The following is a 57,671-nucleotide window of genomic DNA, read 5'->3' as shown; positions in this document are numbered from 1 at the left end:
GCTTCCTGTGCATTTCTTGCCCCTGATGTATTAGGAATAAGAGTTACCCCTTTAGGAATATAGTCTAAAATATTTTCATGTTCCTTCGTATTGGCACGACGAATGGCAAGAGTAATCATTTCTGCTCCTGCATCTTTCACTGCCGCATCAATAAGTTTCATTGAATATTTTCCCGACCCTAATATAAAACGGGAATTAAACTCATGCCCACCGATGATGAGCTTATCATTATTTATCATAAATATACCTTCTTTCTATTCACCTGCAAGAATCCGCAGGATTGTATGCGCCTGATGAGCAGCGCAAAGCATCACTCTAGAAGATACTAATCCCATCGTATTCTTTACATCGCTGACTTCATCACCACATAAATAAAATCTATTTGTCAATTTTCTAGTCTTAATAAGATTAGGTGAGCCCATGCCAGCCATACCAGATGCAGCTACCACATAACAATCAGGTAGCCTTTCTAAAACACCATTGACTAACATGGCCTTACAAGATGGATCATCAAAAGCTTCACACACGATATCTGCATCTTTAAGAAGACTTACAATATTATCTTCTGTAATCTTTTTATTGATTGCCTCAATATCAATATAAGGGGCAACCTCCAAGATATTTTCTAAAAGAGCTTCCGTCTTATTACAACCAATCTGATTCACTTTATAGCACTGACGATGCAGATTCGTCATATCTACATGATCAAAGTCAATCAGTATAAGCTTTCCCACACCTGCTCTCGCTAATGCGATCGCAATATGTGAACCAAGACCTCCTAATCCACAAATCGCAACTGTCGCATTAGAAAATTGTTCATATAAGGAAAGACCAATACGATTGATCAATGCCTCTCTCCATTCTTGTTTTAAACTCATTTACCCACCTCCTACGAAGCTGACAATTTCTACAACATCTTCATCTTTAAGAATGGTCTTATCATACATTGACTTTAAGACAATCTCTTCATTGCGTTCTACCGCAATGACCCTAAGATCGTAATCTGTTGACTTCAGAAATTCAGATATGCTTTCTCCTGCAATATCCAATTCCTTGCCGTTGACCTTCACCATAATTACACCCCCATAAAAAAAGAGAAATATCCTATTTGGACATTTCTCATGATCTACACACAATTCCCTACGCTGGCATTATCCAAATCAGGTATAAGGGTCGAAGTTGATAACTTCCTCTCAGCCTGCACACAAGCTCCCCACTTCTATTGTAAAAAAGACGACACCTTATGATGCCGCCTAAAATCCTAGTAAATAACTTCCTACGACGGCATTATCCGCATCAGGTTATAGGGTCGAAGTTCGATCACTTCCTCTCAGCCTGCTTACAAGCTCCCCTGTATTTCTTTTATATGATATATCTAAATCAGTAAAAAGGCAATAGAAAAGGAAATCCTATAGATTTCCTTTTCATGGTTATTTGTTTTTAAGTAAATCTCTAATTTCTTCAAGTAAAACAATATCGTCTGGTTTTGCTGCTTCATCAGGTTTACTTTCTTCTTCTTTCTTAAGTTTATCCTTTGCTTTATTAATTGATTTAACAATTAAGAAAATACATAAGGCAAGCAATAGGAAGTTGATGAATGAAGATACAAAAGCGCCATATTTAATAGAAACAGTTCCAGCTGGTCCAATTGACATTTTGAAGACAGCTTCATCTAAGCTAGCTGGAATTTTAATAATTCCTGAGATGACACCCATTAGCATATTTACTAATGCAGTAACAACATCTTTTAAAGCACCACCTAAGATGACACCGACTGCCATATCAATGACGTTTCCAGTAAAAGCAAACTCTTTAAATTCTTTCCATAAGTTTTTCATAAAATACCTCCCTGCACATAATTATATCAAATCTTATCAATTTGAAAAGCATTTCACTCTATTAACCTAAAACTACATCTAGAATCATCATTAATGTGAATCCTATCGCAAATCCCATTGTCGCAATATTCGAATGTTTACCAATATTGGCACTTGGAATAAGTTCTTCGATGACCACATAGATCATGGCACCTGCCGCAAATGATAAGAAATACGGCAATAATGGGATAGTAATTGATGTTAATGCAATAACAAGTAATCCTCCTAATGGTTCAACTAGACCTGAAGCTGTTCCCATCAGGAAGGCTTTCATTTTACCTACACCTTCTGCTTTTAATGGCATAGAGATGATTGCTCCTTCAGGAAAGTTCTGTATTGCGATACCAATGGATAATGCCAACGCGGACATAAGTGTCATTGTCGATGTTCCAGACGCAATTCCGGCAAGAACAACACCCACTGCCATTCCTTCTGGGAAATTATGAAGCGTTACAGCTAAAACCATCATTGTGGTTTTCTGAAGCTTAGCTTTTATTCCTTCTGGTTCATCACTTTCAATATGAAGATGAGGTACAATATGATCTAGTACAAGCAAGAATAAGACTCCAAACATGAATCCTACTGCTGCTGGCATGACTTGCCATTTTCCCATCTTTTCTGACATTTCTATTGCTGGAATAAGCAATGACCAGGCTGAAGCCGCAACCATGACACCTGCTGCAAATCCTAGCAATGCTTTTTCTAATTTTTTATTCATAGCCTCTTTCATAAAGAATACCATCGCACTTCCGAGCGTAGTACCCAATACCGGAATAAGAAGGCCTATTAGTATATAATTATTCATAATTTTTTTCCTCCCTATCTCTAGTATAGGGATTTTTGTATTTTATACCAACAATATGCAAAAAAAGAGCATAAATGCTCTTTTATCCTAGATATGCTTCTTTTACACGTGAATTATTAGCAACATCTGCTGCCTTACCAGAAACAGTGATTGTTCCTGTTTCTAGAACATATGCTTTATCCGCAATCTTTAATGCCTTAGAGGCATTCTGTTCTACAAGAAGAACAGTTACACCTTCTTCTTTATTGATTGTCTTGATGATATCAAAGATTTCATTGACAAGAATTGGTGAAAGCCCCATTGATGGTTCATCAAGCAATAATAGCTTTGGTTTACTCATCAAGGCACGTCCCATTGCAAGCATCTGCTGTTCACCACCGGATAATGTACCGGCAAGCTGTTTCTTACGTTCTTCAAGTCTTGGGAATAGAGAGTAGATATGCTGGATATCATCTTCTATCTTGTTGTCATCTCTTAAGAATGCACCCATTTCAAGATTATCTTCTACAGAAAGCTGTGCAAAGATACGTCTTCCTTCTGGTACCTGAGCTAAGTTTAATCCAACAATCTTATGGGCAGGCATTTTAGAAATATCCTTGCCATCAAAGATGATCTCCCCACTCTTGCTTGAAATAAGTGAACTGATCGCATGAAGCGTTGATGTTTTACCAGCACCATTGGCTCCGATTAAAGCAACGATTTCTCCTTCTTCTACTTCAAAAGAGACATCTTTAATCGCATGAATGACACCGTAGTTTACATTTAAATCTTTTACTTTAAGTAACATGCAATCCCCCCTATTCTTCACTACCTAAATAGGCTGCTACTACTTCTGGATTATTTCTGATTTCATCTGGTGAACCAAACGCTAAAACTGTACCAAAGTTTAATACACAGATTTTCTCACAAATACCCATGACAAGTTTCATATCATGTTCAATAAGAAGAATAGAAATATCAAATTTCTTTCTAATTAAAGCAATTGTTTCCATTAATTCTGCTGTTTCAGTTGGGTTCATCCCTGCAGCAGGTTCATCCAATAACAATAATTTAGGAGAAGTTGCCAAGGCTCTGGCAATTTCTAGCTGACGCTGTTTCCCATAAGGAAGATTGGATGCCTTAACATCCGCAAATTCTTCAAGACCAAATACTGACAATAGCTCTCTGGCTTTCTGATCCATTTTTTCTTCTCCCTTAAAATAGCTAGGAAGATGTAAAATAGATGATAATAATGAATATTCATGAGAATGATGAAGACCAACTTTTACATTATCAATAACACTCATCTCCTTGAAAAGACGAATATTCTGGAATGTTCTAGCAATTCCCATCTGGGTAATCTGCGTTGGTGATTTTTTATTTAGACTTACACCATCAAGTAAGATTTTACCGCTTGTTGGTTTATACACCCCTGTCAACAAGTTGAAGATCGTTGTCTTTCCTGCACCATTAGGTCCAATAAGACCAAATAATTGACCTTCTCCAATTTCAAAGTTGAACTCATCAACGGCTTTAAGTCCACCGAATTGAATACCCAATCCAGATGTTTTTAATAATGGTTTCATAGTGACTCCTCCTTCCCTTTCTTATTCAAGAATGGAATCATACGTTTTAATGCAATACCTGCATCACTATGTTTAAGTAACATTGCTGCAATTAATACGATTGCATAAATTAACATACGATAGTTAGAGAAGCTGATTAATAATGAAGGAACAACTGTTAAGGCGATAGCCGCAATAATTGAACCTGGCAAGCTTCCCATTCCGCCTAATACGACCATAACAAGGATTTCTACTGATTTGTTATAATCGAAATATTTAGGAACAAGAACTGGAATGTAATGTGAATAAAGTGCCCCTGCTGCTCCCGCAAAGAATGCAGAAATAACGAAGGCTAAGATTTTATAGTAAGTAATGTTGATACCTGATAATTCTGAAGCTGTTTCATCTTCTTTTACTGAGATGATTGCACGTCCATGACGAGAATGAACGATACTGTAAACTACAAAAATTGTTAATGCAGCAATCAAGTAAACAAAAGTAAAGTTTGTTTCATGAGGTGTACCAATTAACCCTCTTGAACCATTAGTGATCTTCAAGTTAACAATGATAACACGAATGATTTCATTGAATGCTAAAGTGATGATACAAAGATAATCACCTTTTAATCTTAAAGAAGGAACACCTACGACAATACCGATGAGTGCTGCTGCAAGAGCACCGATAAGAAGTGTCAATAAGAATGGCCACTGATAATAGATACTTAAAATAGCTGAAACATAAGCACCTACAGCCATGAATCCGGCGTGTCCTAATGTCAACTGACCTAAGTAGCCAGTAGCTAAGTTCAATGATACAGCCAGTACAATATTAATACCGCAAAGCATAATAATACCTGACCAGAAACTATTTAAGATGCCAAGTGACATCAGCAATGTTAATACAATATATGGAATCGCCGCCATAAGAAGGGCTAAAATAAGCGATTTTACTAACTTCTTTTTCATACGCTATACCTTCTCTCTTACGTTCTTTCCAAATAAACCAGCTGGTTTAATCAATAAAATAAGAATCAAAATACCAAATACAATAGCATCAGAGAAATCTGATGAGATATATGAGATAGTCAATGATTCAGCAACCCCGATCATAAGTCCACCGACCATGGCACCAGGAATGCTGCCAATTCCTCCAAGTACTGCCGCAATGAAGGCCTTAATTCCTAGCATTGCACCAATATATGGATTAATAAGCGAGAACTTTGCCCCATAGATGACACCTGCTACAGCACCTAATCCAGAACCAATCGCAAAAGCTAAAGAGATAGTTGAAGAAACATTGATTCCCATAAGCTGTGCTGCTCCAGCATCTTCTGAAACGGCACGCATTGCTTTCCCCATTTTTGTCTTATGAATAAAGAATAACAATACGCCAGTACAGACACCTGAAATAATTAATGTAATTAATGTGATATATGTGATATGCAAACCACCAAGATGGAATGAACCTTGTGGCATGATATCAGGGAATGTTTTTCCTGATGATGTAAAGATCAAGTAGAAAACATTCTGTAATAAATAAGAAACACCGATAGCTGTGATCAGTACTTCCAATGATCCTTTACCACGTAGTGGCTTATAAGCTACCTTTTCAGTAATAACACCTAATGCGGCAGTCAATACAACAGAAAGAGCGATTGCTGCAACAGGAGGTAATCCTAAACTTGAGATACCTACTAGTGCAAAATAAGAAGAGGCCATGATGATTTCACCATGAGCGAAGTTGATCATCTTCCCAATGCCGTATACCATTGTATATCCAATTGCAACCAGTGCATACATACTACCGGTTGATAATCCATTGATAATCTGATTAATAAAATCCATAGAGAACTCCTTTCAATAATACTAAAGGGAGAGTATATGCTCTCCCTAATCATACTTCCTTATGAAACAGTGACATACTTTCCATTCTTAACTGTTACGGTAACCATTTCCTTCTGTGGATCATGATACTCATTGTATTTGAATCCACCACATGCTGCTTCATCATTTGTAACAGTGATTTTAGCAAGCTGTTCATTGATCTTATCTGGATCAGTAGATTTAGCAGCATTGATTGCTTTCATCATAACAGTTACAGCATCATATTCCATTGCAGCAAACATGTTAGGCATTGTATTATACTTCTTCTGATAAGCATCGATAAATGCTTTTGCTGGACCAGAAGTTGCATCTTTATTAAATCCTGATACATAGTAAGTATTTTCGAAGTTTTTAGCATTTACACCTTTAACTCCAAGGATACCATCCCATCCATCTCCACCAAATAGTGGAACGTTAATACCAGCATCTCTTAACTGTTTTGTAATAGTAACAACTGATTCATAGTAATCTGGAAGATAAACTGAATCACATCCACTAGCTTTGATCTTAGAAATGAAAGTAGAGAAATCTTTAGTATTGGCATTGTATGCTCCACTATAAACAACATTAACATTCTGGTTTTTAGCTTCTTTTTCAAATGAAGCATCAAGACCTGCAGAGTAGTCTAATTCTTTGTTATAAAGAATTGCAACTTTTCTAAAGTTAAATTTAGTATTACAAAGTTTAGCTAAATAAGTACCAGCATATGAATCGTTTGTACAGATTCTAAATACATTCTTATAAGCTTTCTTTGTAGATGAATCAATAGTAATGTTATCTCCTGTACCTGATGGTGTAAGAATTGGAGTAGACTTCGCTTTTGAAGCATTAGCAACGGCTAAACATGAAGCAGTAGTAACTGGTGAAAGAACTGCTGTTACATTGTCATCATCGACAAGCTTGTTGTAAGCATTGACCGCTTCAGTTGCATCAGCTTTATCATCATAAGCCTTAATAGTAATCTTAGTACCATTTTCTTTGTTATACTTTTCAACTGCTAATTCCAATGCATTCTTAACAGCTGTTCCATACTGAGATGCATCACCAGTCAATGGACCAATAAAACCAAAGATTGGATTCTTTACAGTAGTCTTTGTCTGGTTTGTACTTGAACACCCCACAAGCATTGCTGCCACTGCAGCAAATGCACATAATTTTTTAAATCTCATAACTATCCCCTCTTTTTCTGATTTGATACTTTAATTATAGATACATTCTATCGAATTTCAAGAACTTTGCAACACTTTTTTATAGAATATCTAAAAAAATTAAATAATTTTCGTTTATTGAAACAAAAAAGAGTAGCAATGCTACTCTGTAAAAATTCTTTTTAATTGTATCTTAAAGACTGTTTTATATCCTTCTAATGAATCTAATTCTATCGTACCACCATGTAATTCAATGATACGTTTGGCAATGCTCATGCCTAGTCCTGTCCCTTTTCCCGAAGTTCTCGCTTCATTTGTTGTAACAAAAGCATCGAAGATACGTTCTCCGACCTCTTCAGAGATACCTACTCCATCATCAGCGTAGATGATAGTAATCTTATCATTCTTCTCATTGACACTATAGTAGATCTTGGTACCTACTACATTATATTTCAACGAATTATTTAACAGATTATCCAAGGCACGTGGGAATAGATTCAAGTCTATCTTGGCAAGTTCTATATCATCAGGAATATCTTTTTCAACACGGAAACCTTTAAGACTGATTTCTTCATTTTTAGAGTAGATGTAGTCTCTAAACCATTCATGAAGATCTACTTCGCTTAAATTAAGATGATATTCAGGATGCTCCATTCTTGTATAGGCAAACAATGTATCCATCAAGCTAGCACTCGCATTGGCCTTGACAGCTAGGGTCTGAAGATACTGTTCCTGCTTTTCTTCAGGAACGACATGATCTGCCAATGCTTTTGCATACCCTTGAATGACGGTCAACGGTGTCTTTAGATCATGGGAAAGATCGACGATGACACGCTGTCTTTCAGCATTGGCTTTTTCTTTTTCCTGTTCACTTATTTCTAGTTCATTCATTAAATCTTCGAAGGTATCTACGACATAGAAGAACTCTCTTGGCATTTCATCTTTATCTATTTTTTGTGGTTCTCCTTTTGAATAAGAAAGCATCGCTTTATTTAATGGCTGAATACTCTTCTTGATCTTTCTATCAAAAAGCATTGTCTGAATAAAAATAATGATGATGATCAATAAGATAGGAATAGGAATGAATCTTAGAAGCTTATCTTCTAGGTTGCTATAATCCTCTTCTTTAAATGTTGGATTAATAAACACGAAGACGCGTCTCTTTCCTTTTTTATTGACATACTCATACTTAGAAACAGTAAATTCATTTTTTTCACTATCTATGAATTTACCGCTTATTAAATTAAATTCATAGGGAGAAAGTGAGGACTTATTGAATAAGTTACCTTCTACTACACGAAGATTATTATCTAAAATCGCATATCCTGTCGACTGCAATGTTCCATCCTTGATCTTCTTGACTTTCTGCACATAGAATCCATTCTTATATTTTCCAGATTCATATTGAGTAATGGAGTAGTTGTATCCTGAATTGTATCTTTCAATTAATTCAAGATCAACGGCTCTGATATCCTCTTTTATGGATTCATTGGATGAATAGATGACATCATTATCATCATTGAAGACAATAAAGGAACACTTCTTAAATGATTCAATGGGAATATTTGAAAAATGTTCGGAGATGATATCATCTTTATATTTTAAGACATCATCCATATCGGTGAAGGCGATGTCTAGCATGTAGGCATAAATTAACATGAAGCCCAGAAAAACAGCTAATATTAATACTGAGAAGACTGTGAAATGTACAACACTTGTTCTAATAAAGCTTTTTTTCTTGAAAAAACTCATGTATTATCCTCCTTGCCTAAGATTTCATCTTTAGCATACTGCATACGCTGATCGAGTTCTTTACACATTGTGGCACATGTTTTCATTTCATCTTTTAATAAGATGAGCTGTTCATCTGTTAAATCTTTATGATAGCGTAGCTTATGTTCAAGACTTGCCCAAAAATCCATCGCAATAGTTCTTAGCTGTACTTCTACTTTCATCATCTTTTTTCCTGTAGATAAGAAAATAGGGATTTCTATAAGAAGATGCAAAGAGCGATATCCGCTCTTCTTAGGATTTTTAATATAGTCTTTTCTTTCTACTAGAACAACGTCATCTTGTGAAAGAAAATATGATTCTAATACGTAGATATCTTTTTCAAAAGAACAGATGACACGTACACCTGCTACATCAAAGACATTCTCTTCCATTGATTTTAAAGTTAAAGGAAAACCTTTGCTTTTTAGTTTACGTAAAATACTGTCATATGACTTGATTCTTGTCTTAATGCTTTCAATGGGGTTTCCATCATACAACAAGGCAAACTGTTCATTTAGAACCTTAAATTTTGTTTCTACTTCCATTAAAGCACAGCGATAGTATGAGAAGAGTTCATCTACTGGTTCAATCTTTACTTGGAAGGTTTCAAGAAACCTGTTTAATGCTAAATCTCTAATTATCATTTTTATACCTCTAATCGATTAGTGTCTTTATTTCTTCTTGTTTACAAGAAATAAAACCCTGGATCATCTCTGATGATCCTCCTCCCTTTCCTTTGTGGCTTACAAGCTTATCTAGCAATTCTTTCATATCTAATGAAGCAGAAGATAATATATAGCGATATCCTCTTTGATCATTTCCAACAAATACGCCAGCGTAGCGTGTTGCTTTCTTTTTTAGCTTATTAACAGCTTCACGCTGAATAGCTGTTTCCATCTGTTCTTCAAATAGAAGAATGCTTTCTCCTTCACAATGACTGATTTTTTCTGAAAGAGCATCACTTTGCACTTTTCTGATTTCACTTTCAAGTCTGCTGTTTTTATCTTGTAAGTTCTTTACATGCTTTACAAGTGACTCCTGGTTAGCGGAAAGCATACCATAAAGAGACTGGGCATTTTCATAGTCTTTTCTTATATAGTTAAAGGCTCTTATGCCACATTCTAAAAAGACTCTGATGCCACCTTTATAGTTCATATGACTGATGATCTTCATCATGCCAATTTCCCCTGTTGATTTAACATGAGGAGCGCAACATGCACATAGATCATATCCTTCAATATCGACAAGGCGCACATCGCCCTTGATTTCTTTTTTTGAACGATAATCCAATGTTTCAAGCGTCTTTCTGTCAGGATAAAAACAAGTAATAGTCTTATTCTGATAGATGGCCTTATTGACCTCTACTTCTATTTCTTTTAATGCTTCATCACTTATTGGTCCATTGAAATCTACTGTCATTTCATGGACTCCTAGATGAAAGCCAACATTATCATATCCAAATTTCTTATGCACGATACCACTGAAGATATGTTCTCCACTATGGCATTGCATATTTGAAAAACGAAAATCCCAATCAATCTGACCATGAACATGGTCTCCAACATGAAAAGGATGATTCTTTATTTCATGAATGATCATATCTCCTTCTTCTTGTACATCAGTTACCTTCTTTCCCTCAATAAAGCCTCGATCGGCACACTGTCCACCAGCTTCTGGGAAAAAGATTGTATTATCAAGGATAATATGATCTTGATCACACTCAATGACCTCTGCTTCAAAAGAAGTCTTATATGGATATTTTTCATAAGTTCTAATACTCACTCGTATTCACCTCAGTCCCTATTATACAAAAAACAAGACTAGATAACTAGCCTTGTCTTGATTCTAAGTATTCCCTAATAATGACTCTCTCATCCATTGGATACTTCTTGCCTTTAATTTCCTGATAATCTTCATGACCTTTACCTGCAAGAACAATAATATCTCCTGGTTCACCATGTTCAATAACATAAGCGATAGCTTCTCTACGATCAGGTATTTCTACATACTGACCATCAGTCTTAGCCATACCAATTTCAATATCTTTGATAATATCCATTGGATCTTCGTCTCTTGGGTTATCAGAAGTAATAACTGTTAAATCAGCTAATCTTCCTGAAACTTCACCCATCTCATATCTTCTTAATTTACTGCGGTTACCACCACATCCAAATAATACAACTAAACGATGTGGATGATAGTCTTTCAATGTAGTAAGAAGGCTTTCTAAGCCAAAGGCATTATGTGCATAGTCAATCATTAATGTGAAATCATCTGACACCTTGACCATTTCAATTCTTCCTTTTGCCTTTGCATGAAGCAATGCTTCCTGCATATCTTCTTTATTGACATTAAAGTGAGCACAGATTGCCATTGCGGTTAAAGCATTATAAACACTGAATTTACCTGGTGTTGGTATTTCTACATGAAGATCAATTAACCCTTTCGCATCAAATGAAATACCTAATTCCCCTGGTTTCTTGATTAAATCAAGATTTTCGGCTCTCAAGTCCGCATTTTCATGTAAACCAAAAGTTTCTAGTTCACAAGTATGACCTTCTAATACAGTCTTGTAGTGTGCATCATCACAGTTGACAATACCCTTCTTGCACTGCTTGAACAATAATCCTTTACAATGCATATAATGTTCAAATGAAGGATGTTCATTTGGTCCAATATGATCTTCAGAGATATTAGTAAGGATACCAATCTCAAATGTAAATCCCTGTGTTCTATGCAACATTAATGCCTGGGAAGAGACTTCCATAACAACAACTTGAATACCAGCCTCTACCATATCCTTAAAAGTCTTCTGTAATACATAAGATTCTGGTGTTGTATTCACTGAAGGAATATGTACATCTCCAATAATTGTTTCCACAGTACCAATCAATCCTACTTTATAACCTGCATGTTCAAGAATGGATTTTACCATATAGGAAGTTGTCGTCTTTCCTTTTGTACCAGTAATCCCAATAACCTTCAATGAAGATGCAGGATGCCCATAATAGCTTGCAGCAACAAATGCCATCGCATATCTTGTACTTTCTACCTTAATGATTGTGACATCTTCTTCTACTTCTACATCACGTTCTACAAGAATAGCTTTAGCTCCTTTTTTAATGACATCGCTGATGGCATCATGTCCATCAAAATGAACGCCTTTTACACAGACGAACAATGATCCTGGTGTCACTTTTCTATTATCATAAATGACATCAGTGACATCGCACTCTTCTCCTTTTATAATTTCATAGTTAACACCTTTTAATAATTCTTTTATTGAATACATAGATGTCTATCCTCTCTTTCATACAAAATTATAATACAACGAGAAGAATTGTGAAGTCAAAAAAAAGCAGTGAGAACTCTAACTCACTGCAGCGTCGATAATATTTTAATAGGGAGTTTTTTGATTTTACTGAAGTAAATATATAAAAGTTTTGTGTACACAATATTAACTTAAACAAAAAGACAGAATCTTTTGGATTCTGCCCTTTTGTTTGTCGAAAATATTATAAAGAGAGTCTGAACTTCTTTACAGGTGTTACCATAACACGTCTATAAAAGAAATGCACGCATAAATAGACATTTTTATAAAATGAAAAGAAAAAGGGATTTTTGTACATTTTATCGTAATAATTTAGTTACATTTGTCACTTGATGTAATTAACATTTATCAATTTATTTGATTCCATAACATCTTCAAAAAGCTGCATCACTAAATCTTGATAGGAGGCAGGTAATTCCTCAACATTCTTTATTGTTAACACTGTTGGTTCTCCTATTTCACATAGTACATCATACAAGGCATCAAGATTGTTGCCATAATAGTCAGGAAGAGGCAGTTTTCTAAAAGCATTATGTAGATCTTGGGCTGTATAGACATGATCAAAATTAATAATATACTCCATATTCTACTCCTCAAATGTTATTTTGGTAAAAGTCTGATAGTGATCATCCGTATAATAAATCACAAAATCTTTTGAATAGATCAATCGCTTCTTGCCTCGCGATTTTTTATGCAATGTATCGATATCACATTCTTTATAAGAATCAACCGGAAGACGACGTTCATAATTGCCAAAGCGATCTCCACCTATGCATCCATTTTTTACATAGTAGTCAAGACCACCACCACGCCAGCCCTTTTGTCTGGCTTGATTCTTCGTAATAAAATTCTTTGGCAATTTCCTATAAGTATGAAGATACAGTGACACATCTCCTTTAGATGTGTAGATCCCATCATAATCAATTTTCTCTTTAACTGCTGCTTGACAGGCTGTTAATGCTATAAAGAGACTTAATAAAAGAAACTTGATTTTCATTGATATTCCTCCTTCTTTTATTCTAACAAAAAAGATTTGCGTTTTAAAAGCAAATCTTTATAACATTAAATAGACAAAATAGATAGCGTATGCAATAAGCATTGTGATCCCGCCCCATCTAGAAAGTTCATGGTCTTTAAAGACACATAAATAAAGCAGGACACATGCGCCAATTGCTACAATGCTGTCGATGATAAACTTTGACTGGTAAGCCACCGGTGTAATTAAGGCGCTTGTCCCAATTACGAATAAGATATTGAAGATATTCGAACCAACAATATTACCAATAGCGATATCGGACTTTCCACGTTTAGCTGCAGTAACAGAAGTCACCAATTCAGGAAGAGATGTTCCCAATGCGACAATGGTTAATCCGATAATACGTTCACTTACTCCAAAGTATTTTGCAATACCACTTGCTCCATCAACCGCAAAGTTAGAACCTAGAACAACGATAGCGATTCCAATGACTGTTAAGAATAATAGAATAGGAATAGTACGTAAGTGGGCAATCTGATCTTCCTCTTCTGCTTCAATAAAACCTTTCTTAGTCATTATGAACAAGTAAGACAAGTAGGCAATAAACAATGCCCATAAGATTAATCCACCTTTAATGCCAATGACTTCATTTTGAAGTCCAATAATTGAAAAGATAATAGACACAGCGATCATGAATGGCAATTCATATTTGACAGTGGTCTCTTTGATAAGTAATGGGGTAATACATGATGTCACACCCAAGATGATCAATACATTAAGAATATTAGAGCCAAGAACATTTCCTACAGCGATATCTACGCTTCCCTTTAATGCAGAAGTGATGGATACAGCTGCTTCAGGGGCACTTGTTCCCATCGCAACGATGGTTAACCCTACTACAAGAGCAGGAATTCCTAATCTTTTAGCGATGCCGCTCGCTCCTTCTACAAGCCAGTCCGCACCTTTGATAAGCATTAAAAACCCTAAAATCAAAAGCCCTATGTTTTTTATTAACAGTATCATTTTTCTTTTTCCTTTCCTTTTAACAATGCCATAAGCTGATGATACTCATCACTTATTTCTTCTTTATTTAAAACATATTCATGTTTTCTTTTTTCTTTATAATGTTCAAGATAATAAAGCACTTTTTCATAATAAAACTTAGCTTCCTCTAAATAGCCAAGTCTCATCAGATCATAAGCTAAGTCATGTGTGGATACAGCCAAGTAATGACGTTCTCCTTCATGACTGTGCTTCTTTTCATAATATGCAGAAATATCAAAACATTTTCTAAAGTAATCCAATGATTGCTTTTCATCTAATTCTTCAAGGACATATCCCATATGTCGATAAGCTAAGGATAAAGAGTAATGAGAACTTACACTCTGATATTCATCATGAAGCTTTTCTCTGATCGCAAGATCTTTTTCAAAATACTCTTTAGCTAGATTATATTCTGATTTATTCATATAGACCCAACCGATATTCATATAGGCAATCCCCACTTCAGCTTTTCTGACATAGATATCTGTACGTTTTTCTATATCTAAGTTGAGTGATAGGGATTCTTTATAATAAGCTAAAGCCTGATCTATTTTATGTAGCTTCTCATTGACTTTTCCTAACTTCTTTAAGATAATCGCTACACTAAACAGGTCATCATCGCTGTTGCTTAGAGCGTCTTCTTTTTCTAATTGATAAACTTCTTCATAATAATAAAGAGCATCCTTGTACTTTTCTCTTAAAAAAGCAATATTTCCCTTTTGTTCAGAGGCAATAATATAGCTTTCACGATAGTTAGGATCTTTCTTGTACAGTTCACTAAATAGTTCATAGGCTTCATCATAAAGTAGACTCGCCTGTTTTAGACTATCCTGATCACCTAACTGTTCATAGCGATTTCCCATCTGTCTAAGTGAAATACCATAGTTGTATTTATTATCCAATGATGGATCTTCATCGAGTAACATCTTAAAGATATCTTTTTCTATATTATGATAATAAAGCGATAATTCTATACGCTGATCATCACTATCAATATTATCAAGGTCTTCAATGGTATCAATAGAAGCATAATGTAAACCTATCTTTTCAGCGATATGGGCTTTTTCGTAGTTATTTTCAAGATGACAATCTTCATATTGCTTAAAGAGCGCCAATGTGTAATTGAGTGCTTCTTTTTCAAAGTCATCCCCTAGTTTTTCGTAAACTCTAATGACATCTTCTAAGCCTACTAAAACATTGCGTTTATTATCCTCATTAGGATTATTAATTGCGACTTCTTCAAGAATAGTCTTTTCTCTTAAATAGGGATCAATACTGCGAGAAAGATCCACTTTTTCAAGAAAGTGTCCATATTCCTGATAAGTGATGGCTAAATCGACATTCTCTTCTTCATTGCGATCTTTCTTACGCCATAAGCGCCATAATAATTCACAATAGAGATCATCTATTTCTTTAATGAAAGACTGATTTTCTAATGAAATATAGTAGGTGATGAGTCTTTCATTTAAAAGCATATCTTCAATTGTAAGAATGTGATCGAAGCTATCATTAAGATAATCGTGAAGTTCACTTAATGACATAATATCGATAGGCTCTTCTCTGGTTTCCTGATCACCAATACCATTTGGTCCTACCCATGCATAAGTAATGAGCAGTTTATGGTGAGTGGGATCAAGGGTAATCATATTTAATTCTTTTACTAATGTTGGATTTGTATCTATATCATTGATAAAGAGGATAAATTCTTCCATATATCTCACCTTAATGTATATAAGTCATAATCAAATATGCCACGTAACAAGCAATCATGCCTGATACAGCTACGAATATGAGACTCTTATTGCGAAATGCAAAATAGAAAGCGACAGTGGCACCCGCAAGTGATTCATAAAGATGAGGAGTCGCATGAAAAATACCTGGGAATGTCAAGGCACCAAGAGCTGCATAAGGCAGATAATAAAGCAAGGATTGAAGATATGGTGATTCAATTTTCTTGCGATAAAATGTAAGTGGCAGAAATCTTGGAATATAGCTAAAAGCCGCCATAATCAATACTCCAATTAAATAGTAGATCATACATTCTCCTCCTTTGGATAAAGCTTAGCACCAACTGCGGCAGAAATAAGTATGGATGTGATCAACTTAAATCCATCTCCCATAAATGCAAAAAGTGGTACGTAGTGCAATAGACAATGCAATGCAACTGATAACACAACAACGATTGCAACCTCTTTTGATTTACGTGAAGGAGGTACAATAAGCGCTAAGAACATGCCGTATAAAGCAATACCCATAGCTCCTTGTACGCTTGCTGGCAACAGATCCATAATAAGTTCACCACATAATGAACCCAATCCCCACCCTAAAAATGGTAGTGTCATCAGCCCCGCCATATAGGAAAAAGTAAGTGGCTGGGACTCTAGACTGGCAATGGCGAATGTTTCATCGGTTACGACAAATGAGATGAGAAGACGTTGTAATGTTGTCATCTTTTCTTCAATCTTCTGGGAAAGAGAAAGTGACATTAAGAAATAGCGGGCATTGATCATTAATAATGTTAACGCAATTTCAAAGTATGTGGATTGACTTAACATTAAGTTCACTCCCGCAAACTGCCCTGAAGATGTAACGTTTGTAAAAGAAATCAATGTTGCAAGTCCAAGGGGCAACTGATGTGAGACGCATAGTACGCCAAAAGAAAATGAGACTGGGAAATAGCCTAATGCAATAGGAATTCCCTTTTTTAATCCTGTTTTATATGTAAGCATAATTATTCACCTGTATAAAATATAGAGGAAAAGCATCTATTATGCAAGAATCTTATTTCACCATTTCTAACACATCTTCTAAAGAAGGGACAACCGCAATGAGATGCTCTTCTTTCATTTCACTTAAATCAATAAGATCAGGTACTCCAATGACATCAATGCCAGCGGCATTGGCTGCTTTGATACCGTTTTTTGAGTCTTCTAATACAACGCATTCTTCTGCTTGATGATTGTATAAAGAAAGAGCCCTCAGATATATATCTGGATTGGGTTTAGAGTATTTGACATGATCACCACAGACTTTCTTATCAATCCAATGCGAAAGATGTCCTTTCGCAAGGGCTCTTTCTACTCCTTCTTCAAAAGTAGAAGAAACAAGGATGATATCATAATCATGTTCATATAAATAAGAAAGCAGCTTTTCTGCACCTTTCTTTTGTTTTAAGTCATGATTTTTTAGATAGTCTTTAAGCATAAGTGCTTTTTCTTCTTCATGGCGATTAAGAAAATCTGGATCACCAGTCATCTCTTTAGCAATCATTCTTGCCTGATCACCCGATGTTCCAATTACTTTGGTGATAAGGTCTTCATGTTCATTGAGATGATATTTATCAAAGATCTTATGCCAGAGTTTTACATGTAAAGCTTCTGTATCTAAAAGCAGTCCGTCCATATCAAATAAAAATACGTTTTTATTTTTTAGCATACTTTTCTCCTTTAAAAAGAAGGAATCTTATTCAGATTCCTTCTTATCAATGATTCCTTCAAATTGAGGATTATAAATGAGACGATCTTCTTCTTCATTTAATAATTCCTGATATTTGATATTTAATTCATTATAGCCTTTTACAAGACCATTGTATTTATTCTGGAATAATTCCAATGCGCCAATGTAGTCATCCATCTTATCTGTAACATGGTCAAAGGCACCTTGTACTCTTGCCAATGAAGATCTGATCTTCTTGTTTTCTTCATCAATGGCCTGTTTTTCTTCAGTGATCTGTGAATAACGAGATTTGATGTTTTCAAGTTCTTCTTTAAGAACAGGGTTTTCCTGCTTGAAGGCATCAACTTGTTCACCTAGAAGAGATACTTCACTTCTAAGTTTCTGATTCATTTCTCTAAAGCGCATATTGTTCTTGGCAGCTTCTTTGTTGCCTTCTTCCAATTTAACATTTTCATTCTTTAATTCTTCATTTTCTGTCTTTAATGAATCATTTTCTTTTGATAATGCTTCGTTTTCTTCTTTAAGTTTAGCATTTTCACTGTCAAGTTTAGGCTGACGTACTTTAAATGCCTCATTATCCTTAGATAACTCTTCATTTTTAGACATAAGTGATGTATTCACGCTTACAAGAGAAGCATTCTTATTCTTAAGATCCGCATTCTCTTTCTTTAATTCTGGAACCTGCTGGTTGAAGGCCTTGTTGGCTTCTTCCAATGTTTCATTAATAGATTTTAACTCTCTATTGTCGCTATCGAACTTATGGTTCACTTCAGCCAATGACTGATTTTCTTCTGCCATACGCTCAATATTGCTCATAGCAGCAGTCTTTTCTTCTTCTAATGTAGAAACCTGGTTTTCTAATGTTTCATTTTCTGCTTCTAATTTAAGCTTTAAGGCATTAAGATCCTGTGTTTCTTTAGATAATTCTTCATTCTGACTTCTTAATAATGAAAGCGCAGCTTCTTGTTTTTCTTTTTCCTGAGATAAAGACAGATTATTATTCTGTAAAGCTTCTACTTCTGCTTTTAACGCATCCAATGTATCAAGCTGTTTATGTCTTTCTTCTTCTAAAGCTGTTTTTGCAAGAGTCAATGATTCTACTGCCTCTTCCTGTTCTTTCTTTTCATCAAGCAATGAAAGATTGCGACTCTTTAATGTTTCTTTTTCTTCTTCAAGAGCCTTTAATTCTTCTGTTGCCTTTAATACATCTTTACGAGCAGTTTCTAATTCTTCATTTGCTTTTTCTGCATTAGCTTTAATCTCTTCATAGTCATTTTCTAATGCACTATATTTATCCTGCACTTCTCTTAATGAACGCAATTCTTCCTTATTAGCTCTCACAATCTGATCAAGCATTGTGTTCTTTAACTTTAATGCATTGTTTTCTGAAGTAATCTTAGCAACATTCTCCATTAATTCAGTATTCTTGACAACTGTTGCTTCAGCACTCTCTTTCATTCTTTCCATTTCTTCATGGGCAGAACTCTTAGATTCATTTAATTTTGCGTTTTCTTCTTTTAATGTAGAAATCTGTTCTCCAAGATTTGTCATTTCTTCAGTAGCTAAACGCTTATCTGTCATAAGTTTATCGTTATCTACTTTTAAAGTGGACATTTCATTTTCTAATGAAGTTAACAGTTCATCTACACTTTCTTTATCCGAAGATAGTTTTTCTTTTTCTTCTTTTAAGGAGGCTAACTCCTGTTCTAATGAAGCTAATGCATCATTTGTATGTTGCTTTTCTTCATTTAATGATGAAAGTTCTTTTTCTAATTGAGATAGACTTTCACTAGACTGTGTATATTTTACAGATAAAGATTCTTTTTCTTCTTTCAAACTAGCAACTTCTGACTGTAAAGCTGATAAAGATTCACTTGCTTTCACATTTTCAGATGAAAGTGACTCATTTTCTTCTTTTAATGAAGAAACAGTACTTTCTAATTCAGACACTGTTTCACTTGTGTGACTTTGTGAAGATGTAAGTTTATCATAATCTTCCTTTAATGAAGAAAGCTGTTCTTCTAATGAAGCACTCTTCTTTAAGGCTTCTTCTTTTTCTTCTTCAAGGGAAGAAATCTTTGATGTAGCCTCACTATTAGTAGACTTGGCATCATCATAGCTTGCCTTTAGACTATCAGTTTCTTTGTATAAAGAATCATACTGATCCTTTAATGACTGGACCTGATTTTCTAATGATTTAAGCTGTTCATCTTTTGATGCATTTTCTTTTTTTAATATATCCAAGGAAGCTTCATCTATTTTTGGCTCATTCTTAAGAGACTCATATTCTCCTCTAAGATTTTGTACTTCAGCTCTTAAATCCTTATTTGAGTTCTCTAAAAGCGCCTTATCATCTTCTAATCTCTTATTGGCAGCTTTCAGGATATCATTCTGTTGCTTAACTTCCTGTACTTTTTTAGTAATATCTTTAAGACGTGCTCTAATCTTTGTTTCAAAATCTTCTGGTGCCATAATGAGTTCCTCCTCTTATTTTTAACCTATTTACCATAAAGTTAGATTCATTATATCAAATAATCCATTAATAATCAAAAAAGACTCTTATTGAAATAAAAGCAGTGATCATCGATTAAATTCATCTTCCGTCCATCGTCTTAATAGAAGCGAACCGCTGGTATCCTGCTTTTTAGGCTCAAAACGATAGGCTTCGCCTACGCTCTTTTTTAGATTGTAGAAATCAGACATGAGTTCATCTTTTAATGTGTGCATTGAAATATGACTTGTCCACTCATAGATCATATGTCTAATTGTTTCATTGCCTTCTTTATATAATTGAATAAGTCGGAAGATGCATTCTGTAGATGTAATTCTAATTTCTACAATATCATAATCATTTAGAACGAGAAAAATGTATGTCAATAATGTAAAGACATCACTGTAGCGTTTCTCCTTCATAAGAAGGGGGATATGCTTTTCCATAAATTCATAGAAATCATGATGAAATTTCAAAGATTTCTTAAAATCTAATTGAAACGGATATTTATTGAGTATCTCTTTTATCATTAATAAATACTGATCAATTGTTTTCATACACTCCCTCCTTTCTCTTTATTATATCAATAATAATGCATTCTTCCTACAAAAATTGATTTTAGTATTTCAATACATAGCGTACATGACTATGCAAAGAGGTAAAATGTTCTGGACATTGATTATGTTTCATATTAACAAGAAAAGAAGTCGTCTTGCCCCCCTTCCTTAAAATCAGATAAATCTGATGACATTTTCTTTTGATCATATAAGATCCCTGATCTTTTACATGAAATTGCTGGTGTGAAACAATACCTGACTTGTAGTAATCTTTTCCAAAATATAGATATCTCTCACTCCCCTCAATAACACTTGTATAATAATGAAATCTTATTAGCTGCTTCACCTGTTTAGCAGGATCTTGAATAAGACTAAATGCGATCAATACACAAAATAAAAGCAGCCCAATCATAAAACGTTTCCCCATATTATTTTACTTCACTTGTCCCATCTTCATAATGAATTGTAATGCCTGGCTGCACATTATAGCAATAGACACAAAACTGTATTTCCTGATCCTCAACGGATTTCCCTTCTAGCAGCACACCTTTTGCGAGTAGCTGATTGTCCTTATAAATAGGCGTAACCCTATACAAGACATGATGTGCAGTTCTTTTTATATAAGTTGCAACCTTGTTCTCCCATGGCAGCATTCCCTTTATATTAAGATAGCGTGTTCCTGTCATAAGATTCTTCCTATTGGCATTTTCAGCACCAATCTCATAAGCAATCAGGTGACAGCGATTATAAAGATAACCAGCAGGGTTATCAGAATCCCTGATTTCCTCATATCTTCTTTGATGCCATCCTGTTGGCTTTACCATCCCAATACTCTTTCTTTTCTCTTTAGGTAAAGTAGACATAGATGCATTAATAAATGCTTTCTGAACTCTTCCTAGATGATCTAAAGAAGAATATTCTTCAAAGTTCCCTTTACTATAATCTTCTTTACTAAAGAAAGGTTTATTATCATGAATAGTGACATAGGCCTTCCCATTAAAAGAAGGAACCCCCTCTAATGTATAGCTTTCCTGATGAAAACAATAAGGACACTCTTTATATCCTAATAGTTCACATAGAATACGCATGCTTTCTTTCTTGTGAGAAAAAAGATGCTCACAGTATTCACTTTGATGAAAATAGCTTCCTCCTTCATTGTAGAAAACCATCTGCATTTCTTTTACATCATGAAAAAGAAGTCCACCTATCATGATCATCAATGATAAAATTCCCGTTAAAAGTTTTTTCTTCATAAATCTCACCTTGACGTATTCTAATACATCTTCATTAAAAATACCATAAATAAACGTACTTCTATCTACTTGATAAACAATGTATTACTATATTAAAAAGCTAGTCTTTAAATAAAATTTTAAATATTATTCTTTTCACTATTATAATGACAAAGATTTTACTATAATATATTTATACAAATAAAATATAAAAAAGAATTGGAGGAAGAAATATGGCAAAACGTGTCAGTAAGTTTTTTAAGCTTGAAATGGTTCTTCTAAAGATCCTTCAAAACAAAGACAGATACGGTTATGAAATCGTACAGCTGTTGACGGAAGCATCGAATGGAAGAATCAACATTGCGGAAGGTACAATGTATCCTATTCTCTATAAGCTACTTGAAAGTGGTCAGATTACAGGGAAAAAGGTTTTAGTAGGGAAACGCCAAACTCGAATCTACTATCACATTGAACCTGAAGGATTAGAATATCTTAAGAAACTTGAAGGTGAATACAATGCTTTCAAAGAAGGCGTAGATCACCTTATTGCAGAAGTAAACAAGGGTACTTACTAGTTCCTGTTAACACAATTAACAATAGTTCTTCATTTATTCATTGTTTTTTATTAATTCTGTTAACACTTGATTCCATTTTCTTGAACAATTTGTCACAATCAATTATTGTGTAGGTGTCAAAAGAAAGGACGGTACAGAATTATGGATTATAAAACAATTGTAAGAAAGTCTCAGGAATCATATAATAGATTTTTCAATGATATTCACTATCTTCCTAAAGAAGAAGAAATCAGCGATATTACTATAGATATTGAAAACATGCAGGATAAGATTGCAGCAAAAGCTGCACAGGCTAAAGGTCATATCGCTTATCTTGAACAGGTGAAAAAAGAGATTGAAGATCAGGCAAAAGCTTCTGAAGAAGGTATATTTACTAACGAACATAAGGACACAGAAGCAAAGCTTAATAAGATGTATGATGAATATGTAGAAGCAAATAAGAAACTATTTGCTTTACAGACTAAGATTGGTAAATTATTACATAAATAAAAAGAAGAGGAATGCATCCCTCTTCTTTTTATTTTGTCTTTAAATCAATGTATTCAACACATATGTAAAGGTTATGAATGGTATGTGAAAGTGTCTTATGATATTGCTTGTATTGTATTTCATTATCCTTTACATATTGTGTGAATAAACGGAAACTAGCATTGTTTTCTTTTAGCGAATTGATGAGTGCATTATGCATATCATCAAGAAAACTGCGTAATCTTTTTAAAAGATGTATAAGCTCCATCAGTGATTCAGTATTCTGATCTTTGAGAAGCTCTTTCCAGATTATGCCTAAATCATTAAGATGTTCGCTAAATCTTGTATACTCTTTAAATGTCTGATAGCTGTTCTCCCTATTTTCTACTGGAGAGAAGAGACTATGGGCATAAGCATTTCCATTTTCGACATGACTCATGCATGCTTCAAAGACAGGAAAGATTTCAATATCCTTTCCTTGATTTCCCATAATAAGACAATCTGCAACACATGTCCATACAAAATATAAAGCATCATAGCCTGTCTGTCTTTTTTTAAAGAATTGATCAAACCCATTAATCAGTTCCTGATACGCACTTTTTTTCATTTTAGCCTCCTACTCTTTTACAAGTAGTAAATCTTCAAACTTTTTTCCTTCATCCATTGCTTTCTTTAAATCATCGATCGTTAATAGTACACGATCTCCTTCTTCATTTTCAATTTCCAATCCTTCGAATTCTTCGATATCTTCTTCTGTATCATCTTCATCAATTAGATTGAAATATTCTAGTATTTCTTTATTTGACATAATAATACCTCCTCTTCTATCTTACCATGTTCTACTAAAAAGTTCATCTACATGACATATTTTAGGATATAATATAGATAGACCTAAAAAGAAGGGAACGATATATTTATGATATTTGATATTATCCAGACAAAGTCTGGAAAGTATGATGCTGAATTTGAAATCAAGGATAAGAATTGTGAACCCCTTGGTTCTATCTCTTTTAAAGGTGGAGATTTAAAAAAAGGTACATTTACCATTCATTTTAAAGATAAAACCTATCACATGTCTGAAACTGTAATGGAGAAAAATGATGAAGTTGTTCTTTTTCCCTATACAATCTTAGCTGATGATAAAGAGACAGCTACCCTTTATCAGACTGAACAGGTTGAAGAACAGGCTACTTTCTATAAGCTACATACAGATAATCATGTTTATTCTCTATACTCTACACATTTTGGTAAAAGAGATACCGCATTGAATCTTTATGATGAAGAAAAGCAGATTGCTCAGCTTGAATTTGATTATGAGGTAGATGGTGAATACAAATATACTTATCATGTTTACGGTCTTGATCAGGATGATGTAGCTATTTCTTCAATATTCTTCTGCATGTATTATTACATTCTCCATGATTATCTTCCTGGTGATGAAGCACCGCGCATAAGAAATTATTCTAATAAGGTCAACGAGTGGCTTTATAGTAAATATAACCCTCATTTTATAAGTCATATAACTCAGGGAACACGATAGTGTTCCTTGCGTTTTTATTTCTATATACATAATAAATTTATATTGAATTTATCATATAAAATTTATCTTAACAATTTCTTAAGATTTTCTTAATTCTGTTGTTGACATTCTACTAGTTTTTATGAGATACTCTTCTTGTAAATTTTTTTGGAGAAGGACTAGACCATATGAAACACTTAAAGAAATTATCATTAATATTAGTAGTGTTGACAATGTTTGTCGCACCTTATAGCTTTAAGCGTATTAAGGCAAATGCTGCTAGCCAAGCTATTGTAGAAGTCGCAAAAAGTAAGATCGGATGCCGTTATGTATATGGTTCTGGTCATTCAATGAGTGCTGTTATGAATAAAGATCAGAGTACATTTGACTGTTCAAGTTTTGTCAGCTGGGTATATTACCAGTCAGGATATAACATTGGTGTACAGACAACTCAGACATTAAAGAATGTCGGTACTTATGTTTCTTATTCTGAATTAAAACCTGGGGATATCATGTTATTCCCTCATCACACTGGTATTTATGTCGGTAATGGAAAAATGATCCATGCCCCTCAAACTGGTGAATCAGTAAAAATCGTAGAGATTTCAGCACGTCGTAGATCACGTTTTATCATGGGACGTAGAATTGGCGCTTAATGAGAGAATTTATTCTCTCTTTTTTTATACTTGAAAACGCCATCATAAGATGGCGCTATTCTATGTCTTCTACAATGATTTCATCATCAAGAGTCAATATTTCCTGATAGAGAATCTGATATTTGAGATCTATAAGCTGGTCTCTGTGATAATGTCCACAGAACCATTTTCTAAATTTAAGAATATGACATATATGTTCAAAGAAATCTGTCAGATGATCTCTTTCTTTAAGATTAGGAATTTTTTCCTGTATTGATGTTGGTAGACAATGCGTAATCACATAGTCCACTTTATTGTCAGCTAAGATAAGATTAATTAATGCTTCTTTATATTCTGCTTCACTAGGAAGCTCTTCTTTCCACCACGATTTTCCTTCTAGACGAATAAACTTATCAACCGAGGTTGCTCCTCCCATTGTAAAAAAGAGCTTGTCATCAATGGAAAAAATCTGTCCTCGCATAAGATGATAGATGGTATCTCTTATACGATGCACCTTACCCCCATGCCATAAGGCTTCAGGATAATCATTCATCAATCTTTCAAAGTTTTCATGATTCCCATCTACAAATAATGTTGTATAGGGCTGGGTATCTAAAAAATCAAGCCAGTAGGCTTCTTCTTCATTTTCTCCTTCATAATCCCAAATTAATCCGAAGTCCCCACAGATGATTAAATAGTCTCCCTCTTTGACCTTCTTCATGAAACTCTCATCTTTTAATTTAGAAATATCAATATCTCCGTGTATGTCTCCTGTTACATAAATCATCGCATTAATTCCTCTTCAATAACTCTAGAATATCATATTTTAGATAAAGAAGATAGCTACTTACGATGAAGTGTCTCAGAAATCGCTACAATCTTATCCGCTACTACAAGAATATAGCTCTCTTTGTAGCGTGGCAATTTAAGAGTTAATGGAAACATATGTTTTCTAATCATATCTTTCTCAATATCAGTAAGATAATAATCTTCCGAAGCATTTTCTAACGCAATATGAGGATGCTTAAAACCATGTAGACCATGTCCTGGCTCATGCCAATCATATAGAAAATAATCATGCAAAAGAGCTCCTCTGACAAGTGCGCGTTCATTAACACGAACAGGAAGATAATCCGCAATTTTTAGGCACATATTTGTCACATTTAGTTCATGTTCATAGACACTTACACGTCCATGCTGAAGGAAATGCTTTTGTCTTTGATAATTATGAGTACTGATAATATCATGACCGTATTCACTAATTCTTTGCATAAACTCTCCTCTTTTTCTCTAAGATTACCATATTAAAGACAAAAAGAAAAGAGCACATAGTGCTCTTAATTGATTGCATAATCCAATACTTTTTTTACATTCTCTTTGATATCGTCATATGTCATTCCAATATGCGCTTCAAAGATTTTTTCACCATCTACAAAGAAAGAAGGAACTGCCCAATAATCATATTGATCCGCAATAGAAGGCTGTTCATTTTCTTCAATCTTAGTAATTTCTAATGATTGATAAAGCGTATTGTCTGCCATCAGTTCTTCTAAGGCCATATGTGCTTTTGCACAATAACCGCAGTCAGTGAGATAAAACATAGTAATCTTTTTCATGATGATATCCTCCTGTCTTCATCGTACAGGATTTATCCGATAGAATCAAAAGATACGCTTCTGTTTTCTATAAATTAAATCATAGATAGTATATTTTCTTCTTCTAATTTCAATATCCTTTTTAGCTGCAAAGAAATCTTTTGTTTCTTTCACAACAACACCATTTAATGCAAAGATTGCGATCATATTAGGAATAGCCATCAAGCCATTAAAAATATCCGCGATTGTCCATACTGCACTTACAGTTAAATATGGACCAACAAAAACAGCAAGGATATAGAGATAACGGAAAACCTTCAATGGCTTCTTATTTCCTCCTGTTAAATATTCTAAACATCTTTCACTATAATAATCCCATCCTAGAATAGTAGTGAACGCAAAGAATACAAGACAGATCATTAATATAAACGCAGATACCTGTGCTGAGAATGGCAATCCTTTAGCAAAGGCATATGATGTAACTTCAACACCTTCAAGACCTTTGACTTGCCATGCTCCTGTCAAGACGATAGAAATACCAGTCATTGTACAAATAACAATTGTATCAATAAATGTACCTGTCATAGAAACAAGTCCCTGACAAACTGGTTCTTTAGTCTGAGCAGCGGCTGCCGCAATAGGTGCACTTCCTAGACCTGCTTCATTAGAAAAGATTCCTCTCGCAATACCTTTCTGCATAACAATGATCATGCTGCCGATTGCACCACCAGTTACAGCACGAGGATTAAACGCTCCCGCAATAATTGTCGCAACTGCTTCTGGTACTTTAGAAATGTTGCAGATGATAAGTACTACTACTGATAATATATAAATAACTGCCATAAATGGCACAACAATCTGTGAAACCTGTGAGATTCTTTTTAGTCCCCCAATGAGTACTAATCCCACACATAATGATAATACAATGGATGCAATTACTACTGAAATTGAGTAAGATCCTACACCTGGAATAGTGACAAGATGAGCACTGTTTGGATCAAAGAAATTCTTTACTGCACTTGAAATCCCATTGACCTGAGAGAATGTTCCAATTCCAAATAATCCAACACAAACTCCAAAAAACGCAAACATTTTAGCAAGCCATTTCCATGATGTTCCCATACCTTTTTCAATATAATAGAAAGGTCCACCTAAAGCATGTCCTGTTTCAGGATCCACACTACGATACTTTACTGCCAATAGCCCTTCTGCATACTTAGTAGCCATTCCAAAGAACGCTGCCGCAATAATCCAGAATACTGCACCTGGTCCCCCAGCCCCAACGGCTGTCGCAACACCTACAATATTTCCTGTCCCAATTGTCGCAGAAAGTGCTGTACATAATGCCGCAAAGCTTGAGACTTCCCCTTCGCCTTCTGCTTCATTATGAAACATCCACTTCAATGCCAATGGCAACTTGAAGAACTGCAAGAAATTTAATTTTACTGTTAAAAGCAATCCCCCACATAAGATCAGTACCATTAATGGTACACCCCACACAAATTCATCGATTCTCTGCAAAAGCAGATTAATTGCACTCCACATATTTTTTACCCCTTTTCTTTTATGGTCACTCTAAAAGAAAAACCGGGTCTACTGACCCGGTTGTACGTAAAAACAATGTTAACCTGTTAAGTTTTTTTCTATATCTTAAAAGATTAGCATGTTCTCTGTCCTTTTGCCTGAGAGATTCTATACTTGCGTATATTGCCCCTTCGGCACCCGAGTATCGGACTTCTCCAGAGTTGCGATCCATCTACGGTTTTCATTCCAGTGAATACCTGAGAGTGTTACTCCTTCGGTAGACTTTCGTCTTTTCCCGTAAGACTTCTTTTCGCTATGCTCTTTTACTATATAGAATAATGTAGTAAACGTCAACTACATAATTTAAGAAATGTTTTTAGAATTTTCCCATAGACAACGCTACACGTTGTCTTTTTTCATCAATTTCATACACATATACATCGACAATATCTCCAACAGATACAACTTCTAATGGATGAGAGATCTTATGATCAGCCATCTTTGAGATATGTACTAATCCATCTTCATGAAGACCAATATCTACGAATGCCCCAAAGTCAACGACATTTCTTACTGTTCCCTGTAATTTCATGCCAACTTTTAAATCTTTTATTTCTAAGATATCCGACTTAAGAATTGGTGCGTCATAATCATCTCTAGGAGTACGATGTGGTGCTAGGAATGCATCTAAAAGATCATCCATTAAATAATGACTAAACCCTAAATCATTCATAGCTTTTTCTTTATTGAAATCAGCTAAAGCTTTTTTCATCTTGATAGTACCAACATTTGTTTTATCAAGATGAAGATAATCCAATAGCTTCAAGGCATCCTTGTAGTTATCAGGATGAATAGATGTTTCATCTAAAATATTATTCCCATTAAGAATTCTTAAGAACCCTACTGACTGTTCATAGCTCTTTGGTCCAAGCTTAGAAACATTCTTAATCTCTTTACGATCAGTAAATGCACCATTCTCTTCACGATATTTAACAATATTATGTGCTGTTGTCTTAGAAAGACCTGATACATACTGCAATAACGAAGGTGAAGCGGTATTGATATTGACACCAACCTGGTTAACAACCTTCTCTACAACGAAATCAAGAGATTCCCCTAATTTCTTCTGATTCATATCATGCTGATACTGTCCAACAGAAATGGCTTTTGGTTCAATCTTCACCAATTCCGCAAGTGGGTCCTGCAGACGTCTGCCGATAGAGACTGCTGAACGTTCCTCCACCTGATAATCAGGGAATTCTTCCTGAGCGATCTTGCTGGCAGAATAGACTGAAGCCCCTGCTTCAGATACGATTGCGTATGATACATTCAAATGATGTTTTTGAATAAGCTTGGCAATATAGGCTTCACTTTCACGTGAAGCTGTACCATTACCAATCGCAATCAAGTCAATATGATACTGTTCAATAAGCTTCAATAAAAGCTTTTCATCTCTTGGGTTCTTCTTTGGCATTGAGATATAGACTTTATCAATATGAAGAACTTTTCCCGTCTTATCTAAAACAGCTAATTTACACCCTGTACGGAATCCTGGATCAAGACCAAGAACATTCTTGTCTTTCATCGGTGACTGCAATAAGAGATTTTCAAGATTAGCTGAGAACAATGATAAAGACGCATCCTCTGCTTTTTCTGTTAATTCACTTCTGATTTCTCTTTCTACACTTGGACAAATTAATCGTTTAAAGGCATCCTTTACAGCTGATTTAATAAAATCTTCCGCAATAGTCTTATGATTCCAGATGATACCTTTTACAATGTAAGAGGTAAATCTGTCTTCATCAATATCAAATGAAACAGAGATGACTTTCTGTTTTTCTGCTCTATTGATGGCCAAGATACGATGATTAGCTATATATTTGACCATTTCATTGTAGTCATAATACATGGCATAAACCTGTTTTTCATCTTCCGCATTCTTTTTCTTCTTTGTAACAATACGGGCAGTCTTCATCATCATACTTTTAGTAAACTGGCGATATTTAGCAGTATCCGCAATATTTTCAGCGATGATATCGCTTGCTCCCTGAAGGGCATCTTCGATACTTTCTACTTGATCATTGATATATTTTTTTGCCATTTGTTCAAGTGAACCCGTTCTTGGCAAAGCGATAATCGCTTTAGCTAATGGTTCTAATCCTTTAGCTTTGGCGATTGTCGCTTTTGTTTTCTTCTTTTCTTTAAAAGGACGATACTGATCTTCTACTTCTGAAAGCTTTGTTGCTGCCATGATATCTTTTTTAATCTGGTCAGTCATAAGTCCTTTTTCTTCAATAAGTCTGATGACATCTTCTTTTCTTTTTAGAAGATTGACACTGTATTCATAGGAATGAGAGATTTCTCTAATCTGATCTTCATCTAAACCATTTGTTTTCTCTTTACGATAACGAGCAATAAAAGGTACAGTAGCGCCTGATTCTAATAATGAAAGAACAGTTTCTACCTGTATATCCGTAATTTTTAATGCTAGTGCTGTCTTATGAATTAATTCTTTATTCATATTATCTCCTTCTCTATTACTATAGGAATTTTGTATCATTATGATATAATGGTGCCATGGAGGTGTCAAATGTGAAACTTAAAAAAGAGTGGCTCAATAAGCCTTGGATCTACTATTCCATCGCAACTTGTTCGGCCGTCCTTTTATATTATATTTTATCCAATCTGCCAGGGATATTGAATATCTTGAAGGCTATCTTTAAATTTATTTCCCCTGTTTTTTATGGATTAATTATTGCTTATGTCCTTCATCCTTTTGTAGAGTTTTTTGAGGAGAAGGTTTTAGTGAATATTGAAAATAAGAAGAAAAGAAGAAATCTTTCGGTTCTTCTTGCAGCGATCATTGTGATCATCTGCATTTCCATCTTGATGATAGCGCTGATTCCTCAGCTTATTAAGAGTGTTTTAGGTTTAGTTATGAACTTCAACACTTATGCGAAGAGTCTTCAGGCCATCATTTCTTCTTTAACTACTTCTTTAGCTTCTAGCAATATTGATATTTCATCATTGGCTCATGCTGGAAATCAGTTCCTAGAACTGTTGTCGAAATTGATTTCTGCTAATATGAAAAGCATTATCAGCACATCTTTCAATATTGGATCAGGATTATTCAATATTCTTATTTCCATTATTTTAGCTATCTATTTCTTATTGGATGCTACACCATTGCAATCAGGAGTAAGAGAGTTTTCTAAAGCTATCTTAAGTCCTGAGAAGTATAAGAATATTACTGGTTTCTGGAGAAGATGCAACCGTATCTTAGTTAGATATATGGTCTTTGATATCATTGATGGTATCATCGTTGGGTTTGCTAACTTTTTCTTCTTCCTGATTATGGATATGCCTTATAATATTCTTATTTCAGTAGTTGTTGGTATTACCAATCTGGCACCAACTTTTGGACCAATTGTCGGTGGTCTTATTGGGGCCTTTATTCTTCTGCTTGTCAATCCATGGCAGGCTCTCTGGTTTATCTTGTTCACTTTAGTATTGCAGACTATTGATGGATATATTCTTAAACCAAAATTATTTGGAAACTCCTTCGGTGTTTCCTCTATCTGGATTCTTATTACCATCATCGTCGGTGGGCGTATGTTTGGTGTATGGGGAATCTTATTAGCTATTCCTTTTGCAGCGATTGCTGATTATTTCTATCGTGATGTTATCTGGAAGAAGCTTGAAAAGCGTACAAAAAAGAACACCTAACTTTTAGGTGTTTTTTTGTATGACTTTAATTAATTCATCAATCTGATATGGCTTGGTTATGTAATCATTCATACCGCACATGAATGCTTTCTGCTTATCTTCTTCAAAAGCATTGGCACTGACAGCGACAATAGGAACATCTGATTCTTTTCTTATTTCTTTAGCACATTCGTATCCATTCATAAATGGCATCTTAAGATCCATAAGAATGAGATCATAGTGATGTTCTTTAAACATTGATAAAGCTTCTTTTCCATTGAATGCGACTTCTACATGAATACCTTTTTCATCAAGTATCATTTTAGCAATATCACTGTTCATTTTATTGTCTTCTACAAGAAGAACAGATAAGCCTGTCACATCTCTATGAGATGTGACAGACTCTTTCTCTTCTTCTTTATGAGAAAGCTTCATTTCAAAGCATAAGATGACTTCCGTACCTATTCCAGGTTCACTTTCTATATGAATGCTGCCGCCAAGAAGGGTGACAAGACTTTTAGCAATTGTCATTCCTAGACCCGTTCCTGGAATATTGCTTGTAGAAGAGGTTTCACTTCTCATAAATGGTTCATAGATATGCTTTAAGAAAGATTGTTCTATACCAATCCCATCATCTTTAATGCGACATTCAAATGTTTCATACCCGCTTTCTACATGATGGAGCGGTTTGACTTCAAAGAAGATATGTCCTCCTTTTGGTGTATATTTTATCGCATTCTCCAATATATTCTGGAAGACCTGTCTTATTATTATGAAGTCACATTCAACATATGGGTGTGTTATTTTCTCAAATGATGTTTCAAAATGCATATCTTTCTTATTCATTTCTACCATGATCATATCTTTTAGATCACTTAGTTCATCAACTAGATTATAGGAATGCACATCAATCTGATAACCGCCACTCTCTATTCTGGTCACATTGAGAAGATCATTTATCAATGAAAGAAGATGATTAGAGTTCTTTATTATCTGATTAAGACTCTTTTCTACAATTTCTTCTTGTTGAAGATGATTAATCGCAATATCCGCATAACCTACAATAGCGTTCATTGGTGTACGTAAATCATGGGACATATTGGATAAGAAGACATCCTTGGCTTTGTTGGCTTTTTGCATTTGGATAACAGCATTTTTAAGAAACTCCTGTCGATAGAGACGATCTTTTGTTTCCTTATCAACGTTGGTAAAGCCAAATACAAGGATTGGACTTTCATTTGTGCCAACATTGATGATCTTGACTTCATAGTATGTCAACTGATTATGAAGTGTGACTCTAAACTGAAAACGAATGACTTCTCCTTCAGTTTTCATCAGCTTCAAGATATTGTTCTTATCCACAACAGTCTTGAAATTATCTAAGTCTTCCTTATAGACATACTTATCCGCAAATATATCCAATATATCTGCAGAATGCAGATGATCTTTGAGTTCTTCTTTTAATTTTGATGTCATTCTATAAATATGCGTTTTGTTTTTTTCATCAATAAAGAAGATATTTTCATAATCAATAGCTAACCCTTTAATAAGATTAGTGTAATAGCTATCTCTTTCTTTTCTTTGTTTAATGGCAGTATGGTCTCTTGCAAGAATTAAGGCGATAATATGTCCTTCACTGTTTTTAGCATAAACACTAAAGAGTCTTATATAGCGTGAACTCTTTGAGTGATAAATAAAGTGTGTTGTCAGACATCCTTTTTCATACTGTCTTTCAATATATTCTCTGCTTAAATAGTGACGAAATGCATCAGGAGTATCTTCTACATAAAGACTTGCCCACTTTTCTATAAGCTCACTTGCCTTAAGAATATGAATTTGCTTTTCGCTTAAATTATAATCATAGTCAAATTCGACAATAGTGTCGGTTGTAACATCTATCTCTACCATAGCTACTGATGCTTGTCTGATAGCTTCATAATAAAGACTTCTTCTTTCGCTTTCTTGTTTAAGATCATCCATTGCTTTTTGGATAACATCATCTTTTTTGGCTTTCTTGATAAAATACATAAAAGCCTGGGAAGCTTCATCATCATTTCTTACAAAGACAATGTCTTTCCACATTTTTCCTTCTACAGGAAAACGTACTGTGAATGTCTTATTCTTTTTAAGTTCTTCTTGTATATGAAATATACATTGATAATCTTCATTGTGAAACTGTTCTACTAATCGCTGATATTCTTCTTCGATGATTTCTTTAAAGCTTCCTTCTTTTTTATAGTAATTCAAGAATTTCGTATCATCTGCATGGATTAAACGATAGGTATCTTTCTTAAAATCAATGAAATAGATTGTCGCTTCTTCACTAAACATACGCATCACTCCTTCTTTCATTCTATCACTAATTTTATTCCTATTTATCAATGATTTTTGATTTTATATATATTTCACTTCAATATGACAAAAAAGAGAAAACCTTAGGTTTTCTCTCCATAATAGTTTGGGATAAAGCGTGAAGAAAGCTCTGTTCCATGTGTAATAGCATAGTAGACATTTTCTAATTGAACACTTGCTTCTTCAATACAGGCACAATAGCCTTCTTTAATTTGGGATAGATCAATGTCATGATTTCCAATCATGACCATATCCGCATTTTGAAGACGCATAGCACTAAGAACACTCCTGCAAAAAAGCAAGATTGGCTTATGTTTATTGTAAAGAAGCGCACCATAGAACTGAAATGAAGAAATAGACTTTCTTATTAAGATAGGTTCCATATGCATTAATGTCCCAAGGATTTTACATAATGTCTCCCCTTTTGAAAAGCGATCTGCCACACTGGGATTTTTTGGTTGTCTTTCTTCAATAAAGAAATGATCAAGATCTCTTTCACAAGCAAAATGTCTGCCAGTCTTATTGATGAGCGGATGTAAGGCACTATCCAATAAATAATGATTAATAAATCCTAACATGTAGGCAATAGCTCTTTCATCTTGATTCATATGCAAGTAAGCTATCCTTTCTTCAAAGAAAGGATGAGCACTTTCTTGATGAAGCTTCAATCCGTATTCTTTTACCATAGACTGTCTTGTAGGATGAAAATAAAAGAAGAGATCAGGTCCCTGTAATCCTAGATCATAATAATCTTTATGGGACTTGATTAGATCCTGTAACATTGTAGAGAGATGTGGAAGCACATCATCTCCAAAACATTGATGTGTATAGCTTGCTGGCATACTAGAACTGTTTAAGTTTCTCCTCTATTTTCTTGAGTTCTTCCTGTTCTTCATCAATGGCTCTAAAGGTATTGATCAGCTCTTCAGGAATTGTTTCTCCATTCTTGAATGCTTCATAATAGTATTTGCCAATTATTGCGTAATTACGCATTATTTCCTTGGAAATACTTTTAGCCTGAGACTTGATTTTTGTTTCTTCAACAGCGTCTTCTATTTCATCCATTGCCTGTGAGGCAAATGCTTTTAAATCATCAATTATTGGCATTTGATTCTCCTTTTTATAATTAGGGATATTCCCATTAATAATAAACCAGCTATTCCCATTAAGATAAACAGTATAACAGGTCTTTTAGGATTATTTTTAGTCACTTTTTCTTTTTTATAAGAGAGACCATATCCTCTCTTATAGACAATCTGATTTGTAAAAGCTTCTTTGTTTTCATCATAACGATAAATATTAACAGGTAATCTTCCTAGTTTTTCTTGATAAGTAAACAATGTCTCCACACCTGATACAATATTTGGACCATAAGCTTTTTCAGGCATTAGACTTTCAGTAGGATCCATTCCCGTATTGCCATAGACCGCAATGATCGCATCTGCATCATTGTAGTGCGCTACATCATTAGGATTGGCAATGCTCATGATAATCCCGGTCTTCTTTTGAGAAGCTGTTGCCTGCATCATCTGTGTAGGTACTCTTGTCATATAGTGAGAAGACTTCAGATGTTTCGTATTAATGATTTCAGAAATGCATAGCACACTATCATAGTAGCCTACTTTCTTTCTGATTTCTTTTTCACTTGTATCTTCTCCATAAAGCATGTAATCAACTTGAAGATCAGCATGCTTCAATCTTCTTATGGCCAGCTCTACTGCTGGCTTTTCATTTTTATAAGGGAGTGCTACAAGCATTTTCTTGCAGTGTGTCAATGGCAGTACATCTTTCTTATTCTTAATAACAGTGACGGCACTATTGGCAATCTCTGCTTCTAATTGATGATGAGCAGCACTTCCAACAATCTTAGTAGGATCTTTTGAATTCTTTTTACCTAAGATATTTCTTTTCTTCTTTAAAGTTAATACTCTCTTTACTGCTTCATCTATTCTTTTAGATGAGATTGTTCCTTTTTTTACTGCTTTTTCAAGATTATCCAATAAACTTGTAATGGCAGATATATCCTGATCACCATGAACGATTACGGGCATCAATAATAAATCTACACCAGCGTTCAAGGCATGTGTCGCTGCCTCTGTTGGTGAAAAATGATCAGTGATTGCCCCCATGTTTAAGGCATCTGTAACAATGACACCCTTGTATTTGAATTCATCTCTTAAGATCTTGATCATCTTTGAAGATAATGTAGCAGGATAATAGATGCTGCCTTTTTTAGATTGAATCTTTCTCCCATCAACAAGTGGATAAGTAATATGCGCACTCATGATCATATCGGTCTTTGAAGAAAGATTCTTAAAAGGAAGAAAATCACTTTTCATCAATGTCTCCTTGCTTTTATTGACAACGGGCAACCCTGTATGAGAATCAGTATCTGTATCCCCATGACCAGGATAATGCTTGATTGCGGTTAAAACATTATTCTTATGCATTCCCTCAATCATCTTTTCGCCAAGCTTTGTGACAAGTTCAGGATGATCAGAAAAGCTTCGTAATCCAATAACAGGATTATTAGGATTAGTGTTCACATCCACGCATGGTGCAAAGTTTGTATTGATGCCAAGTGCTTCTAATTCTTCACTGATAAGCTCTCCAGCTTTCTTTGCATACTTTTCACTATGAGTAGCTCCTAGTGCCATATTGCCGGGCATTGCACATCCACTGCCAATACGGTGAACGATACCACCTTCCTGGTCCGTTCCAATAAAGAGCGGTATCTTGTTTTTACTTTTTTTCGCAGCTGATTGCATATCATTAGTTAATTTGTATATTTGTGAAGTTGTTGCTAGATTTTCTTTAAAAAGAATGATGCCACCAAAATCATTGTTTTCAATTAATTTTTTTACGGACTCATTCATTGTCGTAAAGTTCTGGTTATCCCATGTACGAAAATCCATCATAATCAGCTGAGAGATTTTTTCTCTTAGCGTCATTTTCGCCATCAATGCCTCCACATTGAGGGAGGCATTGACAGGTACAATATTGACTGCTAATAAGGAGAAAAAACACATCAATATGTATATATTTTTCTTCATAGTTATTCGATCTTTTCAAAGTCACTGACACCATGTTTACATAATGGACAAATGAAATCATCAGGGATGTTTTCACCTTCGTAAACATATCCGCATACAGTGCAGACCCAACCCTTCTTTCCTTCTGTTTCTGGTTTAGGTTTTACATTATTCTGATAATATGTATAAGTCATTGTGTTGGCATTTGATACAACACGCGCTTCTTCAATTGTACAGATGTACATATTATGTGTACCTAAATCTACACTTGATTCTACATGAAGAGACATAATCGCATTAATATATTGTGGCAAGATCACAAGACCATTATCAGATCTTTTTACTGAAAGACCTTCAAACTTATCCACACTTCTTCCTGATTTAAAGCCATATCTTTCAAAGACACTAAATGGTGCTTCTTCTGAAAGACAGTTGACATTCAGTTTTCCTGTCTTAGAAACAATATGGTCAGTATAGTTGTTCTTATTGATACATACTGCTAAACGATTAGGATTTTCAGCTACCTGTGTTACTGTGTTGACAATACACCCATTGTCTCTATTGCCATCATTGGTAGTAATGACATATAAACCATAACCAAGTCTAAATAATGCGGTCATATCATTTTTACGTGGAGCATCTGGCGCTGTTTCTACGTAATCCATACAAAGTGTATCGGCTAATTGAGAAATAGCTTCTCTTTCTTCTTCATGCATTGCGGACTTGATTGTAATGGGTGAAAGAATATTAAGCTTCTTGCATCCTTCAAGTTCTTTTGTCATACATTTCGCAGCCATAGGCGCCCATGAGCCATTTTCAATCATGGCCACTGTACGATTCTGGAAGTTTCTTTCTGTTAAATGATCAATAAACTCTCTCATAAATGGATACATATCCGCATTATATGTCGTAGTAGCTAATACAACCTTACCGTAGCTAAATGCGTCAGCTACAGCTTCTGACATATCACTTCTTGCAAGATCATAGACTTTTACATCCGGACATTTTCTTTCTTTTAAATCATTGACTAATGTTTCCACTGCCTGTTTTGTATGTCCATATACACTTGTATAAGCGACAAGAATTCCATCTTTTTCAATATCATAGCTCGACCATTTGTCATAAAGTCCAATATAGTGCTCAAGATGTTCTTTTAAAACTGGACCATGCAATGGGGCAATCGTTTCAATATCTAATGTAGCAGCTTTCTTAAGCAATGCTTGCACCTGCATACCATATTTACCAACGATACCAATATAATAGCGACGGGCTTCATCATCCCAGTCTTCTTCATAATCCAATGCACCAAATTTACCAAAGCCATCAGCTGAGAATAAAACCTTATCTTTTGCATCATAAGTAACCATGACTTCTGGCCAATGAACCATTGGCGCAAATACGAATGTCAATTCGTGACTTCCTAATGATAAAGTTTCCATATTCTTAACAACAACTCTGTTTTTGGCAAAACCTGCACCAAAGAACTGTTCCATCATCGTGAAGGTCTTTACATTGCCGACTACCTGTACATCAGGATAAACATTCAAGAAATTCTCAATATTAGCTGAATGATCAGGTTCCATATGCTGGATAATAAGATAATCAGGTTTTCTTCCATCTAGCACATTATAAATGTGATCCAACCATTCATGACCAAAGCGAATATCCACTGTATCCATTACAGCAATCTTTTCATCTATAATGACATACGAGTTATAGCACATACCATGGGGCACATGATATTGTCCTTCAAATAAGTCAATAGAGTGATCATTGACTCCTACATATTTAATTGTGTCTGATACATTATTACTCATAAACATTATCTCCTTTCTTTTATGATAAATGAATCACAAGATGTATTCAATGATAATGCCATATTTTATGAAAGTATAACCAGTAGCAAAAACATTTTGTTTTCGGTATACTAATAACGAGGTGATCATATGGAAAACAAATATGGAGGATGGTTTTCAAACAAGTTTCTTAATATTCTCTATCTAAGTACAATTGCTTTTATCTTTTTACAATATATAAACGATGCAACAATTCATAACACAGTTCTCGCTGTCATTCTTTTTGCATTATTCTTGCTTATGCTTGGATTCACCCTATTCCTTAGATTCTGTAACCGTAAGCTAGAATACAAAAACGGCAGCATTCTTGATCATAAGGCAAGATCATTAATGAAAAGATTATCGATCAAAGATAAGAAATGTACTGTTCTTGATTTAGGATGCAAGAAAGGTTTTACGTCCATCTTATTAGCAAAAAATAAGCGTGCACTTATTAAAAGTGTTGATATCAATGATGAATGTCGTTCTCATCTTAAAGAAGCCAAAGTCAATAAACGTGTAGAAGCAATTGCATCTCCATTGACATCATTGCCATTTAAAGATGAAACCTTTGACTATGTCTACTCATTCTTCCCTTCTAAAAAAGATAGCACTGACATTATTAAAGAAGGATTACGTGTCCTAAAGAAAAATGGCTATATTGCCTTTGAAGGTCATTGTGAAGATGTTTCTTCATTTGAAGAGCTAGGTCTTCATGTCATCTATGACTACAAGGATGTCCCAGGATATTTAATGTTGCCGGGGCTATTAAAAGATTCAGTTATCATCTATGGAAAAAAATCTCATTAATCGTTCTTTTTTTCCTGCGGCTATGTTAAGATACTCAAGAATGTGTAGGAGTATTACGAATGAACATAGATAAAATTACTGCGTATTATAATAAATTCAATGAAGACAAACGATTAACAACAAGACATGGCATGGTAGAATTTCTTACTGCCATGACTTATATCCACAAATATTTAAATGATGATACAAAAATATTAGATATCGGTGCTGGAACTGGCGCTTATAGCGTACCTCTTTATCAGGAAGGATACGATGTAACTGCCGTTGAGCTCGTAAAACATAATTTACGTAGAATTCAATCCAAGGCCCCTCATCTTAAAGCATATCAGGGAAATGCGATTGATCTTTCTCGATTTGAAGATAGCACCTTTGATTTAGTTCTTCTTTTTGGACCAATGTATCACTTAATGAGCTTTGAAGAAAAATGTCAGGCTTTAAGTGAAGCTAAGCGTGTATTAAAAGATGGTGGACATATCATGATCAGCTATTGCATGAATGAATATGCGATCATCCAGCATGGCTTTAGAGATGGCTTTATTAAACAGTCTGTAGAACATCATCATGTCGATCAGAATTATCATGTACTACCAAAAGGCAATGAGCTTTATTCATATGTTCGCATTGAAGATATCAATCATCTAAAAGATGCCTTACAATTAAAAAGAAAGAAAATGATTGCGCAAGATGGCTTTGCGGAATATATGAAAAAAGAGATCAATCATATGGATGATGACTCTTTTACATACTTTATGGAATATCACTATTCTACATGTGAACGTCCAGAACTATTAGGTTTTTCTCGTCATGTTTTAGATATTCTTTCAAAATAAAAGACAGAATCAGTCGATTCTGCCTTTTATTTTGTTTTCTAATAAGGCTTTTACTTCCGGTGATGCAAAGGATGCATGAACACTGTTTAATAGAAGCTGTTTTATTTCCTCATCAGTAAGATGGAATATGTCAATAAGCTTATCATATTCTTTTTGTAAAGTCGTATGCGACACAGACATATTATCAGTGTTGATTGTAACTGGAATACCAAAAGATAGGAACGTACGTAATGGGTATTCTTTTAAATCAATGAATATCTGTGTATTTAAATTACTAGTTGGACATAATTCCAATGTCACATTCTGTTCTTTGATAGATTTCATGAGCGCTTCACTTTCATAGGCACGGACACCGTGACCTAAGCGCTTAGCGCCAAAGAGAAGCGCATAACTGATACTTTCGACACCGTCTGCTTCTCCGGCATGAATAGTAAATGGGATTTCATGCGAGGAAGCATAATCAAAGAAGGTTTTATAGAGATGTGTCTTATAGAGGGCTTCTGCTCCAGCGAGGTCGATGGCCGCTACTCCTTTATGGAGATATTTTTCTGCCAATCGGACTGTTTCGAGGTTCTCTGAGGATGTATCGTCCCCTCTCATCAAGCATAATATGAGGCTTGCGGGAATAGGGGCATTTTTCATGCCTTCTATTGCAGCAAGAACGACTTCTTCTTGCGTGAGTCCTCTTTCTTTATGTTTTTGTGGAGCGAAACGGATTTCTGCATAAATTAGACCCTGTTCATGTAATTCTTCAAGCAGAAGTGAAACAGCTGCAGATATTGTTTCTTTTGTCTGAAGATAATATCCTGGAAACTCAAATTTCTCTAAATATTCATCCAGGCTTTTACAGTCTTCACTTACCATAAGTCGCTCTTCTAATTCTTGGTCATTTAGTGTACAGGTTTCATTCTGAAGTCGACTTATCTTTCTGATGATATCCGGTGATAAAGATCCATCAAGATGAAGATGCAAATCAATTAAACAGTTTCCATATTTCATACCAGTTACTTCCCTTCTATCAAACATGTGACATAGTAATCAACTTGATACATTCTTCATTAACTACCATCTTATCATTTTTGCAATAACCAATATCAGCTATTGGATCATGTATGAGCAAATCATTCTCACAATAACAAATTCAAGTGATCTGTATCAAAATCAGACCTAGGAACTTTATTATTAAACGTATAAGACATCCCCCTATGTAAAATACAGATCTTCCCCAAGCTCTTCTAAAGCTGATCTGTCTAAAATGTGATATACGCTTCTCTTCACTTTTTCAATATAGCCAAGAGAAATAAAGTGTTTAATAACTCTTTGTAGTTGACGATAGCTACATCCAATCATCTGGGCTACTTCCACGAAGTTCTCTTCTACAATATCCCCTTGTTCAACAGCTAACATATAAGATGCAAGTCTGTTTTCAACTGGGAAATTAACAGAAATAGAGAAATTCTGCGTTGCTACATGAATACGATTGGCAATAGTAGTACAGATATATGTCATAAAGACGAGGTCTTTCATGAATACATCTCTGTATCTGATGACATCAATGACATAACATTCACAATCAGTCATGGCAAAGACATCATTTTGTACATCCTGACGGCTCATGAATTCTACTTCTCCAATCAATGTCAACGGACTTGAAATTGAATAAAGATGCGTAGAACCATTACTAGTAATATGAGTCGTACGAACCTTCCCCTTAAGTAGAATGTACACCTGTGTTAATTGTTGTCCCTGAAGAAGAAGATGCTCTCCCTTAGGGATTTCTTTCAAATCCAGATATTGATAATAATCGGGAGACATAATGTCCTTCAATAAATATTCATAATTTTGCATTTTTATACCTCGAATGTGACATATGTCCTATTTCGTTTTGAAGCAACTCACTATAATACAACAACGTGAGGTGAACAAATGAATTATTTATATGCGATCCTTTGTGGAACTATTGTTTCATTGATGAGTATATTCAATGGTCAGCTATCAGCAATCACTGGATCATATCTCTCAACAGTTATTATACATTTATCTGGATTGATGACTGTCATTATGTTTATGTTGGCAACTCGTCAATCAATCAAGTTTAATAAAGAGACTCCCAAATTTGCCTATTTAGGTGGAGTCATCGGTGTCTCAACGACACTGTTCCAGGTCATCGCCGTTGGCAGTATCGGAACTGCGGCCATGACTGCTCTTTCTTTGTTAGGACAGATGTGTACATCTATCTTCCTAGAGCAGTATGGTTTACTTGGCGTAACCAAGCAGGAGTTAACTCTTGCAAAGTTTGTTGGCCTTGTTATTGTTGCAGGCGGAATAGGAGTGATGATGTTATGATAGAAGCAATTTGTGCATTACTTAGTGGATGTTCCATTGTATTAAGCAGACAAGTCAATGGCTACTTAACTAAGTACTCAACCCCAACTTTTAGCACATTTATGAACTATTTAACAGGACTCCTCACAAGTATTCCTTTATTTATAGTTAGCCTTTTTATGTATCAACAAAAAATTACGGTAGCTCCTATTGTGAGCCAGCCTGCAGTTCTCCTTGGAGGAATTCTAAGCGTTGTAAACGTCTTTCTCCTGACGATCTTAGTGAATAGAATTTCTCCCGTTAGGCTCACACTCATTACATTTATTGCACAGATCATTAGTGGTATGATATTTGATGCCCTATTCTTGCACATGTTCTCCATCCGCAAGATTATTGGCTGTGCAATCGTAATCGTTGGTATGTTTATCAACAATTACGGTGACCATTTACATATTCGTTTAGTAAAGAAAAATCTTACAGTTGAATAATTGTAAAATTTTAGACCAGAGACAACGTCTTTGGTCTTTTTTTGTCCACTAACAAACTGTTTCATCTTTTTTATCATATTGTCACTCTATTGTCAAACAAAAATGAAGTTGTCCTATCATTTTTTTCATGATATTCTTTCAAAAAGGAGTTTTTTTATGAAAATCACAACATTGATGGATGACCAGCCTTCTTCTTCATTCAAGAATGAACACGGTCTATCCTTTTATATTCAAGCTCATAACACCAACATTCTCTTTGATACCGGTGCCTCTTTCCTATATCTAGAAAATGCCAGAAAGCTATCTCTTCCTATTGAAGAAGTAGATACTCTTATTATAAGTCATGGACACTATGATCATACAGGAGGCCTTAGTGACTTTTTAAAAATCAATAAGAACGCAAAAATCTATATGCAAAAGGATGCTCTATTGCCACATTATCATGATAAAAAATATATTGGCATCGATCCTACTTTAGATCTTTCTTCACGTGTGACTTTTTTATCTTCTAGCAAGAAGATCAATGATCATTTATATCTTCTTTCAGAGTTATCCTATCCACAGGATGGAATGTATGAAGGAGAAGATCATCATCTTGATCCTTTTCTTCATGAACAATCATTAATTATCGATGAAGAAATCCTTATTGCCGGATGTGCTCATAATGGCATCATGCATATCATTAATGCATTTCATGATCACTTCCACCATTATCCACGTCTAGTAATTGGTGGTTTTCATCTAAGAAGTAAAAAAGATCTTGAAGGATGTGAAGAGCTTGCTTATGCATTAAAGAAGACTAAAGCGACTTTTTATACAGGACATTGTACAAGTGATGAAGCGTATAAAAAAATGAAGCCGATCATGAATGATCAGCTTCATCGTTTCCATATAGGTGAGAGTATTAACCATTGAAGACTTTTACACGCTGTGTAATGTCTTCTTTTTCTTTAGGTTCTGCTTCCTGAACAATACCACCAAATGGCATCTGAGCAATTAAGCGATAATGTTCTGGGACATTGAACATTTCTTTTACTGCCTTATCAATAACTGGGTTGTAATGTTGCAATGAGGCACCAACATTAAGATCAGCAAGGGCATTCCAGATTCCATACTGTAACATACCGTTGGCTTGCTGAGCCCAAACTGGGAAGTTATCAGCGTAAAGGGCAAACTGTTCCTGTAGGTTTTCTACAACCTGATCATCAATGAAGTAAAGTACTGTTCCATATCCATCCTTGAATGTCTGGATCTTTTCTTTGCTAACTTTTCCTTCAAATGCATCATAGATGACATCCCATAATGCATCATGGTTATCATTCATTGCGACAATGACCCTTGCGCTTTTCATATTAAATGCATCAGGTGTTAACTCCGTTACATCATTGATAACCTGAATCACTTCTTCATCGGATACAGGCATATTTTTATTTAATTGGTAGATTGTACGTCTCTTTTTTAATGTGTCTAATATTGTCATATAAACACTCCTTTCATAACTCTACAATACTAAAAAGCATTGATGATATCAAACAATATGCTTTCTAATGAAAAATTATAAATAGCTTTAAATTAAAGCTTTTTTCTAATCATAAAAAAATAGTTGGCAAGCCAACAAATTTTATCTTTTTACTGGATTTTTTTTTAATAATAATGTATTGTAATCAAGCACGGGAGTTGATTATGTGATGATTATTATGTCCGGTATGATTGGAGCTGGAAAATCCCAACTCACAAAGATCTTATCAGAACACTTAGGGACTGAACCTTTTTATGAACCTGTAGAAGATAATCCTATTCTTCCACTGTTCTATGCAGATCCTGATCGTTATGCATTCTTATTGCAGATTTATTTCTTAAATAAGAGATTTGCATCTATTAAAAAAGCTATGGCTCATGACAACAATGTACTTGATCGTTCTATTTATGAAGATTCTCTTTTCTTCCATATGAATGCAGAAATGGGAAGAGCGACAAGTCAGGAAGTTGATGTCTATGATTCTCTTCTTGATAATATGATGGAAGAACTTCCTTATGCGGCGCATAAGAAAGCACCTGATCTTCTTATTCATATTGATGTAGATTATGATACTGTCATCAAGCATATCAAGATGAGAGGCAGAGATTATGAACAAGTAGATCATGATCCTAAACTTAAAGAATATTATGAAAACCTAATTGCTCATTATGAACCTTGGTTCAAGGACTATGATGCATCAGAAAAGATGGTCATCAATGGCAATCGCTATGATTTCGTCAATAACATGGATGATCGTCGTTGTGTACTTAATGCCATCGATGATAAGCTATTGGAATTAGGAAAGATTTCAAAGGAAGAATATACTTCTTTACAGGAAAAAATCAGTCAGTTATAAAAAGACAAGATTCACTTAGAATCTTGTCTTTTTAATTCTGCATTGATCCACATCATCAAGAGTTTTACTATTTCATCTACTTCTTCATCAGTAAGTTCTCTTCCTTTTGGAATATGGTGCCATTTTTCAAGACACCCTCTACAGCAACAAGCACAAGCATGCTGAGCGAGAAAGACAGGATGAGAGTTCCTTCTTGTAGGTGTCTGTTTTCCATCATTTTCTATATGTGCTGGTCTTAATCTTTTATTAATAAAATCATAGGCATGTTGCTGGATGAGTTCACTTCCCTTTTCTTTTGCATAGTTTTTCATATTGCGATTAAGATGGAACTGACTTCTGAATTTTGAATGCGATAATGCCTCAAGTTTTTCTTTGGTTATTAGTTTTTCCATAATCACATTATATCACATAATTGATATGGAATATTCCCACATTTATTTACTACACTATCCTTGTAGCAAGTAAAGAGCTACAATCCCTTCATAAAAATTTTCCTAAAAAAGAAACGAGCAGTTGATCTGCTCGTTTCTTTTTTTTACCAGATATGTGTTATATATTGAAGTAGAAGACTTACAATCGTAATGGCCATCCAACATATACCGCCAAGTACAATGGGTTTTCCTCCTGTTTTTATAAGCTTGATCACATTGCTATTAAGGCCGATGGCCGCCATCGCCATAATAATAAAGAATTTACTTAATTCTTTAAAAGGTGCAAAGATATTTGAAGAGATACCAAAATGTAATGCGATGGTTGTTATAAGTGAAGCAATAATAAAATAAATAATAAAGACAGGTAACGCTTTTTTTAATGTAAAGTTTTTCTTATCATGTGATCTGATTGCGGATAATCCTAGCACAATTGGAATAATGGCTAATGTTCTTGTTAATTTCACTGTTACCGCCTGATCCAATGTCTGACTTCCTAGTTTCCACATACTATCCCAAGTAGAAGCTGCAGCTGTCACTGATGATGTATCATTAATAGCTGTTCCTGCAAAGATTCCAAACGCATGTCCGCTAATATGGCTAAAGCCAATGATTTTCCCAAAGATTGGGAAGAATAAAGCAGCGAGCGCATTAAATAAAAAGATAACAGAAATAGCTTGTGCAACTTCATGATCATCCGCATCAATAATAGGGGCTGTTGCCGCAATGGCAGAACCACCACAAATAGAAGAACCCACCCCAATTAAAGTTGAGATATTTCCAGGAATATGCATGATCTTATGAAGAATCCACGCAACGATAAGGGACGTAGAAATTGTCCCAATAATAATGGGTAATGACTCTTTTCCCGTTTGTAAAATAACACTTAAATTCATTCCAAATCCTAATAGCACAACCGCAGACTGTAAAATAAATTTAGATGTAAACTGAATACCTGATTGGGCTTTTCCTTTATTGTTCCAGAACAATGAAATGATCATTCCTAAAAGAATCGCAATGACTGCCCCTCCTACAATGGGAAATTGTTTTCCTAATAACCAAGATGGTAATGCGATAAGAAAACATAATAGGATCCCTAATCCTTTATCTTTAATAAAACTCATATTTTCCCTCTTTTCTTTCATACCGCTTGATTATAGCAACCCATTCTCATAAAATCTAATTATTACTTTTTATCAATTAATAAAATCTATTTATCAAGGAGAACAGTATGATCGATCAAAAACTTATTACCTTTCTAAAACTCTGTGAGCTTATGAACTATCGCAAAACGGCGGAAGCATTACATTTGACACAGCCTGCTGTGTCAAATCAAATCAAACAATTGGAACAGGTCTATCAATGCAAACTCTTCTTATATGATAAGAAGAGGCTACATAAGACTACAGAGGCTGCTATGCTTGAACATTATGTAGAAAACCTTATTTATCAGGAATCTCAATTTATTCAAGCTTTATCTTCACATAACAATAAAAGGTTTCTTCATATTGGGGCAACGAAAACAATTGGGGAATATGTGATTAAGAATCAAGTGTCGCAGTGTGCTTTAGATAACGATAATCAGATCTCTGTCACTATTGATAATACCAAGAAACTTCTTAGCTATATTGATAAAGGTTTACTTGATTTTGCCTTAGTAGAAGGTTTCTTTGATCAAAGCAAATATCAACATATAGAATATGCAAATGTACCTTTTATTGGGGTATGTCATAAGGATCATCCTTTTGCCAATAAAGTTATCTCCTTAAATGATATCTTCTATCAGCATCTTCTTATTAGAGAAGAAGGATCAGGGACAAGAGATATTCTTGAAAGAATGTTAATTGAACATAATCATACTATTAATGAATTTGAGAGAATAACATCCATCAATCATTTTTCATTACTTATTGATGTATTAAAGCGTATTAATGGGATCACGTTTGCTTATGAACCATTAATAAGAAATGATGATGAACTTGCATGTTTTACTATTAAGGGATTGAATATTTCTCATTCTTTCAACTATGTATTTTTAGATAATGATTATTCACGTGATTATGTGTTATACTTTAACTCATTAAGAAAACAATAATAAATTTTTTAGGAGGATATTTTATGAGAATTGCAGTGTCTTATATTAACGGGATGATTTTCCCTCATTTTGGTCATACAGAACAATTTAAAGTGTATGATGTAGAAGATGGGCAAATCATTAAGGAAACAATTGTTAATACAAATGGACAAGGTCATGGAGCCTTAGCGACTTTCTTACAAGATGTTAAAGCAGATACTCTTGTTTGTGGTGGTATTGGCGGATGTGCCATTCAGGCTCTTCATGAAATGGGTATTGAATTATATGCGGGAGTAAGTGGTGATGCTGACGAAGCAGTTGCGATGCTTATAGAAGGTACTCTTCCACAAATTAATGGACAAACTTGTCATTCTCACAATGATGAGCATCATTGTGGTGGACATCATTGTTGTCACTAAAAGCAGGCTTCCTGCTTTTTTTATTTACATAAACATGGAATAAATACCATGAAAAATACCATTTTACACTGTATAATATATATAAGAGGAAAATAAGACTGGAGGAATAATAGTGGATAGAGAAGAGAGATATGAAGAAGCCTTGCAGAAATTATCTTCTGTATCTTTTTTACTAGATAAACTGTTAGAATTAGATCAGACATGTGAATATGAATATTTACGTGTTATTTCTAATGAAGTTAAAGAGGCATTAGATACATTTAGTGACTTACAAGAATAAATAAAAAAGCTGAATAGAGCTTTTTTATTTATTCAGTTTTACGGTATACCGCAACATCAATATAAAGGAGAAAAACTATGAATGAGTTTTTAAGAACAATTCATTGTAGTATTTTTAAGAAGTGGGTTACTTATCAGTTAGAGAATTATCATCTTGAAGAAAATGATGATGTCATTTCTTTTCACAGCAAGAATGCCAATGGCCATATTGGTTTTTATGATAATGATATTATTGAAATGCAGATTGTTTCTACTAAGAGTGAAGAAGTAGAATTCTATCTTCATTTTCAGTTTCAGAACTTTCTCCACACGAAAGATCTGTTTTCTCAGATGAACACTACCCTTCAACAAATAGAGGAAAGCAAAACTATTAAAGTGCTGTTAAGCTGTTCTAGTGCTTTAACCACAAGTATGTTTGCCTCTATGTTAGAAGAGAGTGCTAAAGAGAATCATTTAGATATGCACTTTGAAGCATTGCCTGTAACTGATTTATTATACCAAGGAGATAACTACGATCTCATCATGTTAGCTCCGCAAGTATCCTACCAGCTGCCTAAGCTAAAAAATACGTTAAAAGCAAAAATCATTGCGCTGCCAGCGCAGATCTTTGCAAGGTATGATACGATTGGAGCTTTAGCTCTTATCAATGAGACTTTGTCTCATAAGGAAGAGAAAGAAGAGAAAAAATTATTTACTATTCAAAGACATATATCTGATTTGAACAAGGTACTTACAATATGTTTTATTAGACATTTAAAGAATACGAAGATCAGTTATCGTATTTATGATCATAATAAAGAGATACATGAAGAAAATATGATCTTATGTCATGTGGGTCTTTCTGATTTGAATGGGATATTAGATCAGGTTTTTGATATGCATCCTGATATAGAGAGAATATGCATCAGTCTACCTGGTACGACTGATGGTGATTATATTATAAATACGTATGATGATTTTAAGATGAAAGGTTTTAAGTCTTATCTTGAAAACAAGTATAAGAAGACTTTCTATCTTCTTAACGATACGAATGCATGTCTTATTGGAATTCATGCGACATTAAAGGATTATAAAGATATTGGTCTTTATTATGTAGGAAAAGGCAATAATGTTGGTGGTAGTGCATTTATTTTAAATGATCACCTTATCTACGGGAAGAATGGTTTTGCAGGTGAAATCAGGTATATGCATAAACAATATGAAAATGGATTAGAGATGGTGAAGACTGAAGAAGGGGCTATGCTTGTAGCTAAGAGCTATATCGTTCCTATGATCGCATTTATTGCACCTGCGGTGATTGCGGTTTATTCAGATATGATTCCTAACATCAATGAGTTAAAGTCTCTTATCAGTGAAGATATTCCAGAAGAATATCTTCCAAAATTTATTAAAATTGATCGTCCATTGGATTATATGCATCTTGGTTCATTAATGCATATTTCTTTCTTGGATATGAAGAATAGGAATCTATTAGAATAAGAAAAAGGATATTCACTCTTTTGGTGAATATCCTTTTTTGTTTCACAGTAATTGTTACTTACTGTTTAAAATATATTTTTTAATTAGATAAACAGGTGTACAGCTCCATGCATGACAATAACTATTAACTATTGGTGATCCGTAAGGGGAATAACTTACACGATCTGGATCAAAAGCTTCCCAGAATGTATCTGCACCTAGTTCAATCATTTTTCCCCAATATTTTTTCATTAATGCGATTGCTTCTTTATCTAAATGAGCTTCGAATAATGCTTCTACAATATGATGATACATATATGGAGTGGCAATATTCTTGATTGGGAAAAGCTGTTCAATTGTGTTATTCATTATTTTTTTGTTTGTTTCATCATCCATGACATGTGCGAGTACCATCCATACTTGTGATGCAATATTATATTCATTTTCACCTGTTACAAAGAGGTGTTTTTCTTTATTAAATAGGTGTTCTTTAGCATAATTTGATAATTGATTTAATGCTTTTGTGTAAATATGTTCATCTTCATCTTCTACAAGATGACTTAAAGAGATAAATTGTTTTAGCACGTAGATTGTTTCAGCATGTCCTGCGGTATCTTTATTAAAGGCATTTGACCAATCTACAAAGACAGGATAGTCTTCATCAGGAATAAATTTTCCTTCTTCTGTAAACATTTTTAAAGTAACATCCATTTGTTTCTTGGCAATAGGGTATAGTTCTTTCACAAATGCAAGATCAGGATGTGCCTTATTGTAATCATATAATGTTGAGATGAAGAAGAGGCTATATTCATATAGGAAAGTGTCATCTGGTAACGGTTTAGGTTTTACAAAAACATTTGCGGATATTTTATTGTTTTCTGCAGTCATTCCGGCAAATAGATAAAGACAGCGTTTTACTAGTTCACATTGATCAAATGTTGAATAATTGGCTAATGCCTGTAAACGCAGGTCACCTAACCAAAGGCGTCGATCTCTCTTTGGTCCATCTTCAAAAACATCCTGCATGCAATCTGCTAATGTTTTTAATCCAACGTCATATATTTTTTGTAATGTTTTATCTTCCAATGAAAGTGGTTCTAATCTACTATAATCTGCTGATGTTTCAGTGATGAGTGTTGGATTCTTGATAACTACTTGCCATTTTGGAGATGTATCAATGACTTTTATTTCTACATATCTGAAACTGTATCTTCTTGGTAATTTTAGTGTATATGGTAATTCGTCAATATGTATAAATTCTTCCTGTATCCATGAACGACTTAACCAGCCATCATAGTCTTGTGATTCTGCATTAAGTTCACATGGCATTTCAGCAAATTTTAGGCGTATATATAATGGTGCATCCATAGGAGATCCAACTTGATCTAAGTCTACTGAAAATGATCCTACATAATGATTACCAAAATCTAGGATTAGACTATCATCTCTTTTGAGATGATAGTCTGATAGTTGATCAATATCTTTTTCTAGAATGGAAGTACCAATACCATCTAGTTGTGTCTGATCTTGTATTAGTTTAACAAGATGAAGAGCTTTTTTTGTTTCTTTCTTTATTTCAGGACAACACTCTTCTGCTTTTTTTAATAGTTCTTCATCATGATTGAATTGAAGTTCATTATTTATTTGAAATGTAAATGCCATAATCTCTCTCCTTTTATTTCATTTGAGCTACGCCGTATTTCTTTTGAAGAGCAATCATAACAGTACCAGCGACAGCACTAATTAATACAATTCCAGCAAAGCCATACATTGTTCCTTGAATGCGTGAAGGTGCGACTAAGAAAGGTGTAACCAATGCAAATAGTCCACAGCAGAATCTTGAAAAACCATTTATGAAACCTTGCATAGAAGCTCTTGCGGATGCTGGGAATGATTCCTGTGTCCAAACTTTATAGATTGATTCTCCGGCAAACTGATTACCAATATTATAACAAGCAATCATTGCGACAATTGTAAAGATTGAACCACCACCAAGAGCAATTCCAATCATTGCTAAGGCCTGAATAAAGATTCCAACATAGAAGAATTTATTACGATGTTTACTGCCCGCTGCACTAGCAAACATAATTCCGCAAATAAGTCCTACGATATTAAGAATAATTCCACTTCCTGTTGCTAATGACTGAGAAGCATTTGCCTTAACGAGAATATATGTCTGGAATTGTCCGAATGTGTTAGCTAATAAATTCCAACAAACGTAGAAAATCATAATGCAGGCAAAGAATTTAATAAAACGTGATGAATTTTCTCCTTTAAATAAAGTAGTAAAAGATACTTCATTTGCTTTTTCTCCCTCAGCAGCTCGGTAAGCATTCCCTGCTTCATGGAAAGTTCTAAATGTAGGAGAGAGTGTTCTCCATAAGAATGCGATTGCAGCGAAAGCTGCCAATAATGCAAAGACGATACGTGCACCTGTTGCACCAGATACTGTTGAAACAATAAATGCCATTGCATATGATCCTAATACCCCAATCTGCCAGAATACTTGTGTTGAGGCAACTAATTCAGCTGATGTTTTTTCATCAGGAGCATCATGAGATATTACTGTTAAACTAATAGGAAGATCGGCACCTGACGCAAAGCCTGCAATAATAAGACCGCCTAGAAGTACCATAAATTGATTTGACATAACACAGGTTAATGTTCCAATTAAATAAAAGAGATTCATTGTATTAAATGATTTAATTAATCCAAATTTTTTGGTGATTGTTCCTGCCAATAATGATCCTGCTGCAATAGCAAATGTAAGAGCACCTGAAAGGATACCTACCTGTCCATCAGTTAATCCTAATCCATTTTGCCATACCGCAATTGTTGCTGAAAGTCCAATAATTATACCAGAGCCTAACATTGAACCTATTCCTGCCGCTACAACGAGTGGCATATATTTTTTTGTACTATTTTTACTCATATGTTTTCACCTTTCTTCTTTGAGCGAGTTCTTTTTGAATTTGTGGGAACTGCTTGTCTAATCTATAAAAATACATTGTGATAATTGATAACACTAACAATATAGCTGGAATGTAGATATACATGCTCTTAATAGCGATAAGCGCTTTAGCATTTTGTACTAATGCTTCATTATTGTAAGCACCCCAAGATAGTAATAACCCTGAAATACCTCCTGCTAATGCCTGTGCTACTTTTCCTAAGAAGCCATTTAAAGATGACAATGTTCCTGCAGCTTGTACTCCTGTTTTCCATTCTCCATAATCAACTGGGTCTGCTTGCATTGAGAAATAAATACTTTCTTTAATCCCATATCCTAATGCTGAAATAAAAGCACCAGTAATGATAATAGATGTTTGCAGCTGTCCAATAAAGATAATCAATAGACCAATCAACTGTACAAAAGCAGATAGTTCGTACAAGTTTCTTTTTCCTAATTTTTTTGCTAAAAATGGAACTGTAAAGTTTGCAACCATTGGTACGATTGTCATAATTGTTGCAACAAGAGAGGCCATTGATGTAGATCTAACATAGTACTTATAGTAATAAACCAATGCTGCTGACTGTAAAAAGTATCCCGTCCATTGAAATAAAATATTCAATGCAAATATTTTCCATGGTTTATTTTGTGCTAAAGAAGAAACAGTCTTTTTAAGAGACACACTCTTTGTCTGCTCTTGTAGATTGGTTTCTCTTACTAATGCAAATGTTAAGAAGAAACATATTGATCCTATAATTCCAAACATTCCCATTACAAATCGAAAACCTAAAGCTTCATTTCCTTTACCTACTAAATGAACAAGTGAAAGTGCTGTAGCTGAGACAATAGTTGAGCCTAAAAATGCGAAGAATTTTCTCCATGTAGCCAATACAGTTCTTTCATTCATGTCATCTGTAAGTGCTGGTAATATTGAAGCAAGAGGAATATTTACAACGGTATACATAAATGACAAGAAAATATAAGTTGCATATGCATATACTAATTTTCCAGATGGAGCAATCTGTGGAACATTAAATGCCAAGAATGCTGATAAAGCAAAAGGAACTGCTCCAAATAGGAACCAAGGTCTGCTTTTACCCCATCGCGTTCTTGTCTTATCAATTGCATAACCAACAAGTACGTCTGTAATAGCATCAATAATACGACAAACAATAAACATAACACCGATTGCTTTGGCATCAAGTTTCATTATATCTGTATAAAAATAAAGTAGATATAATGAGATAACTTGCCAAATTAAGTTACAAGCAAAATCACCTAGACCATATCCAAGTCTTTGCTTATACAAATTAAATACTGATTTCATCTATTCATCCTTCCTTTCACTATCATTATAGATTTATCTTTTATTTCTTCATATTGGGAGAATTGACTAATAAATTGACTTTTTTTGATATTTTGTTTTATAATCAGTTTAATAAATGATTATATTTGATATATTTTTTTACAGGAGGTCTATATGAAAAAACATCAATCAATGAATCCTATGATTATCCTTAATAAAGATGAACAATTCTACAAAGAGCTCTATAATGCAAAAAAATCTTCTTCATCACTCAAGACGTTTCTAGCCTCAATTGATAAAGAAGATGTATTAAAAAGACATCTTATTATTCCTGATCTTTTTCCTGAATTCATTCCTTATGAAATGACTGATAGTGATTATTTTCAAGATAAAAGCAGAAATGTCTTCATTACCAAACATAATCGATATACTCCTGCATTTATACATAAACATGATTTTTTTGAAATCATTGCAGTATTCTCAGGATCTTGTGTTCAAAATATCGGTTTAGAGAGAAAACAATTTAAAGAAGGAGATATCATTTTCATTGCTCCTGGCATATTCCATACGATGGAAGTTTTTGATGATTCTTCTATTATCTTTAATATTCTTTTAAAAAAAGAAACATTCTACTTCATGTTTGCCCCTATGATGAAGGGACATGATTTATTAAGTGAGTTCTTTAGTGAAGGAATGTATAAATCTCAACAAATTAAATATGTTATTTTTCATACTAAACAGGAAGATTTTATCGCCTACCAACAAAGAATGATGAATCTTTATAAGGAACAACTTTATCATGATGACTACTCTGATCAAATTTTAATTGGTTTATTGACTTCACAATTTGCCTATATTATGAGAGAAGGTGCTGAAACTATGGAATCTTCTTATTCTTCCCATAACGAAAAAAAACATGATGATTTCAAAGTAATGAGCTATATCCAAGAACATGTCGCTGATGTAACCTTAGAAGGTATTGCGGATCATTTTGGGTTCTCCACTGCTTATTGTTCTAGATTAATTAAATCCCATACTGGTCAGGGGTTTTCAGATTGGAAAAGAATCATACGCATTAGAAATGCTCAATACATGCTTGTCAATACACAAATGTCAGTACGTGAAATTGGAAACTCTTTAGGATATGAGAATCCTGAAACTTTTATTCGTGCTTTTAAAAAACAAACTCATACGACACCTGCTAAATACAGAAAAGAAAATATTTCTAATCATTAAATGTGAACTTAAAAAGGATATTCACACTTTTTGTGAATATCCTTTTTATATATTTATTTCAAGTATATATAACTTGTTTTTATCAGTTTGTACATAGATCTTATTTCCATCATTTTCTTTGATCAAATAATAACCCGTTGCCTCTTTTGGTATTTGATTGTTTTTATAACGAGATGAAGTATATTCTTCTAATGCATTACGTATTTCATTCGCTGTAGTTCCCTTTTTAAACTGACTAAAATCAGCTTTATCACTAAGTTCATAAACACTGTATTTTGTATCAATGGCACTCAACGAAAAGATATGATCCTTTACACTAGGTAAATCGATATTCCAAAACTGTTCATAATTTTCAATTCCTATTTCATTGTACTCTATATCCCTACCTTGCGATGGATCTTGAAGTGCCTTGTAGAATACAAAAGCTATTAATACTACTAATCCAATCGAAAATATTACTACAATATGTTTTACTTTCTTATTCATAATCTTTTCCTCTCTTTATTTCAATTATATATATTTTATAGATGTATATAAAGAAAAATAGTGTAATTCACAATAATTGTGAATTACACTATCTATTCACGATAAAAGTGAATAATTATAGTTCATTATACTTGTCACTTTTTCCTTTTGCTTTTTCTACTGGATACTTTTCTTCATTCATCTTCATTTTCATCTTGATAATATCATCAGCTCTTACTCCGATTTTATCACACATCTGTAAACAATAAATCATCACGTCAGCTAATTCTTCTTTTACATGTTGGTGATCAAAGTGATCATTATCCCATTGAAAACATTCTAATAATTCAGCACTTTCAATTACAATACTTTTAGCTAAATGTACTGGTGCATGGAATTGATCCCAGTCTCTATCATTTACAAATTTATTTACTATTTGTTGTAGTTCGTCCATTATAATAACTCCTTAATCACATGATTAGATTTATTATATACCTCATTTTCTTTTCTATTAATAATTTTTAAAATCAATTTCAAGTTCATCAATTATTATTGTGTTAATCATCATTTTTTAATGAAGGGCTACGATAGCCCTTCATTAAATACATCAACAGATTAATATACACCAATACATTCATGATTGCATAATAAGACCATAAACATCAAACTTAAATTTTTAAAATATTAATTTGTATAAATATATATACGTTTATTGTTTAGAATAACACAACTCTAAAACTAGCCGGTGACCGGCTACATACTTAATTGGGTTATGTATCTGTTCAAAATAACACAACTCTAAAACAAGTATATGATTATCCAAATGCACAAATAAGTTTTGTATCTGTTCAAAATAACACAACTCTAAAAC

The 57,671-nt window shown here is 34.3% G+C and carries 63 protein-coding genes and 3 riboswitches (1 of these 66 cut by a window edge); of the genes, 16 read left to right on the top strand and 47 right to left on the bottom strand.

Annotated features, from left to right (window positions below; all coding sequences use genetic code 11):
- The 25 genes from T513_RS0110285 to T513_RS0110165 form a co-directional block, all read right to left on the bottom strand.
- Positions 1 to 239 carry the beginning of a thiazole synthase gene (locus T513_RS0110285; protein WP_031590031.1) on the bottom strand. Its footprint begins 535 nt before the window's first position, so only the first 239 of its 774 coding nucleotides appear in the window; it begins with the start codon at positions 237 to 239; its stop codon lies beyond the left edge, outside the window.
- A 15-nt stretch (positions 240 to 254) separates the two neighbouring features.
- Complete coding sequence (gene thiF, locus T513_RS0110280) at positions 255 to 878, bottom strand: thiamine biosynthesis protein ThiF (RefSeq protein ID WP_031590030.1); 624 nt, start codon at positions 876 to 878, stop codon at positions 255 to 257.
- Positions 879 to 1,073 carry a sulfur carrier protein ThiS gene (gene thiS, locus T513_RS0110275; RefSeq protein WP_031590029.1) on the bottom strand — a complete coding sequence of 65 codons (195 nt, stop codon included), beginning with the start codon at positions 1,071 to 1,073 and terminating at the stop codon, positions 879 to 881.
- A 47-nt stretch (positions 1,074 to 1,120) separates the two neighbouring features.
- Positions 1,121 to 1,226, bottom strand: a riboswitch (TPP riboswitch).
- 30 nt (positions 1,227 to 1,256) lie between these two features.
- Positions 1,257 to 1,363: riboswitch (TPP riboswitch) on the bottom strand.
- A 67-nt stretch (positions 1,364 to 1,430) separates the two neighbouring features.
- Positions 1,431 to 1,838, bottom strand: a complete 408-nt coding sequence (gene mscL, locus T513_RS0110270) for a large conductance mechanosensitive channel protein MscL (RefSeq protein WP_031590028.1) — start codon at positions 1,836 to 1,838, stop codon at positions 1,431 to 1,433.
- 61 nt (positions 1,839 to 1,899) lie between these two features.
- Positions 1,900 to 2,682, bottom strand: coding sequence for a ZIP family metal transporter (locus T513_RS0110265; RefSeq protein WP_031590027.1), 783 nt, complete (start codon positions 2,680 to 2,682; stop codon positions 1,900 to 1,902).
- Positions 2,683 to 2,764: 82 nt separating this feature from the next.
- The gene (locus T513_RS0110260; protein ID WP_029071497.1) at positions 2,765 to 3,469 is read right to left on the bottom strand and encodes an ABC transporter ATP-binding protein; all 705 of its coding nucleotides are present in this window, start codon (positions 3,467 to 3,469) and stop codon (positions 2,765 to 2,767) included.
- Positions 3,470 to 3,479: 10 nt separating this feature from the next.
- Positions 3,480 to 4,247, bottom strand: a complete 768-nt coding sequence (locus tag T513_RS0110255; RefSeq protein ID WP_029072707.1) for an ABC transporter ATP-binding protein — start codon at positions 4,245 to 4,247, stop codon at positions 3,480 to 3,482.
- Positions 4,244 to 5,191: a branched-chain amino acid ABC transporter permease gene (locus T513_RS0110250; protein ID WP_029071495.1), complete on the bottom strand. Its 948-nt coding sequence runs from the start codon at positions 5,189 to 5,191 to the stop codon at positions 4,244 to 4,246. Before T513_RS0110250 ends, T513_RS0110255 begins: the two co-directional genes overlap by 4 nt.
- Positions 5,192 to 5,194: 3 nt before the next feature.
- A complete protein-coding gene (locus tag T513_RS0110245) occupies positions 5,195 to 6,070 on the bottom strand; it encodes a branched-chain amino acid ABC transporter permease (protein ID WP_029071494.1) in 876 nt (291 codons plus the stop codon).
- Between the two features lie 59 nt (positions 6,071 to 6,129).
- On the bottom strand, positions 6,130 to 7,278 hold the full coding sequence (locus T513_RS0110240; protein WP_029072706.1) for an ABC transporter substrate-binding protein: 1,149 nt from the start codon (positions 7,276 to 7,278) through the stop codon (positions 6,130 to 6,132).
- Between the two features lie 141 nt (positions 7,279 to 7,419).
- A complete protein-coding gene (locus T513_RS0110235) occupies positions 7,420 to 9,009 on the bottom strand; it encodes a sensor histidine kinase (RefSeq protein ID WP_031590026.1) in 1,590 nt (529 codons plus the stop codon).
- Positions 9,006 to 9,674, bottom strand: a complete 669-nt coding sequence (locus tag T513_RS0110230) for a GTP pyrophosphokinase (protein WP_031590024.1) — start codon at positions 9,672 to 9,674, stop codon at positions 9,006 to 9,008. The genes T513_RS0110235 and T513_RS0110230 overlap by 4 nt, the downstream gene beginning before the upstream one ends.
- Positions 9,675 to 9,684: 10 nt before the next feature.
- Positions 9,685 to 10,812 carry an alanyl-tRNA editing protein gene (locus tag T513_RS0110225; RefSeq protein ID WP_029072704.1) on the bottom strand — a complete coding sequence of 376 codons (1,128 nt, stop codon included), beginning with the start codon at positions 10,810 to 10,812 and terminating at the stop codon, positions 9,685 to 9,687.
- A gap of 46 nt (positions 10,813 to 10,858) precedes the next feature.
- Entirely contained in the window at positions 10,859 to 12,322 is a 1,464-nt protein-coding gene (locus tag T513_RS0110220) for a UDP-N-acetylmuramoyl-L-alanyl-D-glutamate--2,6-diaminopimelate ligase (RefSeq protein WP_029072703.1), read from the bottom strand.
- 364 nt (positions 12,323 to 12,686) lie between these two features.
- Positions 12,687 to 12,944, bottom strand: coding sequence for a barstar family protein (locus T513_RS0110215; RefSeq protein WP_051550694.1), 258 nt, complete (start codon positions 12,942 to 12,944; stop codon positions 12,687 to 12,689).
- Between the two features lie 3 nt (positions 12,945 to 12,947).
- Positions 12,948 to 13,358 carry a ribonuclease domain-containing protein gene (locus T513_RS0110210; protein WP_031590022.1) on the bottom strand — a complete coding sequence of 137 codons (411 nt, stop codon included), beginning with the start codon at positions 13,356 to 13,358 and terminating at the stop codon, positions 12,948 to 12,950.
- A gap of 57 nt (positions 13,359 to 13,415) precedes the next feature.
- Positions 13,416 to 14,360 (bottom strand): calcium/sodium antiporter, encoded by a 945-nt coding sequence (locus T513_RS0110205; protein WP_201783566.1) that lies wholly within the window; start codon positions 14,358 to 14,360, stop codon positions 13,416 to 13,418.
- Positions 14,357 to 16,093 carry a tetratricopeptide repeat protein gene (locus T513_RS0110200; RefSeq protein WP_031590019.1) on the bottom strand — a complete coding sequence of 579 codons (1,737 nt, stop codon included), beginning with the start codon at positions 16,091 to 16,093 and terminating at the stop codon, positions 14,357 to 14,359. The genes T513_RS0110205 and T513_RS0110200 overlap by 4 nt, the downstream gene beginning before the upstream one ends.
- 10 nt (positions 16,094 to 16,103) lie before the next feature.
- Complete coding sequence (locus T513_RS0110195) at positions 16,104 to 16,418, bottom strand: AzlD domain-containing protein (RefSeq protein ID WP_029071485.1); 315 nt, start codon at positions 16,416 to 16,418, stop codon at positions 16,104 to 16,106.
- On the bottom strand, positions 16,415 to 17,110 hold the full coding sequence (locus T513_RS0110190) for an AzlC family ABC transporter permease (RefSeq protein WP_031590017.1): 696 nt from the start codon (positions 17,108 to 17,110) through the stop codon (positions 16,415 to 16,417). The genes T513_RS0110195 and T513_RS0110190 overlap by 4 nt, the downstream gene beginning before the upstream one ends.
- Positions 17,111 to 17,162: 52 nt before the next feature.
- Positions 17,163 to 17,816, bottom strand: coding sequence for an HAD family hydrolase (locus T513_RS0110185; protein ID WP_031590016.1), 654 nt, complete (start codon positions 17,814 to 17,816; stop codon positions 17,163 to 17,165).
- A gap of 27 nt (positions 17,817 to 17,843) precedes the next feature.
- On the bottom strand, positions 17,844 to 20,309 hold the full coding sequence (locus T513_RS11570) for a coiled-coil domain-containing protein (RefSeq protein WP_035877134.1): 2,466 nt from the start codon (positions 20,307 to 20,309) through the stop codon (positions 17,844 to 17,846).
- 108 nt (positions 20,310 to 20,417) lie between these two features.
- A complete protein-coding gene (locus T513_RS0110175) occupies positions 20,418 to 20,885 on the bottom strand; it encodes a hypothetical protein (protein ID WP_029071482.1) in 468 nt (155 codons plus the stop codon).
- A 61-nt stretch (positions 20,886 to 20,946) separates the two neighbouring features.
- Positions 20,947 to 21,297: a hypothetical protein gene (locus T513_RS0110170; protein WP_029072697.1), complete on the bottom strand. Its 351-nt coding sequence runs from the start codon at positions 21,295 to 21,297 to the stop codon at positions 20,947 to 20,949.
- Between the two features lie 16 nt (positions 21,298 to 21,313).
- Positions 21,314 to 22,138, bottom strand: a complete 825-nt coding sequence (locus tag T513_RS0110165) for a DNA/RNA non-specific endonuclease (protein ID WP_051654442.1) — start codon at positions 22,136 to 22,138, stop codon at positions 21,314 to 21,316.
- 212 nt (positions 22,139 to 22,350) lie between these two features.
- Here T513_RS0110165 and T513_RS0110160 point away from each other — a divergent pair, with 212 nt between their 5' ends.
- Both T513_RS0110160 and T513_RS0110155 read left to right on the top strand, forming a co-directional pair.
- The gene (locus T513_RS0110160) at positions 22,351 to 22,692 is read left to right on the top strand and encodes a PadR family transcriptional regulator (RefSeq protein ID WP_029071480.1); all 342 of its coding nucleotides are present in this window, start codon (positions 22,351 to 22,353) and stop codon (positions 22,690 to 22,692) included.
- A 141-nt stretch (positions 22,693 to 22,833) separates the two neighbouring features.
- Positions 22,834 to 23,181 carry a hypothetical protein gene (locus tag T513_RS0110155; RefSeq protein ID WP_029071479.1) on the top strand — a complete coding sequence of 116 codons (348 nt, stop codon included), beginning with the start codon at positions 22,834 to 22,836 and terminating at the stop codon, positions 23,179 to 23,181.
- A gap of 28 nt (positions 23,182 to 23,209) precedes the next feature.
- Here the strand turns inward: T513_RS0110155 and T513_RS0110150 are convergent, their stop codons facing one another.
- Positions 23,210 to 23,767 carry a hypothetical protein gene (locus T513_RS0110150; protein ID WP_029071478.1) on the bottom strand — a complete coding sequence of 186 codons (558 nt, stop codon included), beginning with the start codon at positions 23,765 to 23,767 and terminating at the stop codon, positions 23,210 to 23,212.
- Between the two features lie 9 nt (positions 23,768 to 23,776).
- On the bottom strand, positions 23,777 to 23,968 hold the full coding sequence (locus T513_RS0110145) for a hypothetical protein (protein ID WP_029071477.1): 192 nt from the start codon (positions 23,966 to 23,968) through the stop codon (positions 23,777 to 23,779).
- A gap of 108 nt (positions 23,969 to 24,076) precedes the next feature.
- Between T513_RS0110145 and T513_RS0110140 the strand changes: the two genes are divergently transcribed.
- Both T513_RS0110140 and T513_RS11565 read left to right on the top strand, forming a co-directional pair.
- A complete protein-coding gene (locus tag T513_RS0110140) occupies positions 24,077 to 24,700 on the top strand; it encodes a hypothetical protein (RefSeq protein ID WP_031590011.1) in 624 nt (207 codons plus the stop codon).
- Positions 24,701 to 24,867: 167 nt separating this feature from the next.
- Positions 24,868 to 25,335, top strand: coding sequence for a C40 family peptidase (locus T513_RS11565; RefSeq protein WP_051550692.1), 468 nt, complete (start codon positions 24,868 to 24,870; stop codon positions 25,333 to 25,335).
- 55 nt (positions 25,336 to 25,390) lie between these two features.
- Here T513_RS11565 and T513_RS0110130 read toward each other — a convergent pair whose 3' ends face one another.
- The 5 genes from T513_RS0110130 to T513_RS0110110 all read right to left on the bottom strand — a co-directional run bounded on the left by T513_RS0110130 (position 25,391) and on the right by T513_RS0110110 (position 30,954).
- Positions 25,391 to 26,101: a metallophosphoesterase family protein gene (locus T513_RS0110130; protein WP_031590008.1), complete on the bottom strand. Its 711-nt coding sequence runs from the start codon at positions 26,099 to 26,101 to the stop codon at positions 25,391 to 25,393.
- 56 nt (positions 26,102 to 26,157) lie between these two features.
- Entirely contained in the window at positions 26,158 to 26,586 is a 429-nt protein-coding gene (locus T513_RS0110125) for an HD domain-containing protein (protein ID WP_029071474.1), read from the bottom strand.
- A 65-nt stretch (positions 26,587 to 26,651) separates the two neighbouring features.
- Positions 26,652 to 26,930, bottom strand: coding sequence for a glutaredoxin family protein (locus T513_RS0110120; RefSeq protein WP_029071473.1), 279 nt, complete (start codon positions 26,928 to 26,930; stop codon positions 26,652 to 26,654).
- Between the two features lie 45 nt (positions 26,931 to 26,975).
- Positions 26,976 to 28,454, bottom strand: a complete 1,479-nt coding sequence (locus tag T513_RS0110115) for an alanine/glycine:cation symporter family protein (RefSeq protein ID WP_051654441.1) — start codon at positions 28,452 to 28,454, stop codon at positions 26,976 to 26,978.
- A gap of 115 nt (positions 28,455 to 28,569) precedes the next feature.
- A riboswitch (glycine riboswitch) is annotated at positions 28,570 to 28,662 on the bottom strand.
- Positions 28,663 to 28,809: 147 nt separating this feature from the next.
- Positions 28,810 to 30,954 (bottom strand): Tex family protein, encoded by a 2,145-nt coding sequence (locus tag T513_RS0110110; RefSeq protein WP_031590006.1) that lies wholly within the window; start codon positions 30,952 to 30,954, stop codon positions 28,810 to 28,812.
- A 71-nt stretch (positions 30,955 to 31,025) separates the two neighbouring features.
- Here T513_RS0110110 and T513_RS0110105 point away from each other — a divergent pair, with 71 nt between their 5' ends.
- Entirely contained in the window at positions 31,026 to 32,159 is a 1,134-nt protein-coding gene (locus tag T513_RS0110105) for an AI-2E family transporter (protein WP_031590005.1), read from the top strand.
- Between the two features lie 3 nt (positions 32,160 to 32,162).
- On the opposite strand, the gene T513_RS11840 is transcribed toward T513_RS0110105, so the two are convergent.
- From T513_RS11840 to T513_RS0110080, 5 genes are all read right to left on the bottom strand, one after another.
- Positions 32,163 to 34,469 (bottom strand): ATP-binding response regulator, encoded by a 2,307-nt coding sequence (locus T513_RS11840; protein WP_051654440.1) that lies wholly within the window; start codon positions 34,467 to 34,469, stop codon positions 32,163 to 32,165.
- Between the two features lie 104 nt (positions 34,470 to 34,573).
- Positions 34,574 to 35,332 (bottom strand): zinc dependent phospholipase C family protein, encoded by a 759-nt coding sequence (locus tag T513_RS11835; RefSeq protein WP_051654439.1) that lies wholly within the window; start codon positions 35,330 to 35,332, stop codon positions 34,574 to 34,576.
- 1 nt (position 35,333) lies between these two features.
- A complete protein-coding gene (locus tag T513_RS0110090) occupies positions 35,334 to 35,597 on the bottom strand; it encodes a hypothetical protein (protein ID WP_031590001.1) in 264 nt (87 codons plus the stop codon).
- On the bottom strand, positions 35,588 to 37,450 hold the full coding sequence (locus tag T513_RS0110085; protein WP_051654438.1) for a glycoside hydrolase family 3 protein: 1,863 nt from the start codon (positions 37,448 to 37,450) through the stop codon (positions 35,588 to 35,590). The genes T513_RS0110090 and T513_RS0110085 overlap by 10 nt, the downstream gene beginning before the upstream one ends.
- 95 nt (positions 37,451 to 37,545) lie before the next feature.
- Positions 37,546 to 39,339 carry a flavin reductase gene (locus T513_RS0110080; RefSeq protein ID WP_031589998.1) on the bottom strand — a complete coding sequence of 598 codons (1,794 nt, stop codon included), beginning with the start codon at positions 39,337 to 39,339 and terminating at the stop codon, positions 37,546 to 37,548.
- Positions 39,340 to 39,468: 129 nt separating this feature from the next.
- Between T513_RS0110080 and T513_RS0110075 the strand changes: the two genes are divergently transcribed.
- Together T513_RS0110075 and T513_RS0110070 are read left to right on the top strand one after the other, a co-directional pair.
- Positions 39,469 to 40,167, top strand: coding sequence for a class I SAM-dependent methyltransferase (locus T513_RS0110075; protein ID WP_031589997.1), 699 nt, complete (start codon positions 39,469 to 39,471; stop codon positions 40,165 to 40,167).
- 59 nt (positions 40,168 to 40,226) lie between these two features.
- Positions 40,227 to 40,997 carry a class I SAM-dependent methyltransferase gene (locus tag T513_RS0110070; RefSeq protein WP_031589995.1) on the top strand — a complete coding sequence of 257 codons (771 nt, stop codon included), beginning with the start codon at positions 40,227 to 40,229 and terminating at the stop codon, positions 40,995 to 40,997.
- 9 nt (positions 40,998 to 41,006) lie between these two features.
- Here T513_RS0110070 and add read toward each other — a convergent pair whose 3' ends face one another.
- Complete coding sequence (add, locus tag T513_RS0110065; RefSeq protein ID WP_031589993.1) at positions 41,007 to 41,996, bottom strand: adenosine deaminase; 990 nt, start codon at positions 41,994 to 41,996, stop codon at positions 41,007 to 41,009.
- A 204-nt stretch (positions 41,997 to 42,200) separates the two neighbouring features.
- Entirely contained in the window at positions 42,201 to 42,845 is a 645-nt protein-coding gene (locus T513_RS12095) for a cyclic nucleotide-binding domain-containing protein (RefSeq protein WP_031589992.1), read from the bottom strand.
- Positions 42,846 to 42,923: 78 nt separating this feature from the next.
- On the opposite strand from T513_RS12095, the gene T513_RS0110055 reads away from it, so the two are divergent.
- From T513_RS0110055 to T513_RS0110045, 3 genes are all read left to right on the top strand, one after another.
- Complete coding sequence (locus T513_RS0110055) at positions 42,924 to 43,343, top strand: DMT family transporter (protein ID WP_029071464.1); 420 nt, start codon at positions 42,924 to 42,926, stop codon at positions 43,341 to 43,343.
- On the top strand, positions 43,340 to 43,810 hold the full coding sequence (locus T513_RS0110050) for a DMT family transporter (protein ID WP_051551209.1): 471 nt from the start codon (positions 43,340 to 43,342) through the stop codon (positions 43,808 to 43,810). The genes T513_RS0110055 and T513_RS0110050 overlap by 4 nt, the downstream gene beginning before the upstream one ends.
- Before the next feature lie 156 nt (positions 43,811 to 43,966).
- A complete protein-coding gene (locus T513_RS0110045; protein ID WP_031589989.1) occupies positions 43,967 to 44,725 on the top strand; it encodes an MBL fold metallo-hydrolase in 759 nt (252 codons plus the stop codon).
- Here T513_RS0110045 and T513_RS0110040 read toward each other — a convergent pair.
- Positions 44,715 to 45,290 carry a nitroreductase family protein gene (locus tag T513_RS0110040; protein WP_029071462.1) on the bottom strand — a complete coding sequence of 192 codons (576 nt, stop codon included), beginning with the start codon at positions 45,288 to 45,290 and terminating at the stop codon, positions 44,715 to 44,717. The two genes, T513_RS0110045 and T513_RS0110040, sit on opposite strands and share 11 nt — an antisense overlap.
- 208 nt (positions 45,291 to 45,498) lie before the next feature.
- Here T513_RS0110040 and T513_RS0110035 point away from each other — a divergent pair, with 208 nt between their 5' ends.
- Positions 45,499 to 46,185: a deoxynucleoside kinase gene (locus T513_RS0110035; RefSeq protein ID WP_031589988.1), complete on the top strand. Its 687-nt coding sequence runs from the start codon at positions 45,499 to 45,501 to the stop codon at positions 46,183 to 46,185.
- Between the two features lie 11 nt (positions 46,186 to 46,196).
- Here T513_RS0110035 and T513_RS0110030 read toward each other — a convergent pair whose 3' ends face one another.
- Both T513_RS0110030 and T513_RS0110025 read right to left on the bottom strand, forming a co-directional pair.
- Entirely contained in the window at positions 46,197 to 46,577 is a 381-nt protein-coding gene (locus T513_RS0110030) for a DUF4186 domain-containing protein (protein WP_029072685.1), read from the bottom strand.
- Between the two features lie 143 nt (positions 46,578 to 46,720).
- Positions 46,721 to 47,737 carry a YeiH family protein gene (locus tag T513_RS0110025; protein ID WP_031589987.1) on the bottom strand — a complete coding sequence of 339 codons (1,017 nt, stop codon included), beginning with the start codon at positions 47,735 to 47,737 and terminating at the stop codon, positions 46,721 to 46,723.
- A 107-nt stretch (positions 47,738 to 47,844) separates the two neighbouring features.
- On the opposite strand from T513_RS0110025, the gene T513_RS0110020 reads away from it, so the two are divergent.
- From T513_RS0110020 to T513_RS0110005, 4 genes are all read left to right on the top strand, one after another.
- Positions 47,845 to 48,708 carry a LysR family transcriptional regulator gene (locus tag T513_RS0110020; RefSeq protein ID WP_031589986.1) on the top strand — a complete coding sequence of 288 codons (864 nt, stop codon included), beginning with the start codon at positions 47,845 to 47,847 and terminating at the stop codon, positions 48,706 to 48,708.
- A gap of 23 nt (positions 48,709 to 48,731) precedes the next feature.
- Positions 48,732 to 49,106, top strand: a complete 375-nt coding sequence (locus T513_RS0110015; RefSeq protein ID WP_031589985.1) for a NifB/NifX family molybdenum-iron cluster-binding protein — start codon at positions 48,732 to 48,734, stop codon at positions 49,104 to 49,106.
- 112 nt (positions 49,107 to 49,218) lie between these two features.
- Positions 49,219 to 49,386 carry a hypothetical protein gene (locus T513_RS12275; RefSeq protein WP_155266092.1) on the top strand — a complete coding sequence of 56 codons (168 nt, stop codon included), beginning with the start codon at positions 49,219 to 49,221 and terminating at the stop codon, positions 49,384 to 49,386.
- Between the two features lie 77 nt (positions 49,387 to 49,463).
- A complete protein-coding gene (locus T513_RS0110005) occupies positions 49,464 to 50,864 on the top strand; it encodes an ROK family protein (protein WP_031589983.1) in 1,401 nt (466 codons plus the stop codon).
- 54 nt (positions 50,865 to 50,918) lie between these two features.
- Here T513_RS0110005 and T513_RS0110000 read toward each other — a convergent pair whose 3' ends face one another.
- The 3 genes from T513_RS0110000 to T513_RS0109990 are packed head-to-tail and all read right to left on the bottom strand — an operon-like array spanning position 50,919 to position 55,120.
- Positions 50,919 to 52,505, bottom strand: a complete 1,587-nt coding sequence (locus T513_RS0110000; RefSeq protein ID WP_031589980.1) for an alpha-L-rhamnosidase-related protein — start codon at positions 52,503 to 52,505, stop codon at positions 50,919 to 50,921.
- Between the two features lie 13 nt (positions 52,506 to 52,518).
- The gene (locus T513_RS0109995; RefSeq protein WP_031589979.1) at positions 52,519 to 53,775 is read right to left on the bottom strand and encodes an MFS transporter; all 1,257 of its coding nucleotides are present in this window, start codon (positions 53,773 to 53,775) and stop codon (positions 52,519 to 52,521) included.
- The gene (locus tag T513_RS0109990) at positions 53,768 to 55,120 is read right to left on the bottom strand and encodes an MFS transporter (protein ID WP_031589978.1); all 1,353 of its coding nucleotides are present in this window, start codon (positions 55,118 to 55,120) and stop codon (positions 53,768 to 53,770) included. The genes T513_RS0109995 and T513_RS0109990 overlap by 8 nt, the downstream gene beginning before the upstream one ends.
- A 153-nt stretch (positions 55,121 to 55,273) precedes the next feature.
- On the opposite strand from T513_RS0109990, the gene T513_RS0109985 reads away from it, so the two are divergent.
- Positions 55,274 to 56,335 (top strand): AraC family transcriptional regulator, encoded by a 1,062-nt coding sequence (locus T513_RS0109985; protein ID WP_031589977.1) that lies wholly within the window; start codon positions 55,274 to 55,276, stop codon positions 56,333 to 56,335.
- Positions 56,336 to 56,380: 45 nt separating this feature from the next.
- On the opposite strand, the gene T513_RS0109980 is transcribed toward T513_RS0109985, so the two are convergent.
- Both T513_RS0109980 and T513_RS0109975 read right to left on the bottom strand, forming a co-directional pair.
- Positions 56,381 to 56,821, bottom strand: coding sequence for a hypothetical protein (locus T513_RS0109980; RefSeq protein ID WP_031589974.1), 441 nt, complete (start codon positions 56,819 to 56,821; stop codon positions 56,381 to 56,383).
- Positions 56,822 to 56,936: 115 nt separating this feature from the next.
- Positions 56,937 to 57,254 carry a nucleotide pyrophosphohydrolase gene (locus T513_RS0109975; RefSeq protein ID WP_031589972.1) on the bottom strand — a complete coding sequence of 106 codons (318 nt, stop codon included), beginning with the start codon at positions 57,252 to 57,254 and terminating at the stop codon, positions 56,937 to 56,939.
- Between the last annotated feature and the right edge of the window lie 417 nt (positions 57,255 to 57,671).

It is taken from the genome of Kandleria vitulina DSM 20405, assembly GCF_000702065.1.
GTDB classification, from domain to species: domain Bacteria; phylum Bacillota_I; class Bacilli_A; order Erysipelotrichales; family Coprobacillaceae; genus Kandleria; species Kandleria vitulina.
The sequence above is the reverse complement of the archived record's forward strand: the minus strand, read 5'-3'. Positions and strand labels throughout refer to the sequence as shown.

Excerpts from the sequence above, each read along its gene's own strand:
- T513_RS0110025 (WP_031589987.1), bottom strand. The coding sequence starts at position 47,737 with ATGAGTTTTATTAAAGATAAAGGATTAGGGATCCTATTATGTTTTCTT.
- T513_RS0110085 (WP_051654438.1), bottom strand. The coding sequence starts at position 37,450 with ATGGCGAAAATGACGCTAAGAGAAAAAATCTCTCAGCTGATTATGATG.
- T513_RS0110265 (WP_031590027.1), bottom strand. The coding sequence starts at position 2,682 with ATGAATAATTATATACTAATAGGCCTTCTTATTCCGGTATTGGGTACT.
- T513_RS0110165 (WP_051654442.1), bottom strand. The coding sequence starts at position 22,138 with ATGAAGAAAAAACTTTTAACGGGAATTTTATCATTGATGATCATGATA.
- T513_RS0110220 (WP_029072703.1), bottom strand. The coding sequence starts at position 12,322 with ATGTATTCAATAAAAGAATTATTAAAAGGTGTTAACTATGAAATTATA.
- T513_RS0110030 (WP_029072685.1), bottom strand. The coding sequence starts at position 46,577 with ATGGAAAAACTAATAACCAAAGAAAAACTTGAGGCATTATCGCATTCA.
- T513_RS0110195 (WP_029071485.1), bottom strand. The coding sequence starts at position 16,418 with ATGATCTACTATTTAATTGGAGTATTGATTATGGCGGCTTTTAGCTAT.
- T513_RS0110130 (WP_031590008.1), bottom strand. The coding sequence starts at position 26,101 with ATGATTTATGTAACAGGAGACATACACGGAGATATTGATATTTCTAAA.
- T513_RS0110070 (WP_031589995.1), top strand. The coding sequence starts at position 40,227 with ATGAACATAGATAAAATTACTGCGTATTATAATAAATTCAATGAAGAC.
- T513_RS0110150 (WP_029071478.1), bottom strand. The coding sequence starts at position 23,767 with ATGAAAAAAAGTGCGTATCAGGAACTGATTAATGGGTTTGATCAATTC.
- T513_RS0110255 (WP_029072707.1), bottom strand. The coding sequence starts at position 4,247 with ATGAAACCATTATTAAAAACATCTGGATTGGGTATTCAATTCGGTGGA.
- T513_RS0110110 (WP_031590006.1), bottom strand. The coding sequence starts at position 30,954 with ATGAATAAAGAATTAATTCATAAGACAGCACTAGCATTAAAAATTACG.
- T513_RS0110140 (WP_031590011.1), top strand. The coding sequence starts at position 24,077 with ATGATATTTGATATTATCCAGACAAAGTCTGGAAAGTATGATGCTGAA.
- T513_RS0109980 (WP_031589974.1), bottom strand. The coding sequence starts at position 56,821 with ATGAATAAGAAAGTAAAACATATTGTAGTAATATTTTCGATTGGATTA.
- T513_RS0110090 (WP_031590001.1), bottom strand. The coding sequence starts at position 35,597 with ATGCCAATAATTGATGATTTAAAAGCATTTGCCTCACAGGCAATGGAT.
- T513_RS0110015 (WP_031589985.1), top strand. The coding sequence starts at position 48,732 with ATGAGAATTGCAGTGTCTTATATTAACGGGATGATTTTCCCTCATTTT.
- T513_RS11565 (WP_051550692.1), top strand. The coding sequence starts at position 24,868 with ATGAAACACTTAAAGAAATTATCATTAATATTAGTAGTGTTGACAATG.
- T513_RS0110235 (WP_031590026.1), bottom strand. The coding sequence starts at position 9,009 with ATGAGTTTTTTCAAGAAAAAAAGCTTTATTAGAACAAGTGTTGTACAT.
- T513_RS0110260 (WP_029071497.1), bottom strand. The coding sequence starts at position 3,469 with ATGTTACTTAAAGTAAAAGATTTAAATGTAAACTACGGTGTCATTCAT.
- T513_RS0110205 (WP_201783566.1), bottom strand. The coding sequence starts at position 14,360 with ATGATACTGTTAATAAAAAACATAGGGCTTTTGATTTTAGGGTTTTTA.
- T513_RS0110230 (WP_031590024.1), bottom strand. The coding sequence starts at position 9,674 with ATGATAATTAGAGATTTAGCATTAAACAGGTTTCTTGAAACCTTCCAA.
- T513_RS0110055 (WP_029071464.1), top strand. The coding sequence starts at position 42,924 with ATGAATTATTTATATGCGATCCTTTGTGGAACTATTGTTTCATTGATG.
- T513_RS0110000 (WP_031589980.1), bottom strand. The coding sequence starts at position 52,505 with ATGGCATTTACATTTCAAATAAATAATGAACTTCAATTCAATCATGAT.
- T513_RS0110160 (WP_029071480.1), top strand. The coding sequence starts at position 22,351 with ATGGCAAAACGTGTCAGTAAGTTTTTTAAGCTTGAAATGGTTCTTCTA.
- T513_RS0109990 (WP_031589978.1), bottom strand. The coding sequence starts at position 55,120 with ATGAAATCAGTATTTAATTTGTATAAGCAAAGACTTGGATATGGTCTA.
- T513_RS0110240 (WP_029072706.1), bottom strand. The coding sequence starts at position 7,278 with ATGAGATTTAAAAAATTATGTGCATTTGCTGCAGTGGCAGCAATGCTT.
- T513_RS0110040 (WP_029071462.1), bottom strand. The coding sequence starts at position 45,290 with ATGACAATATTAGACACATTAAAAAAGAGACGTACAATCTACCAATTA.
- T513_RS0110185 (WP_031590016.1), bottom strand. The coding sequence starts at position 17,816 with ATGCTAAAAAATAAAAACGTATTTTTATTTGATATGGACGGACTGCTT.
- T513_RS0110035 (WP_031589988.1), top strand. The coding sequence starts at position 45,499 with ATGATTATTATGTCCGGTATGATTGGAGCTGGAAAATCCCAACTCACA.
- T513_RS0110005 (WP_031589983.1), top strand. The coding sequence starts at position 49,464 with ATGAATGAGTTTTTAAGAACAATTCATTGTAGTATTTTTAAGAAGTGG.
- T513_RS11835 (WP_051654439.1), bottom strand. The coding sequence starts at position 35,332 with ATGCCAGCAAGCTATACACATCAATGTTTTGGAGATGATGTGCTTCCA.
- T513_RS0110245 (WP_029071494.1), bottom strand. The coding sequence starts at position 6,070 with ATGGATTTTATTAATCAGATTATCAATGGATTATCAACCGGTAGTATG.
- T513_RS0110120 (WP_029071473.1), bottom strand. The coding sequence starts at position 26,930 with ATGAAAAAGATTACTATGTTTTATCTCACTGACTGCGGTTATTGTGCA.
- T513_RS0109975 (WP_031589972.1), bottom strand. The coding sequence starts at position 57,254 with ATGGACGAACTACAACAAATAGTAAATAAATTTGTAAATGATAGAGAC.
- T513_RS0109985 (WP_031589977.1), top strand. The coding sequence starts at position 55,274 with ATGAAAAAACATCAATCAATGAATCCTATGATTATCCTTAATAAAGAT.
- T513_RS0109995 (WP_031589979.1), bottom strand. The coding sequence starts at position 53,775 with ATGAGTAAAAATAGTACAAAAAAATATATGCCACTCGTTGTAGCGGCA.
- T513_RS11840 (WP_051654440.1), bottom strand. The coding sequence starts at position 34,469 with ATGTTTAGTGAAGAAGCGACAATCTATTTCATTGATTTTAAGAAAGAT.
- T513_RS0110250 (WP_029071495.1), bottom strand. The coding sequence starts at position 5,191 with ATGAAAAAGAAGTTAGTAAAATCGCTTATTTTAGCCCTTCTTATGGCG.
- T513_RS11570 (WP_035877134.1), bottom strand. The coding sequence starts at position 20,309 with ATGGCACCAGAAGATTTTGAAACAAAGATTAGAGCACGTCTTAAAGAT.
- thiF (WP_031590030.1), bottom strand. The coding sequence starts at position 878 with ATGAGTTTAAAACAAGAATGGAGAGAGGCATTGATCAATCGTATTGGT.
- T513_RS0110125 (WP_029071474.1), bottom strand. The coding sequence starts at position 26,586 with ATGCAAAGAATTAGTGAATACGGTCATGATATTATCAGTACTCATAAT.
- mscL (WP_031590028.1), bottom strand. The coding sequence starts at position 1,838 with ATGAAAAACTTATGGAAAGAATTTAAAGAGTTTGCTTTTACTGGAAAC.
- T513_RS12095 (WP_031589992.1), bottom strand. The coding sequence starts at position 42,845 with ATGCAAAATTATGAATATTTATTGAAGGACATTATGTCTCCCGATTAT.
- add (WP_031589993.1), bottom strand. The coding sequence starts at position 41,996 with ATGAAATATGGAAACTGTTTAATTGATTTGCATCTTCATCTTGATGGA.
- T513_RS0110045 (WP_031589989.1), top strand. The coding sequence starts at position 43,967 with ATGAAAATCACAACATTGATGGATGACCAGCCTTCTTCTTCATTCAAG.
- T513_RS0110155 (WP_029071479.1), top strand. The coding sequence starts at position 22,834 with ATGGATTATAAAACAATTGTAAGAAAGTCTCAGGAATCATATAATAGA.
- thiS (WP_031590029.1), bottom strand. The coding sequence starts at position 1,073 with ATGGTGAAGGTCAACGGCAAGGAATTGGATATTGCAGGAGAAAGCATA.
- T513_RS0110050 (WP_051551209.1), top strand. The coding sequence starts at position 43,340 with ATGATAGAAGCAATTTGTGCATTACTTAGTGGATGTTCCATTGTATTA.
- T513_RS0110175 (WP_029071482.1), bottom strand. The coding sequence starts at position 20,885 with ATGAAAACAATTGATCAGTATTTATTAATGATAAAAGAGATACTCAAT.
- T513_RS0110075 (WP_031589997.1), top strand. The coding sequence starts at position 39,469 with ATGGAAAACAAATATGGAGGATGGTTTTCAAACAAGTTTCTTAATATT.
- T513_RS0110145 (WP_029071477.1), bottom strand. The coding sequence starts at position 23,968 with ATGTCAAATAAAGAAATACTAGAATATTTCAATCTAATTGATGAAGAT.
- T513_RS0110115 (WP_051654441.1), bottom strand. The coding sequence starts at position 28,454 with ATGTGGAGTGCAATTAATCTGCTTTTGCAGAGAATCGATGAATTTGTG.
- T513_RS0110190 (WP_031590017.1), bottom strand. The coding sequence starts at position 17,110 with ATGCTTACATATAAAACAGGATTAAAAAAGGGAATTCCTATTGCATTA.
- T513_RS0110170 (WP_029072697.1), bottom strand. The coding sequence starts at position 21,297 with ATGATTGGGCTGCTTTTATTTTGTGTATTGATCGCATTTAGTCTTATT.
- T513_RS0110080 (WP_031589998.1), bottom strand. The coding sequence starts at position 39,339 with ATGAGTAATAATGTATCAGACACAATTAAATATGTAGGAGTCAATGAT.
- T513_RS0110215 (WP_051550694.1), bottom strand. The coding sequence starts at position 12,944 with ATGGAGTATATTATTAATTTTGATCATGTCTATACAGCCCAAGATCTA.
- T513_RS0110020 (WP_031589986.1), top strand. The coding sequence starts at position 47,845 with ATGATCGATCAAAAACTTATTACCTTTCTAAAACTCTGTGAGCTTATG.
- T513_RS0110210 (WP_031590022.1), bottom strand. The coding sequence starts at position 13,358 with ATGAAAATCAAGTTTCTTTTATTAAGTCTCTTTATAGCATTAACAGCC.
- T513_RS0110200 (WP_031590019.1), bottom strand. The coding sequence starts at position 16,093 with ATGGAAGAATTTATCCTCTTTATCAATGATATAGATACAAATCCAACA.